Source organism: Klebsiella sp. M5al (assembly GCF_002090195.1).
Lineage (GTDB): Bacteria > Pseudomonadota > Gammaproteobacteria > Enterobacterales > Enterobacteriaceae > Klebsiella > Klebsiella grimontii.
Genome location: NZ_CP020657.1, coordinates 5,722,974 through 5,778,488, shown reverse-complemented (window position 1 = coordinate 5,778,488; position 55,515 = coordinate 5,722,974). Strand labels below are relative to the sequence as shown.

Sequence of the window (55,515 nt, the reverse complement as noted above, 5' to 3'; positions counted from 1 at the left end):
ATGGCGGTTGCGCCCATCATTGCGACGGTGGCGGAACCGACCGCGGCGTGCAGAATCAGCGCCACCAGCCAGGCCAGCAGAATCGGGTGCATATCGAGGTTCGACAGAATCACCGCCAGCGTATCGGCCAGGCCGCTGGTTTTCAGGATGGCGTTGAAGGCCCCGCCTGCGCCGATAATCAGCAGAATGTTGGCAATCGACCCGAAGCAGTTTTCCGTATGCGTCAGCAGGGTACTCATCCCCATATCCTGGCGGATACCCAGCACGTAGTAGGCCACGAAGACGGCGATAAACATGGCGGTGATCGGGTTGCCGATAAACTCCAGCAGCATATACAGCGTGCCGCCTTTGGTCATATTCAGTTCGGCGATGGTTTTGACCAGCATCAGGCCGATCGGCAGCAGCACCGTAAACAGCGTGGCGCCCAGCGACGGCAGGGTCTCTTCTTTGCGCACTTCGAGGTTAGCAAATTCAGCCGGAACCGCTTTAAACGGCAGGCGGTTGCCGAGCAGCCGCAGGAACAGCGGGCCGCCGACCAGCGAAGCCAGCAGGCCCACCAGCAGACCGTATACGATCACCGTGCCGATATCCGCGCCCAGCTTATTGGCGACAAACAGCGCCGCCGGATGCGGCGGCACCACGCAGTGCACCGCCATCAGCGCCGTACACAGCGGGATGGCCAGCTTGAGTAGCGACGTGTTGGTTTTTTTGGCAATGGAAAACGCCAGCGGGATCAGCAGCACCACGCCCACTTCAACGAACAGCGTGATCCCGCAAATCAGGCCCACCAGCACCATAATGACGTCAGCGGACAGCCAGCGGCAGCGCTGGAGCGTCAGGCCGATACGCTCAGCCGCGCCGGAGACCTCCATCATTTTGCCGAGAATCGTCCCCAGCCCAATCACCGCCGCCAGGAAGCCCAGCGTGCCGCCAATCCCGCTCTCGATGGCGTTAACCATATCCAGCGGGCTCATTCCCATCATGGCGCCGACGAAAAAGCTGGCCAGCAGCAGCGCCAGAAACGGGTGAAACTTCAGTTTGACGATAGTTAACACAATCAACACGATGCTAATCAGCAGCGTGCTCACAACCCAGATCTGAGATTCCATACCCCACCTCGCCTGTGAATAATCTATGGGTATTGAACAGAAAAACGGCACGTGCTGACAAACGATATAAACGGCTCTTCAGGTGAATCAAATTGAATCAAAAAGGTGATTTCGCTCTAATGTTGCCTATTTATTGTGCTATGAATCACTTTTTTTCATCTTTAAGCGCTCGGCAGGGCGATAATTTTCTTACACTCGGCGAGGAAAATTAAAGGAGTAGGTGATGGAGACGCTAAAAGATCTGGGTAATCGGCTGCTCAACGGCTGGCAGCTTTCGAAGCTGTATACGTTTGAAGTCGCTGCCCGCCATGAGTCGTTCGCCCTGGCGGCGGAGGAGCTGTCGCTGACGCCCAGCGCGGTGAGCCACCGTATCAATCAGCTGGAAGAAGAGCTGGGGATTCAGCTGTTTGTGCGCTCGCACCGCAAGGTGGAGCTGACGCATGAGGGCAAACGGGTGTTCTGGGCGCTGAAGTCCTCGCTGGACAGCCTGAACCAGGAGATTCTGGATATTAAAAACCAGGAGCTGTCGGGAACGTTAACGGTCTATTCGCGCCCGTCCATCGCCCAGTGCTGGCTGGTGCCCGCGCTCGGCGATTTTACCCGCCGCTATCCGTCGATCTCGCTTACCGTGCTGACCGGCAACGATAACGTCAACATGCAGCGCGCGGGCATCGACCTGGCGATCTACTTTGATGACGCGCCTTCCTCGCAGCTTAGCCATCATTTTTTGATGGATGAGGCTATCGTGCCGGTGTGTACGGCGGATTACGCGCGCCAGCATCAGCTGCAGCAGAATCCCGCCAACCTTCGCCACTGCACGCTGCTGCACGATCGTCAGGCCTGGAGCAACGATTCCGGCACCGACGAGTGGTTCAGCTGGGCGCAGAAATTTAGCATCGATTTGCCGCAATCGTCAGGAATTGGCTTCGATCGTTCGGATTTGGCAGTCATTGCGGCGATGCACCACGTGGGCGTGGCGATGGGGCGTAAGCGGCTGGTGCAAAAGCGCCTGGAGAGCGGCGAGCTGATTGCGCCGTTCGGCGAGATGACCCTGGAGTGCCATCAGCACTACTACGTGACGACCCTGCCGGGCCGTCAATGGCCGAAAATCGATGCCTTTATCAACTGGCTGCAGGGTCAGGCGCAATTATGATGACCGGCTTAGTTTCATCCCGGTGGCGCTGCGCTGACCGGGCTACGGGTTTACCGCTGTCTGCCGGTCGGTAGCCCGGACAGGCGCGTCAGGCGCCGCCTCCGGGAAATATGCCGGGACTGATACTTCGCCTCCGCTTCCCGGCTCGCGCTGCGCTTAGCCGGGCTACAGAGTCCCGGCAGTCTGCCAATCCGGTAGCCCGGACAAGGCGCGTCAGGCGCCGCCTCCGGGATGTCCACGAGGCCTTAAACCGGCAGCTGGTGTTGATGAAAGCGCGACGCCAGCGGCAGCCAGCATAGCAGAATCAGCAATCCCATCAGCATCATCAGCAGGCCAAGGCTGCCCTGGCCGGTTTGCGGCATCATTGCCGACAGCCACGCCAGCACGCCGGAACCAATATTCTGCAGTCCGCCCACCAGCGCCCCGGCGGTACCGGCGAGGAACGGGAAGGGCTCCATCGCGCCGCTGGTCGCCAGCGGGAACAGCATCCCGGCGCCAAAAAAGAACAGCGCGGCGGGAACCAGTAGGGTCCAGACGGTCATCACGCCCAGCAGGCCAGGGATCCACATCAGCACACCCGCCAGCAGGCAGCAAATCACCGACTGCCACATCAGCGTCGGGAAGCGTTTGTTCGGCCGGCCGGCAAACCAGGCGCCAAAGAACGCCGCCGGAATCGGTAGAATAAACAGAATGCTGACCGACATGCTGCTCAGACCCAGCACCGCGCCCATCAGTACGCCGGAACAGGCTTCGAATACGGCAATGCCCGCCAGGCCGCCGATCAGCATCAGCAGATAGCAGTTGAACGCGCCGGTACCGAACAGCGTTTTATAGTTGGTGATGAGCCGGGTACGCGGTGCGCCGGTGGGCCGGGTTTCCGGCATCCAGCGCGCCATGCTGAAGGTGACGCCGGCGCAAAGCACCAGCAGGAACACGAAACAGGCCCGCCAGTTCCACAGAGTATCGAGAATGCCGCCAATCAGCGGCGCCAGCAGCGGGCTGACCAGAATCCCCATATTCAGCAGACTATTGGCGTGCCTGAGCTGCGCGCCTTCATACAGATCGCGCGGCAGGGTACGCGCCATGACGCCGCCGACGCCGGTGCCCATGCCCTGCATCGCGCTGGCGGCAATCAGCACCGGCAGGCTATGGGTGGTGATGGCAACCAGCGTCGCCAGCATAAAAATAGACATCCCAACGAGGATCACCGGGCGGCGGCCAACGCGATCGGACAGCGGGCCGTAGAAGAGCTGCGAGACGCCGTAGGTCAGCAGATAAGCGGCCATCACGCTCTGCACCGCGCCTTCGCGAACGTTTAGCGATACCGCCATATCGGCAATCGCCGGAATATAAATGGTCTGCGCCATCTGGCCTACGGCCACCAGCAGTACCAGCATCAACAACAAATTGAAGTTCTTATGCCGTTTCATGTCGATGAATACTTTGTATAAAGTTTAGTATAGAGAATATGTGACTGGCACACCCGCAAAACGATGGAGGAATCTACCACATAATAATGACAGGACAACCACGTGACGGTGATTGTGGGAGGATTTTCAGGCAGGTTTTGTAAACAACAATCGGCAACTAATGTTGCCATGTATTGCTTATGACAGCCGCAGCAAAATCGCCCCGGCGGCGATACCGCAGGCGGCAACGATACGCACTGGAACCATCTTCTCTTTCAACAGGATAAATGCGATAACCGCGCCGAAAAGAATCGAGGTTTCGCGCAGGGCGGCAACCACCGCCAGCGGCGCCTGGGTCATTGCCCACAGCGCCAGACCATAGGAGCCCATGGTGCCGACGCCGCCGACCATGCCTTTCTTCCAGTGCTGGCGCAGATAGCGGCTGGCCTGCGGGCGTCGGGCAATCATCGCCCAGCCCAGCAGGCAGAAGCCGTTCATAAAAAAGGTCCACAGGGTATAGCCCAGCGCGGTTTCTGAAAGCCGTACCCCGGTTCCGTCAACCAGCGTGTAGCCGGCAATGAAGCAGGCGTTGATTAGCGCCAGTACGATACCCTGGCTTGAACTGGCGCGGCCGTTAAAAGCCATCGCCAGAATCGCCAGACAGATGACGCCGATGCCCAGCCACGCCAGCGGGGAAAGATGGTCGCCCAGGAAGATGACGCTGATTATTGCCACCAGTAGCGGCGCGGTCCCGCGCATCAGCGGATAGGTCTGGCTCATATCCGAGACCTGATAGGTTTTTGCCACCAGCACCGTATACACCACCTGCAGCGCGCAGGAAACCGCAAGAAACGGCACGCTGGCCAGCGTCGGCTGGGGAGAAAAGGGGAGCAGAACCAGGGCGATGAGCGACGCTGAGCCACTAACGCCGACCGCCGCGTACAGCTTATCGCCGCTGGCTTTTACGATAGCGTTCCAGCTGGCGTGAAGCAGGGCGGCGAACAGCAAAATAGAGAATACGGTAATGGTCATTGCGGCCTGGCGCTGAGGAAAAAATCGTCACCGGACTGTAACATGCGTGCTTGTCGTCAGCCAGCGGCGGCTAGAGCGAACAGAAGAGACGATGCGTAACCCGGGGCTCATCATGCACCGGGCGAAACCCCAGATTTTCATAAAACGACCAGGCCGTTGACGGCGCATGGGTGTTGAGAAAATCAAAGCTAGCACCGGAATGGGTGATAACCGAGACCAGCAGCTGATGCCCGATCCCCTGTCGACGGTGGCGTTCGCCGATGTATAAATGGCGAATGCGGCCAGCCCGTAGCTGCTGGCTAAACGGGTCGGCATTCAGCCCGCAAACGCCGACCAGCTGCCCGTAGGCAAAGGCTCCCAGTAGCTTTTCTCCGGGGGCGTTAAAGCGATTTTCCCCATTTTGCCAGTTCTCCGCCAGGCGGCGCAGCATATTCAGGTTTTGCGCCTGGCTTTCGGCGCGCAGTGCCGAAAAACCGGGTTCGTCCGGGGTGATGGCGGCAATCAACAACGGTGGCATGGTTTTCTCCATCGGGTTAGCCTGTAGAGGGGCGGTTTCCCGCCCCTCCCAGGTGCGACTTGAACCTGAATCAGCGGAACTGCTTCAGGACTGCATCAAGTAGTTGCAACACGGCAACCATGAGTTTCAGGATCAGAACAACGATATCCACTCCGCCCATACGCGTCTCCTCTGGTTCAGGAGCACGACCGGCTGGCGTACCTTTCCGCCGCCTGTTGCCAGCCAGGGATACCCGTCATATTTCAGGCGCCGGCCTGTCGGCGGCGGGCTAAACTATTCGGGGTACTTGTTGACGTAACACAGTGTGCTCTTCTGGGGTTAAGGCGCTGACGGCACCACCCGTTTCAGCCAGGACTTCTTTGCGCCGGTAAAAGTGCGGCCCCAGATTCACCCTGCGTACCCCCTCAGTATAGAATGAATACTGTATGTATGAACAGTATTTTTTGGACAAATTTACGTGGACGATCCATACTCTACATCAGCAAAAACCGTCGTGAAAATTGCGCCTTCTTCGCCGATCGCGTATACTTTTTTCGTTGACGTAATACAGTGTGCTTGCGGCTACCAACCGTAAAAACACCGAACAGAAAACCTCGCCGCGGCGGGGTTTTTTGTTTTTCATCCCTCCGCAAATTAATGTGATCCTTAACGCAGTTTCTTGTGGTTGAAAATAAATCGATTGTGAAATGACACAAGCTGTGTTTGTATAAATTCATTCACTTTTTGAGACAACAGGTCCCTCATGAACGCTACCACGCTGACTTCGACCCTACTACTAACCGCGCCTGCCGCGGTGGTCGTCGTGTCTGTGGTGGTCGTCGTCGGCAACGCGCCGTAGGGTCCGGAACAACACGAATTCCAAACCCCGCCGGCGCAAACCGAGCGGGGTTTTTCGTTTCATGCCCCCCGGTAAGTCGGCCCAGAATAAAAGGACTGGAGCATGGCAAGTTCGGGCACAACATCAGAAAAAATGCGCTTCACTGGCGCACAGTTAGTCGTTCATTTACTGGAGCGTCAGGGGATCACCACGGTCAGCGGCATTCCGGGCGGCTCCATTCTTCCCATTTACGACGCGTTAAGCCAAAGCACGCAGATCCGCCATATTCTGGCTCGTCACGAGCAGGGGGCGGGATTCATCGCCCAGGGCATGGCGCGCACCGAAGGCAAACCCGCCGTCTGTATGGCCTGTAGCGGACCGGGGGCAACCAACCTGATCACCGCGATCGCCGACGCCCGCCTGGATTCGATTCCGCTGGTGTGCATTACCGGCCAGGTTCCGGCCTCGATGATCGGCACCGACGCTTTCCAGGAAGTCGACACCTACGGTATCTCTATCCCCATCACCAAACATAACTACCTGGTGCGCAATATTGCTGAACTGCCGCAGGTGATGAGCGACGCGTTTCGCATCGCGCAGTCCGGGCGACCAGGGCCGGTGTGGATAGATATTCCTAAGGATGTTCAGGCGGCAACCATTGAGCTCGACGCCCTGCCGGAACCCGGCGCCCGCATGGCAGCCCCGGAATTCGATAGCGCCAGCGTACGTGAAGCGGCGGCGATGATTAACGCCGCGCAGCGTCCGGTGCTTTACCTGGGCGGCGGGGTGATCAACGCGCCTGAGCATATTCGCCAGCTGGCGGAAAAGGCCAACCTGCCGACTACCCAGACCCTGATGGCGCTGGGGATGCTGCCGAAAGCGCATCCGCTGTCGCTGGGCATGCTGGGGATGCACGGCGCGCGCAGTACCAATTTTATTCTGCAAGAGGCTGATTTACTGGTTGTTTTAGGCGCGCGTTTTGATGACCGGGCGATTGGTAAAACCGAGCAGTTCTGCCCGAACGCGAAAATTATCCACGTTGATATCGACCGTTCAGAGCTGGGTAAAATCAAGCAGGCGCACGTGGCGATTCAGGGCGACGTTGGCGAAGTGCTGGAACAGCTGATCCCCCAGGTTGAGGCGCAGCCGCGCAGCGCATGGCTGCAGCTGGTGGCCGATCTGCAGCGGGAGTTCCCCTGCACCATCCCGCAGGAGCAAGACCCGCTTTCCCATTATGGCCTGATTAACGCCGTCGCCGCCTGCGTTGACGACGAGGCTATCGTCACCACCGACGTGGGCCAGCACCAGATGTGGGTCGCGCAGGCGTATCCGTTGAACCGCCCGCGCCAGTGGCTGACCTCCGGCGGTCTCGGCACCATGGGCTTTGGCCTGCCTGCCGCGGTCGGCGCGGCGCTGGCCAACCCGCAGCGCAAGGTCATCTGCTTCTCCGGCGACGGCAGCCTGATGATGAACATTCAGGAAATGGCTACCGCGGCGGAAAATCAGCTGGATGTGAAAATCATCCTGATGAATAACGAAGCGCTGGGGCTGGTTTATCAGCAGCAGAGCCTGTTCTACAAGCAGGGCGTGTTCGCCGCGACCTATCCGGGGATGGTTAACTTTATGCAGATTGCCTCCGGTTTTGGTCTGCAAACCTGTGATTTAAATAACGAAGCCGATCCGCAGGCGGCGCTGCAGGCGATTATCGACCGCCCGGGTCCGGCGCTGATCCACGTGCGTATCGATGCCGAAGAAAAAGTGTATCCGATGGTACCGCCGGGTGCGGCCAATACTGAGATGGTGGGGGAATAAGCCATGCAACAAGCGACTCATGAAAACGTTATTCTACAGCTCACCGTGCGCAACCATCCCGGCGTGATGACCCACGTTTGCGGCCTGTTTGCCCGTCGCGCTTTCAACGTGGAAGGCATTCTTTGTCTGCCGATTCAGGACAGCAACCAGAGCCGCATCTGGCTGCTGGTCAACGACGATCAGCGCCTCGGGCAGATGATTAGCCAGATCGAAAAGCTGGAAGATGTTGAGAAAGTGGTGCGTAACCAGTCCGATCCCTCTATGTTCAGCAAAATCGCGGTCTTTTTTGAGTAACTAGTCTTCCCGGCGGGAATATTCTTGCCGGGAAGTAAAGCCTACTCTGAGTTTATTCAGAGCAGATTTTACTGTACTCATTCAAAGATGATGCTTTAGATTTCTTATCCATATCATCAGGCCACTTCACTTCGCGTCCATAAATACCTGGTTTCGTGTTAACGGACATATCTAATAACTCATCGTTAAATTTCATATAATTACTAATCCATAACCACAGCTTGTAGTTAGGCATAAACAGCGCATCCGTACCCGCGTCCGTCGATATCAGGTTAAAGGAATCGATCATAGTGGTACTGATGCTAGAGTCATAAACGACGCAGCGAATTGTGGAGTATGATGAGTGCTTATTGCGTGAATATATACTGATGGCTTGAATCTGGCTCCAGTCATACTCTTTGCATTCAGGTTTAGTTCGTTTATAAAAAGGATGATGCCACCAGAAAGTATAGGTTAATTTATAAGTGATACTATACATAACGTAATCGTAAACATAAACCTTGCCGGTTTTTCTATTAAAACGAACCGGATAATGCTGGGGCGCGAAGATAAAATAGTTTACGATGGCTGCGAAAATAAACGTCATGAAAAATGAAATAAAAAATCCAAAACATAGTAAAAGATAATCGCCCGACCTGGAATTCCAGCTTTCAACATGTCGTTCAAAATTGAATGTTATATCATATAAGGAAAATAAAATACCCACAAAACACAAAATAACAACAGGCAAGAAAAGCACAATGCCCAGGATGTTCATCCCATAAAATGAAGTGTAATTACGCGTTATCTCACAGTAGTCATCGTTGATATAAGCTAATTTTTCGCTGTGCGATAACTTCTCCGTTTTACTCTGCGTTTTTGTATTTAGCTGGTTAAGCAAACGTGCATCGATCGTTTGCTTAGCTAAATGAGGTCGTTGGTGCATATATATTCCCTTGCTGATTTTACAGGGACGATATCATTTAGGTTACTTCCTGTACATAATGGATGTAGTGATCTTAGGCAATAATGGCATCAATATATTTTACATGTGAATAATTGGCAGCGTTATATTGCGATTGTAGCCATAACACATAGAGATTAAATATCTCACCCGCCGTTGTGAATGACTTGCTGGCAACTCAATCAGTCGTGCCATCAAGGCGGCAAGTCTGCGCAGAGGCAGCTTGAAGGATGAAGTGTATATCGTTAAGGTAAGCGCGTTTTTTAACCCGTCAGGAAACGCCATGACTACTATCGCCCTTATTGACGATCACCTTATCGTCCGCTCCGGCTTTGCCCAACTGCTGGGGCTGGAAGCCGATTTTCAGGTCGTTGCCGAATTCGGTTCCGGGCGCGAGGCGCTGGCGGGGCTGCCCGGTCGCGGCGTGCAGGTCTGCATCTGCGATATCTCGATGCCGGATATCTCCGGGCTTGAATTATTAAGCCAGCTGCCGAAAGGGATGGCGATCGTCATGCTGTCGGTACACGACAGCCCGGCGCCGGTGGAGCAGGCGCTGAACGCCGGGGCGCGCGGTTTTCTCTCCAAGCGCTGCAGCCCGGATGAGCTGATCGCCGCCGTGCGCACCGTGGCGGCTGGCGGCTGTTACCTGACGCCGGATATCGCCATGAAGCTGGCGGCCGGACGACGGGACCCGCTGACCAAACGCGAACGCGAGGTGGCGGAAAAGCTGGCGCAGGGGATGGCGGTAAAAGAGATTGCCGCCGAGCTGGGCCTGTCGCCGAAAACCGTCCACGTTCATCGCGCCAACCTGCTGGAAAAGCTGGGCGTCAGCAACGACGTCGAGCTGGCGCGCCGCATGTTCGATAGCTGGCAATGAAAGCCTTTTTCTCGCGGCTGCTCTCGGTTGTCGGCTGTTGCTTTATCTTTTCCGCCGCGTGGTTTTGCCTGTGGAGCATCAGCCTGCACCTGGTGGAGCGCCCCGATCTTGCGGTGCTGCTTTTCCCCTTTGGCCTGCGGCTTGGCCTGATGCTGCAGTGCCCGCGCGGCTACTGGCCGGTTCTGCTGGGCGCGGAGTGGCTGCTGATCCTCTGGCTGGCGCAGGAAGTGGCGCTGGCGCACCCGATAATATTGATGACCGGAAGCCTCTTGACCCTGCTGCCGGTGGCGCTGATTTCCCGCTATCGCCAGCAGCGCGACTGGCTCACCCTGCTGCGTCAGGGGGGGGCGCTGATCGCCGCCGCGCTGCTCCAGTCGCTGCCGTGGCTGCTGGAGGGCAAAGAGGGACTGAACGCGCTGCTGCTGACCCTGACCGGCGGCCTGACGCTGGCGCCCACCTGTCTGGTTATCTGGCACTATCTCACCAGCACCGTCTGGCGGCCGCTGGGGCCATCGCTGGTCTCGCAGCCGGTGAACTGGCGCGGGCGGCATCTTATCTGGTACCTGCTGCTGTTCAGCGTCAGCCTCTGGCTCCAGCTGGGGCTGCCCGCCGAGCTCTCACGATTTACGCCCTTCTGCCTGGCGCTGCCGATTATCGCTCTGGCCTGGCACTACGGCTGGCAGGGAGCGCTGATCGCGACCCTGATGAACGCCATCGCGCTGATCGCCAGCCAGACCTGGCACGATCATCCGGTGGATTTACTGCTTTCGCTGCTGGCGCAAAGCTTGACCGGCCTGCTGCTGGGCGCCGGAATACAGCGGCTGCGCGAGCTGAATCAGTCGCTGCAAAAGGAGCTGGTGCGTAACCAGCGGCTGGCGGAACGCCTGCTGGAAACCGAGGAGAGCGTGCGCCGCGAAGTGGCTCGCGAGCTGCACGATGATATCGGCCAGACCATTACCGCCATCCGCACCCAGGCGGGGATCGTCCAGCGGCTGGCGCCGAATAGCGCCAGCGTCAGGCAGAGCGGCCAGCTGATTGAGCAGCTTTCGCTCGGCGTCTACGATTCCGTGCGCCGCCTGCTGGGCCGCCTGCGCCCGCGCCAGCTGGACGACCTGACGCTTGAGCAGGCGGTGCGCTCGCTGATGCGCGAAATGGAGCTGGAGGATCGCGGTATGGTCAGCCATCTGGCGTGGCGTATCGATGAGTCGCTGCTGAGCGAAAACCAGCGCGTCACTCTGTTCCGCGTCTGCCAGGAGGGGCTGAATAATATCGTCAAACACGCCAGCGCTAGAGCCGTCACGCTGCAAGGCTGGCAGCAGGAGCAGCGGCTGATGCTGGTGATCGAGGACGACGGCTGCGGCCTGCCACCGGGCTCCGGTCAGCAGGGCTTTGGCCTCACCGGCATGCGCGAGCGCGTCACCGCCCTGGGCGGCACCCTGACCATCTCCTGCACCCACGGCACTCGCGTTTGCGTCAGCCTGCCGCTGCGCTACGCTTGAGGAACGATAATGTTTGCCTTTTTAAAATCCCCGCCCGATGCTCCGCCGATTACCGACAAACAGGCGCTGGACGAGCGCTACCGCTACTGGCGTCGGCATATTCTGCTGACCATCTGGCTGGGCTATGCGCTGTTTTACTTCACCCGCAAAAGCTTTAACGCGGCGGTGCCGGAAATCCTCGCCAGCAACGTTTTGACCCGCAGCGATATCGGTCTGCTGGCGACGCTGTTCTACATCACCTATGGGCTATCGAAATTTTTCTCCGGTATCGTCAGCGATCGCTCTAACGCCCGCTATTTTATGGGCATCGGCCTGGTCGCTACCGGCGTAGTGAATATTCTGTTTGGTTTTTCCACTTCCCTGTGGGCCTTCGCGCTGCTGTGGGCGCTGAACGCCTTCTTCCAGGGCTGGGGCTCGCCGGTATGCGCCCGCCTGCTGACGGCCTGGTATTCGCGTACCGAGCGCGGCGGCTGGTGGGCGCTATGGAACACGGCGCATAACGTCGGCGGGGCGCTGATCCCAATGGTGGTTGGCGCGGCGGCGCTGCACTACGGCTGGCGAACGGGGATGATGATTGCCGGGACGCTGGCGATCCTCGCCGGGCTGTTTCTCTGCTGGCGGCTGCGCGACCGGCCGCAGGCGGTCGGGCTGCCCGCAGTGGGCGACTGGCGGCATGATGAGCTGGAGATTGCCCAGCAGCAGGAGGGCGCTGGCCTGACCCGCAAAGAGATCCTCACCAAATACGTGCTGCTGAATCCCTATATCTGGCTGCTCTCGCTGTGCTACGTACTGGTATACGTGGTGCGCGCGGCGATTAACGACTGGGGCAACCTGTATATGTCGGAAACGCTCGGCGTCGATCTGGTGACGGCGAATTCGGCGGTCACCATGTTCGAAGTGGGCGGTTTTATCGGCGCGCTGGTGGCGGGCTGGGGCTCGGATAAACTCTTCAACGGCAACCGCGGGCCGATGAACCTGATTTTCGCCGCCGGGATTTTGTTGTCAGTTGGCGGACTGTGGCTGATGCCGTTCGCCAGCTACGTGATGCAGGCGGCCTGCTTCTTTACCGCCGGCTTTTTCGTTTTTGGCCCACAGATGCTGATCGGCATGGCGGCGGCGGAGTGCTCGCACAAAGAGGCGGCGGGGGCGGCAACCGGCTTTGTTGGCCTGTTTGCCTATCTTGGCGCATCGCTCTCCGGCTGGCCGCTGGCGCAGGTGATGGAGATCTGGCACTGGAGCGGATTTTTCGTGGTCATCGCCATTGCCGCCGGTATTTCCGCCCTGCTGCTGCTGCCGTTTTTAAACGCCCAGGCGCCGCGAGAAGCGTGACCGACTTCACCTTTCTTCGCCGAATGGCGTAAAACTAAGAAATTTTCCCGGTTTCGCCTGGACGCTGTCTCAGGCGAGTCTCCCGGCTGATTTTTACAATGCCTGCCATTCGCAGGTATTAAATCAGCTCAGGAGTCACCCAATCATGCTGGCCTTCTTAAACCAGGTGCGCAAGCCAACCCTGGACCTGCCGCTCGAAGCGCGGCGCAAAATGTGGTTCAAACCGTTCATGCAGTCGTATCTGGTGGTTTTCATCGGCTATCTGACCATGTACCTGATCCGCAAAAACTTTAATATCGCGCAGAACGACATGATCTCCACCTACGGGTTGAGCATGACGCAGCTGGGGATGATCGGCCTCGGCTTTTCTATCACCTATGGTGTGGGGAAAACGCTGGTCTCCTACTACGCAGACGGTAAGAACACTAAGCAGTTCTTGCCGTTTATGCTGATTCTCTCGGCCATCTGTATGCTCGGCTTCAGCGCCAGCATGGGCGCGGGGTCGACCAGCCTGTTCCTGATGATCGCCTTCTACGCTCTGAGCGGCTTCTTCCAGAGCACCGGCGGCTCGTGCAGCTATTCGACCATTACCAAGTGGACGCCTCGCCGTAAGCGCGGCACCTTCCTCGGCTTCTGGAATATCTCCCACAACCTCGGCGGCGCCGGCGCGGCGGGCGTGGCGCTGTTTGGCGCCAACTACCTGTTCGACGGCCACGTGATTGGCATGTTTATCTTCCCGTCGATTATTGCGTTAATCGTCGGTTTTATCGGCCTGCGTTTTGGTAGCGACTCCCCGGAATCCTACGGCCTCGGTAACGCCGAAGAGCTGTTTGGCGAAGAGATCAGCGAAGAGGATAAAGAGACGGAAGAGAACGCCATGACCAAATGGCAGATCTTCGTCGAATATGTGCTGAAGAATAAAGTCATCTGGCTGCTGTGCTTCTCCAACATCTTCCTGTACGTGGTGCGCATCGGTATCGACCAGTGGTCCACCGTTTACGCTTTCCAGGAGCTGAAGCTCTCCAAAGAGGTGGCGATTCAGGGCTTTACCCTGTTTGAAGTGGGCGCGCTGGTCGGCACGCTGCTGTGGGGCTGGCTGTCGGATCTGGCAAACGGTCGCCGCGCGCTGGTGGCCTGCGTTGCGCTGGCGCTGATTATCGCCACGCTGGGTGTTTATCAGCATGCCAGCAATCAATACGTTTATCTCGCATCGCTGTTTGCGCTGGGTTTCCTGGTGTTTGGCCCGCAGCTGCTGATCGGCGTCGCCGCGGTAGGCTTCGTGCCGAAAAAGGCGATTGGCGCTGCCGACGGGATCAAGGGCACCTTCGCCTATCTGATCGGCGATAGCTTCGCCAAGCTGGGACTCGGGATGATTGCCGACGGTACGCCGATTTTCGGCCTCACCGGCTGGGCGGGCACCTTTGCGGCGCTGGATGCGGCGGCAATTGGCTGCATCTGTCTGATGGCCATCGTTGCGGTGTTTGAAGAACGTAAAATCCGCCGCCAGAAAAAGACACAAACTTTGCAGACTGCCTGAGTCATTGGGTGTGAGTCACTTTGCCCGGCCTCTGCGCCGGGCTTTTTTATTCTTCTTGCCGGGCGGTTTGATGCAGCCGCTCCCCGGGTGGGATCGGTGATTTCATGAACGCGCCAGGGGGCCGCGATAAGTCACATTCTGGTATCTCCGACAGTCGACAGCGGGCAATTTCCCATTATGATAGTGGGGCTGCGATTGAGTGAGAGGATGCATGATCTGGTTAGGACTGGCCACGCTGATAGTGGTATTTGTTGTGGGATTTCGGGTGCTTACCTCTGATTCACGCCGTGCGATTCGCCGTCTGAGCGAACGATTAGGCATTACGCCGGTACCGCTGGAATCGATGATCGATCAGCTAGGAAAAACCGCCGGTAACGAGTATTTACGCTACCTGGAACGGCCTAATGAGGCGCATTTGCAAAATGCCGCGCAGGTGTTGCTGATCTGGCAGGTCGCTATCGTCGATGGCAGCGAGCAGAACCTGCACTACTGGTACCGGTTGATGAAAAAGTCCCGCCTCGGGGCGCCGATTACCGAAGCGCAAATCCGCCTCGCGCAAGGTTTCCTTCGCGAGCTGGAGCCGGAAGTGAGCGAGCTGCACGCTTTGCAGGAGCGCTATAACGCGCTGTTTTTGCCGGAGGATGGCGTCCACTGGCTGCACTGATATCACTTCCCGGTGTACTGTTGGCTTCGTTAAACGTCACGCTGACGAGGCCAACTGTGCAAAAGTCATCACCTCAAAGTGGCATCATGCCAGTACTTTTAACCCATGTTTTTGCACGATATTGAGTAATTTCAATGCCAGCCCACCGGGGCGTTTTGCCCCGCTTTCCCATTTTTGGACCGTGGACACGCTGGTGTTCAGATAGCGGGCAAAAACCGGCTGACTGACGTTGAGTTGGTCACGTAGAGCCTTAATTTCACCAGGTTGGAAATCGCTTACGCGGCTGATGCATGTTTCATCAAAGCTGCGCATCGTCTCCTGCGCGATCGCATCAACACTGTATAAACCTGCGGCAGCGCTATGGATAGCTTCAAAGGCGGGGCTTTTGAATTTAGTTTTTGCAGTCATGACAAATCTCCACCAATTCTTTTCTCTTAACCAATGCCGCCATTTTCTCCTCGCTGAGAAGGGAATAATGCCTGGCTAACTCACGGAACGCCGCGAGTTCTCGGTTATCGATATTGGCGATATCCTGTTTGGCGTATAAAAATGTGTAAAACCAATGCTCAGAACCCTTTGCCAGGATGATTGCGCGATCGCGATTTTTATTGAGGCGTTTTTTGTAAACGCCGCCACCAAGGTTATCTACTTTTCCCTGGAGAGTGGCTTCAATCGCTTTGCAAAGTTCGTCGTCATCAATCGCATGAGCCCGGGCTTCCCTGGTAAACCATTTTGTTTTAAAAATACGCATTGGCTGACATCCTGTAACCATAAATATAGCACCAAGTGCTATGTTATTTCTTCCTCTTACTGTTACGGAATACCTAAAAACGTGATTTTCCGGTTATGCGAGCAGCTACGCAGGTACTTTGCAAAGCCTGAAAAGTTGTCAAAACGTTAAATTCGTCACATTTTAAATGTTACACTGCGCGGCTCCTCCGTATTCAACCATGCAGGTAACTTATGACTCCTTCGAATGCCTCTGCGCCGCAGGCTAATCAGGCGGCGCGACCCAACTGGTCGGCGGTTTTTGCGGTGGCCTTCTGCGTTGCCTGCCTGATTACCGTTGAGTTCCTGCCGGTCAGCCTGCTCACGCCGATGGCGCAGGATTTAGGCATCTCCGAAGGCGTTGCCGGGCAGTCGGTTACCACCACGGCGTTCGTGGCGATGTTCGCCAGCCTGTTTATCACCTCGATCATCCGCAATACCGATCGCCGCTACGTGGTGATTCTGTTTTCCGTCCTGCTGACCCTTTCCTGCCTGTTGGTCTCGTTTGCCAACAGCTTTTCGTTATTGCTGCTGGGCCGCGCCTGCCTTGGTCTGGCGCTGGGCGGCTTTTGGGCGATGTCGGCGTCGCTCACCATGCGGCTGGTGCCGATGCGCGTGGTGCCCAAAGCGCTATCGGTTATTTTCGGCGCGGTATCGATAGCGCTGGTGATCGCCGCGCCGCTGGGCAGTTTCCTTGGCGGTATTATCGGCTGGCGTAACGTCTTTAACGGCGCGGCGGTCATGGGCGTGGTCTGTACGATTTGGGTGCTGAAGGCGCTGCCTTCTCTACCGGGCGAGTCGACCTCGGCGCAGCAAAATATGTTCGGCCTGCTGAAGCGGCCCGGCGTGATGGCCGGGATGTGCGCCATCTTTATGGCCTTCGCCGGCCAGTTTGCCTTCTTTACCTATATCCGCCCGGTGTATATGACCCTGGCGGGCTTTGACGTCGACGGTCTGACGCTGGTGCTGCTCAGCTTCGGCATCGCCAGCTTTGTCGGCACCTCGCTCTCCTCAATGCTGCTCAAGCGCTCGGTGAAAGCGGCGCTGGCGATTGCCCCGGTAGTGCTGGCTATCAGCGCCGCGGTGCTGGTGCTGTGGGGGGAGAGTAAAATCGTGGCGTCGACGGTGGCGGTGATCTGGGGCTTTGCCTTCGCGCTGGTGCCGGTTGGCTGGTCAACGTGGATTACCCGCTCCCTGTCCGATCAGGCGGAAAAAGCCGGGTCGATTCAGGTGGCGGTGATCCAGCTGGCTAACACCTGCGGCGCAGCGGTTGGCGGCGTGGCGCTGGATCACCTCGGTTTGCTCTCGCCGCTGGTCCTCTCCGGTACGTTGATGCTGATTACCGGCCTGCTGGTGGCGACGAAAGTGCGGGTGTAATGGGGCTACGGGTTCACCGCAGTCTGCGGTCGGGTTGCCCGGACAGGCGCGCAGCGCCACCTTCGGGAATGCGCACCCGGGTCTGGCTCTTACACCGCGACCCGGGATGGTTTCACTCTTAGAACCACGCTTCAAACATGCCGCCGACGTTCAGCGAATCCAACTGTTCGTCTTTGGTGCCGTTGACCTTCGCGGTGCGCTTGTTATCCACCTGGCCGCCGGTCACGTAGAAACGCAGCATCGGGCGGAACTCCGGCCCCATTCCGATGGCGATGTTCTGCGACAGCGTCAGCTTCCAGCCGTGGTTATCGCTGCCCTGGTCGTAGTCGACGCGCTGGTAGCCCGCTTCCAGCCAGGTGGAGTGAACGTCGTTCCAGAAGTACATCGGGCGGACGATGGCGCCGTAGTTTTTACGGTTGTCGGTGTTGTCCTTGCCGTTGTCATAGTCGTGGAAGGCCAGCAGATATTCGATCTGCGCCTGCCGGGTAAATTTATGCAGACCTTCAAAGCTGGCGTAGATAGCGGTCAGGTCATCGGTTTTGTTGTAGACGCTGTTATCCGAGTTATCGGAGTAGCGCAGGATCACTTTATTGACGCCGCTGTCGTTGGTGTGGCTCAGCACCAGCCCGCCCTGCCAGGCGTCGAGACGCTCGTCGCTGTCCACCGCTTTCGAATCGAAGCCGTAGTTGGCGTATACCTCAACGTCGATCGGCCCGGCCTTGATGTTGTGGGTTTTGGTGGTCAGGGCGTAGTGGCCGTTATCGCCGGTACCGGAGCCGCCGGTACAGGTGATGCGCGACGGGTTGGCCTCATCGGCCATCACTTCCGGGCTACAGGACTCCACCTGCGACACCCCCGCCACGTCAAACTGCACGCCGCCGATATCAAAGTTTTTCACCCCGGCGCCCTGGCCATCGTGGTTCATCCAGAAGTAGTCGTTGATCCCCTGCTGCGGACGCTGATGGAAGTCGCGGCCGGCCCAGATATAAGCGTTGGGGTTAGATTCCAGCACGTTGGTGACGCCGACGTAGGCTTTTTTCAGGTTAACTTCATCGCTCCAGTGGTCAAACATGACGTTGATATCCCAGATAGCGCCTTTACTGCTCTTGAAGGCTTTGGTTATCTGGAATTCGCCGCCGTTGCCTTCGTTGCCTAAACGACCGATCGCCGAGGCGCCGTTATAGGAGCCATCCACGCCGACAAACTTCTGATCGCCGGTCTGGAACTGCGCGCCGTAGCGGGCGTAGCCGCTGAACTTGAGGCCGAAGGGGATCGCCATATCCGGCGAGGCGGCGGTGGTCTGCGGGTTAGTAATAACATCCACTTTTTTATCGGCGGCAGCGTCGATTTTCGCCTGGCGCTCGGCGAGGGCTTTATCGACGGCCTTCGCCACAATGGCGTCGATCTGTTCCTGCGTAAATTCTTGCGCGAATACGGAAATTGGGCACAGCGCGGCGACGACCGCCATTGCTAATGGCAGCATTTTTACAGTTTTCATAATTATCTCGCTTTTAATAATTCATATATTCAGATAATAGCCATCCCGCCAGGATAAGCTGGTGTATTTATTCCGGATACAGTTGTTAAATATTGATATAAATTAACGCTGGTATAAATGAATTAACTCTTCCGAAAATTCACGGGCGAGCAGTGAGTTCATTAAGTGATCCTGAGCATGGACCATAATTAACGTCATCGGCTGGCGCGCTTCGCCGGCATCCTGCTCGATAAGCCGGGTCTGCATCTGATGCGCCCGACGGGCGTAACCATCGGCTTCATTCAGTAGTAAGCGCGCTTCATCTATATTACCGTTACGGGCGCAATGGAGTGCTTCAAAACACAATGAGCGTGACTGTCCCGCGTTAACGATAATTTCCATTACCGCATCTTCTAATTCAATCATGATAGATCCTGAGGTCATTAACTTTATTATTTAAATAATGCAGCAAAATCCCTTTTCCGCATTATTTATGCCGTCATCTAAAAGATAATATTAAATATATTGCTTCATTATTGGCTGACCGTTTCGGCAACCGGAACCGCGGCTTTTGCTTTTTCAACTTCAGTTTTCATTAAGGAACGTTCATAGGCGCGCAGGAATGGCAGATAGATTAGCGCCGACATCACCATACAAATCAGGCACATGACCACCGGGCTTAACGTCCAGTTTGCGGCCCACGATGCGCCGATAGGCGCCGGCGTTGTCCACGGCGTCAGCGAAACCACCTGGCTGAGCCAGCCGAGACGCGTCGCGCCATAAGCCAGAACGGCGTTGATCATCGGGACAAAGACGAACGGGATAAACATCATCGGGTTCATGATAATCGGCGCGCCGAACAGGATCGGTTCGTTGATATTAAAGAAGCTTGGCACAATGCCCATTTTACCGATGGTACGCAGATGGGTTACGCGGCTACGCAGCAGCAGGAACGCCAGCGGAAGCGTGGAACCGACGCCGCCTATCAGCAGATAGTGATCCCAGAAACCTTGCAGATAGACATGCGGCAGTGCCGCACCGGCCGCCAGCGCGGCCTGGTTTGCCGACAGGTTGGCCATCCAGAAGGGGTTCATAATGCCGGTCACGATCAGCGAACCGTGGATCCCGGCGAACCAGAAAATCTGGCACATCAGGACGGAAAGCAGAATCGCCGGCAGGGAGTCAGAGGCGGAAACCAGGGGCTCCAGCAGGTGCATAATCGCCTGCGGCAGGATCATACCGGTCTGCGCTTCGATAAACAGATTCAGCGGATGCAGGGTCGCGATCACCACCAGTACCGGGATAAGAATTTCAAACGAGCGGGCAACGCCGGTCGGCACCTCTTTTGGCAGGCGAATCGTAATATTGTTCTGCTTTAACCAGGCGTAAACGCGGGTGGAGTAGATGGCGGTGATCAAGGCGGTAAAAATGCCCTGACCGGAGAGGTACTGGGTGGAGATTTTGCCATCGGCGTACGGCGCGGCAACCAGTAAGAAGGCCATGAACGCCAGCAGACCGGACATCACCGGGTCGAGTTGGAACTGACGTCCCAGGCTGGCGCCGATTCCCACCGAAATAAAAAACGTCATTACGCCCATGCTGAGGTTAAACGGCAGCATCAGCTGTTCACGGTACTGCTGGGAGAAATCCAGCCAGCCGCGGGCGAAACCATTCGTGGTATCCGGGGAGAAAGGTGGAAAGATAAATACCAGCATGAATGAGCCGATGATCATAAACGGCAATGCGGCAGTGAAGCCATCGCGAATCGCGATAACGTATTTCTGCTGCCCAAGGCGTCCTGCCAGCGGGGTAATTGATTGCTCGATCACGGCAATCATGGACTGATACAGAGAACTCATTTGCACACCTCTTAATGCGCTGCAATCAGCGACAGGGCATAATCCAGGACGTTATCTCCCCGCTGCATTCCGTAATCCATGGTGTTAATCGGCTGGACCGGAATATTCAGGGGAGCGGCTTTCTCAGATAAGTTTTTCAGCATGTATTTCACCTGTGGCCCAAGAAGCACCACCTGGTATTGCGGAAACTGCATGTCAAATTCGGAAACTCCATAGGCGTCAATCTGCACCGGCAGATTACGTTCCTTCGCGGCATCAACCATCTTTCTGACCAGCAGGCTGGTGGACATTCCGGCAGAGCAGCACAGCATAATCTTGTACATCGACGTTCGTCCTCAAAATGTAAAAAGTTATTGCGTGGATGATTTGATATCAGACGGAAACCGGTTTCCATTTATAAAAAACAGAACTGTGATAACCATCAAGATCTGTCAGTCAAAGGGGCTGTTAATTAGATTTGGCTCACAAATTTTCCTGGTTTTTGCTGCGATTTTCCATGAAATGGAAAATCGGTTTCCAAATAAAAAGGGAAACGGATATACTGCCGCTGGTTATTATTGAAGCGATTCAGGTTTAAGGATTTACAGGGATCGGATTGACCCTGTCAGGGGAAAATAATGTCTACAATCAACGATGTATCACGGTTAGCTGGGGTGTCGAAAGCCACAGTCTCTCGGGTGTTGAGCGGTTCGCGCGGCGTAAAGGAAGCCAGCCGACAGGCGGTACTGCAGGCGGCGGAAGAGCTTAACTACCGGCCGAATATGATAGCGCAATCTTTGCTGAGTCAGACTACCGGCTGCATCGGCGTCATTTGCGCCCAGGACAACATTAATCAAACCACCAGCTATCTCTACGCGCTGGAGAAACAGCTTAGCCAGCACCAGAAGCATCTGCTGCTGCGTTTTGCCAACAGCCGCAGCAGAGTGCTGCATTCGCTGGATGAGTTGACCTGCGGCCTTTGCGATAATGTATTAATCATCGGCGCACGGTTTCCGCTCAATATCGACCGGCCCGACGTAGTACTGATTGACTGCCTGGAAAGCGACGGAACGAATAGCATTCAGTTTGACCATGCCTTCGCGGCGGAAACGGCCTGCAACTATCTGATAAGCCAGGGGCGGCGCCAGATTGCGCTGATCCATCCCCAGGCCAGCGGCTTTGCTGACCAGGTTTTGCTGGGCTATAAGCACGCGCTGGAAAAGAATTTTCTGCCGTTCAATCGCAACCTGGTTTTTCTCGACAGCCATTCGCCGTCCGTGGCGGTGCAGGAGCTGGTAAACAACACAACCACCCTGAATTTTAATGCGTTATTGGTGGCCAACGAGCAGCAGGCGCAGCTGGTGGTGCCGCAGCTTCAGGCGTTTAATCGCGCGGTGCCGGAAAAAGTTATGGTGTTCAGCCTTGCGGGCTCGTTACAGCTGCCCGGTATTCCGACCATTCCGGCGATAGAATATTCAATGGACGCGATGGCCAGCCAGATCGTCAACTGGCTGACCGAGAAGACGCAAATACTCGGCAGCAGCCCGCTGCGCGGGGATTTGATCATTCCGAACCGTTGATGGCGACCCTGCAACCGGCGCTAGGGCATGGGGCAAGCTATGGCGCTAATGGCCTTCTGGTAAGCGGCGCTGTTGTTTTTATCCAGCGCCCGCGTCGCGCTTTGTACGGCAGTCTTATTTTCCGCTGATTCCAGTACGCGGTTAGCAAACTGCGTATCGTCCAGCGCGCTGCTTTTAGGGCAGTTTTTCCTCACATCCTTCACTATCTGCTGCTTTTGCTGTTCAAACTTCAGCCCGGAGAGCGGTGCGGCTGTCGCCACGCTGGGGAGCACCAGACAGACGGCCAGCGAAAGCGCAATTTTCATTCTCTTCATCACGGATATCCTTATTTTTATTAAAGCGTTCCTCTAACTATAGACGCATTCCTGAATCAACATTTTGCGTGTTGCTTTCCGCAGGAATGTATCTGTTTCAGTCGCTGAAATTTATCTTCCGTAGCGGCAAGCAAAGCCGTTGATGCGCAGATGCCCGGCGTCGCGGTGATGGATATATTCCAGCTATCGCGTTTCAGGGATGGCGGACCATGACGAAAAAAGGAACGACCTCGACGCCGCACGATGCGGTTTTTAAACAGTTTTTATCGCATCCCGAGTGCGCAAGGGATTTTATCGAGATTCATCTTCCCGCTTCGCTGCGCCAGCTGTGCGACCTGCAAACGCTTAAGCTGGAGTCCGGCAGCTTCATTGAGGCCGATTTGCGCGCCAGCTACTCCGACGTACTGTGGTCGCTGAAAACCAGCGACGGTGACGGCTATATCTACGTGGTGATTGAACATCAGAGCACGCCGGATGCGCACATGGCATTCAGGCTGATGCGCTACGCGCTGGCGGCGATGCAGCGTCATCTGGACGCCGGGCACAAAACGCTGCCGCTGGTGGTGCCGATGCTGTTCTATCACGGCGCGAAAAGCCCCTATCCTTTCTCGCTGTGCTGGCTGGAAGAGTTTGCCGATACGGAGGCCGCGCGGCGGATCTATGCCGCCGCTTTCCCGCTGGTGGATATTACGGTGGTGCCGGATGACGACATTATGCAGCACCGGCGCGTGGCGTTGCTGGAGCTGATTCAAAAGCATATCCGCCAGCGCGATTTACTTGGCCTGGTGGAGCGATTAGCCGAGCTGTTGGTTAAAGGTTGCGCTAATGACAGCCAGTTGAAAGCGCTGTTTAATTACATGCTGCAGTGCGGCGATGCGCCTCATTTTGGTGAATTTCTTCACGAGGTCGAGCGGCGCGTTCCTCAACATAAGGAGGTACTCATGACGATTGCGGAAAGGCTACGGCAGGAAGGGAGACAAGAAGGCAAGTTGGAGGGCAAGTTAGAAGGTAAACAAGAGGGTAGAGAAGAAGAAGCGTTGCGTATTGCCCGTTCACTTCTGGAGCAGGGGTTTGAGCGCGAGCTGGTACGGATGACTATTGGGCTCTCGGATGACGATCTGAATGCATTCCAGGATGCATCCCTCAAGATGGGGGAAAATTAATGACGATTGTAGAGAGGCTACCGCTGGAAGAGATACCACAGGAGTTACAACAAGAGTATTTACTGGAATACCTGTTGGAATTTTACCTGGGGTTTTATGAAGGATTTCAGGAAGGGAAACGAGAAGAGGCGTTGCGTATTGCTCGTTCATGTCTGGAACAGGGATTTGAGCGCGAGCTGGTGCAGGTGGTTTGTGAGCTGTCGGATGACGACCTGAAGATGCTGCAAACGCAGGTCGCAGCATCTCCTGCCCGATAATCGTCAGGCCGTTTTAACCCGCCGCCGCGAATCCAGGGCGATCAGCACCACCGACGAGAGAATCAGCAGCGTGCCCAGCCAGTCCGGGAGGGTAAAGGTGATGCCGAGCAGCAGCAGAGAGAGCAGAGCGCTACTCAACGGCTCCGCGCAGCTGAGGATCCCCGCCTTCGCGCCGCCAATTTTCTGCGCGCCGTTCAGGTAGAGGCTAAAGGTCAGCGAGGTGCCGATTACCACCAGGTAGAAAAAGGCCAGCAGCAGGCCGCCGGTCACCACAAAATGGTTGCCCTGTCCGGCATAGAACGGCAGCAGCATCGCGCCGCCGAGCAGCATGCTCCAGCCGACAATCGGCAGCGTGCCGTAGCGGGCAATCAGCGTCGAAGGGTAAGTCGTATAAAAAGCAGCGGCAAACGCCGAAGCAATCCCCCAGAACAGCGCCGTGGGGGAAATCGACAGCGTCGTCGGGTTACCGTGGGTGACCAGCAGGAAAGTGCCCGCCAGAGAGGTGGCGATGGCCGCGAGCACCAGCGGGCTGGGGCGCGTTTTGCGGGCGATGGCAAACCAGGCGACGATAATCGTCGGCGACAGGAACTGCAGCACCGTCGCGGTGGCGGCGTTGGATTGCTCGATAGTCATCAGGAAGGTGTATTGCACGGTGAGCGCGCCGAACAGCGAAAAGATCAGCAGACTGACGGCGTCTTTGCGGTTTAGCAGGACGCGGAAAATCTTATCGCCGTGAAAGAACGAGAGCATCAGAAGGATCAGGCCGGCGAACAACAGGCGCGTCATGGTCAGAAACGGCGATGACATCTGGCTTTGCTGCATAATATATTGCGCGCAGACGCCGGAACTGCCCCACAGCACAGCGGCGATCAGTACGTTCAGCATCCCTTTTTTGCTGGAGCCCATCTTTCCCTCAGGTGAAAATAGTGCGAAAGCAGCATCATAGCATGAGCACGCGCGGGAAGCGGGGCAGGAAATGGTAGCCGGATCCTTTATCAGATGTACCCTCGCCGATGTTGCCCGGTGGCGGCTGGCGCCTGACCGGGCCGACAGAAACGCGACGCCACGCGCAAAAAATATTCAGCATGGGGCGTCAGTACCTCCCGCCATGCGGCGGATAAACTCACGTTCACCGCCGTGCGTCAGATGCGCGCTCTAGCTCAAATCAACGTTTTTACTGCCGAACAGCCAGGTCAGGGCGAAGCCGCACAGATAAGAGACCGCCAGCCCGGCGGCATACACCGCCATTCCGGCGTAGATCCCGCTGTTGGAGGTCATCAGCGGCAGCGCCACTAGCCCGGACGGGCCAAATACCGTATTCAGGCCGACCGGTAGCCCCATCCAGGCGACAAGCCCGAGGAAGAAACCGCCGCAGGCGCCGCCGAGGCAGGCGGTGATAAACGGCTTCATGCGCGGCAGCGTCACGCCATAAATCAGCGGTTCGCCGATGCCGAGGAAGCCGGGAATAATCGCCCCTTTAATTTGCGTACGCAGCAGAGAGCCGTGCTTCGCCCGCCAGAAAAGCGCCAGCGCCGCGCCGACCTGTCCGGCCCCGGCCATCGCCAGAATCGGGAACAGCGAGTTAAACCCCTGCGCATCCACCAGCGCGAAATAGACCGGCACGAAGCCCTGATGGACGCCGAACATCACCGCCAGCAGGAACAGGCCAGCCAGCACCGCAGAGCCGAACGGGTTGCCGTTAAGGTGCAGGAATAGCCATGACATTCCGGTAAACAGCCAGCCGCCGATCGGCATAATGACGGTAAAAGTGATTGCGCCCATGATCAGCAGCGTCACCGCCGAGGTGAGGATCATATCGAGGTTGGCAGGCATGATGCGGCGCACCTGTCTTTCCACCCACGCGCCGATAATCGAGGCGATAAGCACGCCGATAATATTGCCGCGTGGGTCGATACCGTGGCCGAAGAAGGTCGAAATCCCGGAATAGAAGCCGCTGGTGGCCTCCGGGTTGTAGCCGAGGACAAACAGCGCAGCGATGATGGCCCCGTTGACCCCGGAGCCGCCGAAGGCTTTCTGGGCGTTATAGCCGATCAGGATGCTCAGGAAGGTAAACATCCCCTTGCTGAATACCTTCATGTAGCCGATCAGCGCCACCATCGTCGCGTTCGGATGCGCGTTTTCGAGGACAAATATCTGCTCCGCCAGGGTCGCGAATCCTAACAGCAGGCCGACGGCGATAAAACCGGGGATCAGCGGGGTGAAAATGGTGGCGAATTTAGCGAGGAATTTTTGGATGCCGCTGGTTTGCTTGCTCTTCAGCGCCTGCTTCTTCTCGGCGGCGACATCGGCCAGCGACGGCGTCTCCGCCGGAGCGTCTTCCAGTAACGCATTCATCATTTCCGCCGCGGTTTGCGCCTTGCCGGGGCCAAGCACGACCTGGAACTGCTCATCGCTGACGATAACCCCCATCACGCCCTCAATCTGACGGATGGCGGCGCTATCGGCCCGTGATTCATCGCGCAGAGTCAGGCGCAGCCGGGTCATACAGTTGCCCGCCTGCGCGACGTTACCGGCGCCGCCAACGTGTTGAAGGATCCGCGCTATCATCTCTTTATTTATTTTTGCCATTGCAGATTACCTGTTGGTCAGCGGTCAGGAGTGGCTCAGCGCCTTGCGGATATAGCCGTTATTTTTTGCCAACAGCGCCTGGGCATCCGGGGCGCTTAAATCAGCCAGCACCATCACAATCGCCGTTTTGCAGTGGCGACCGCAGGCCTCCAGCGCGCTCTGGGCGGTTGCGCGATCGCATTCGGTCGCTTCCATGACGATGGACACCTGGCGCTCGATAAGCTTGGCGTTGGTCGCTTCCACATCCACCATCAGGTTGCTGTAGACCTTGCCAATGCGGATCATCGCCCCGGTGGAGATCATATTCAGCACCAGCTTCTGCGCGGTGCCTGCCTTGAGCCGCGTTGAGCCGGTAACGACTTCCGGGCCGACCACCGGCGTAATGGCGACGTCCGCCAGCTGGGCCATTTCCCCGTGCGGGTTGCAGCTGACGATGGCGACGAAAGCGTTCTGGCTGTAGGCATACTCCATGGCGCCGATGACGTACGGCGTGCGTCCGCTGGCCGCGAGCCCGACCAGCACATCGCGGCTGCTAAAATTAATATTCTGCAGATCCATCGCCCCTTGCGCTTTGTTGTCTTCAACGTTCTCTACGGCGCTCAGAATCGCTTTATGGCCGCCCGCGATGATGCCCACCACCTGTTCGGGGCGAGTGCCGAAGGTCGGCGGACACTCGCTGGCGTCAAGGATCCCCAGACGACCGGAGGTCCCCGCGCCGATATAAATCAGTCGCCCGCCCGCCTGCAGCGCCGCTGCGACCTTATCCACGACCTGGGCAATTTGCGCCAGATAGGGGGTGATGGCGTGAGCCACCTGCTGGTCTTCCTGGTTAATCACCGTCAGCATCTCTTCGGTGGAGAGGGTATCAATGTTGGCGCTATTGGCGTTGCGGCGCTCGGTCAGCAGTTTGCTCAGGTCGATACTCATAAGAACCTCTTTATTCACAGTGGCGGGCAGTATAAGGAATTAATTATTCCTTTCATGTGAAGACTATCACGATTGGTGTTGAAGAGATAATAGGAGATTTCAGCGTTGGCGGGAAATATGGCGGTAATAAAATTGGAATATTTTATTACCGCCAGGGGAGGTTATGCGACGGAACGTGGTTTTTTCAGGCCAATCAGCAGCGCGGCCAGATAGCAAAGGGTCATCGCCAGGCTCATTTTGAGCATCGTTTCGCCGCCGAGTCCGGCCAGCGGCGCGGCAATCCCGCCGAACACAAACATCAGCGTGCCCATCAGGGCGGAAGCGGTGCCGGACTGGCGGGCGTGAATGGCGTTCATCGCTTCCGAGCCGGCAACGGTACTGATGCCGCTCATCATGGAAACGGTAAAAAACAGGCCGACCAGCGCCAGCGTCGGCTGCGGTAGCCAGGCGAAGAGCAGGGTGATGGCGGCAAACGCCACCGCCAGCAATTGACCGCCGCGCAGCAGAGATTCGGCGCTGAAGCGGCGCGCCAGGCGGGAAAAGATCAGCGCCGCGATAATCAGCCCAATACCGTTCAGGCCGAACAGCAGGCTGAACTGCATCGCGCTCATGGCATATTCGCTCTGAATAACAAACGAAGATGAGCCGATATAGGAGAACAGCCCGGCCATCATAAAGGCCTGAATCAGGCAGTAGCGCATAAAGCGGCGATTTTTCAGCACCGGCGTCTCATCCTGCCGCTGCGCAACCGATGCGGCGCTTTTTTCCGGCAGCGTTTCGTGCAGCACCGTCAGGCTGAGCAGCAGTAACACCACGCCAATCGCCGCCATCGCCCAGAACAGAATACGCCAGTCGAAGGCGGTGATGATCCAGCCGCCAAGTACCGGCGAAAGCACCGGCGCGATGCCGTTTACGGTCATCAGCAGGGCGAAAAACTGGGTCAGCAGGGTGCCCTGATAGCGGTCGCGGGCGATGGATCGCGACAGCACCGAGCCGCCCGCGCCGGCGAAGCCCTGCAGAAAGCGCCAGGCGATCAGCATATGGATATCGTAGGTTATCGCGCACATCGCTGAGGAGAAAATAAACAGCAGCAGGGAGAGCGCCAGCGGCTTTTTACGACCAATACGGTCGCTCAGCGGGCCGAAAAACAGCTGCCCAAGGCCGAGGCCGATCAGCGCCGCGGTCAGAGAGAGCTGGGTCTGCGTGCCGGTAGCGCTAAGCTGCTGGGTAATTTCCGGCAGCGCGGGGAGATAGAAGTCGGTACACAGCGGCCCAATGGCGCTGAGCAAACCGAGAACCACAACCCAGGAAAGGGAGATTCGGGGCATACAAGCGGGCTCCTTGTCATCAAACCGGGCGCTGTCGCCCGGTAAAGGTGTTAGCTGGCGCCGCCTCCCAGCGACTGCCAGAGGGTGATGCGGTTTTCCAGGTCCGTTTGCTGGAGGGAGATCAGCGTGGCCTGCGCCGACCACAGCGTTCGCTGGGCGGTCAGCACCGACAGATAATCTCCGACCCCGGCCTGATAGCTCTTCAGCGCGATATTCAGCGATTTCTGCTCCGCCGCGACGTATTTATTCTGCGCGTCCAGCTGTTCGCTGAGCGTTTCCCGCCGCGCCAGCGCGTCGGCGACATCTTTGAAAGCGCTCTGAATCGTCTTCTCATAGGTGGCGATCAGCCCCTTTTTCTCCGCTTCAGCGTAGCGCAGCTGCGCCAGGTTGCTGCCGCCGGTAAACAGCGGCAGGCTGATGGACGGCGCGAATGACCATACCTGCATGCCGTGGCTGAACAGCGACGAGAGCGAGTCGCTGCCGACCCCGGCGCTGGCGGTCAGCGAGATGGACGGGAAGAAGTTGGCCCGCGCCGCGCCGATATCGGCGTTAGCGCTCTTCAGGTTATGCTCCGCTTCCTGGATATCCGGGCGGCGCAGCAGTACCGATGAAGAGACGCCCGCCGGCACCAGGGTGATACTGCGATCGCCAAGGCTTTCCAGCGTGCCGGGCAGCAGGCTATCCGGCACGGTTTCCCCGGCCAGCAGGTTGAGCGCGTTTTTATCCTGCGCCACCAGCGTGCGGTAGCTGGCGACGCTGGCGCGCGCCTGCTGGTACACGCTTTCGGCATCGCTCAGGTCGCCAGCCGAGGCGGTGCCGACTTCCATCTGGCGGGTGACGATGCGGCGCGAGTTCTCGGCGCTGGCCATGGTTTCCTGCGCCAGCGCCAGATTGCTGTTATCCGCGGCGAGGGTTATCCACGCGGTGGTCAGATCGGCGATCATCGTCAGACGCGTATTCTGGGCGGTGAATTCGCTGGCAAGCCAGGTTTCCCGCGCGGCGCGCGTCAGGCTTTGGTTCTTGCCAAACAGATCCAGTTCGAAGCTGGAGACCGCGCCGTCGGCTTCCGCTGACGACGACAGGCCGCTGGCCACCGTTTTACTGCGGGTATGGCTCAGCTCGGCGTCGAGGGTCGGAAACAGCGACGCGCGGGTTTCACCAAACTGGGCGCGCGCGGCTTCGATATCGGCCAGCGCTTTCTGCACGTCGCGGTTGCTGGTCAACGCGATACTCACCACTTTTTTGAGGCGGGCGTCATTCACCACCTGCTGCCAGTCGCTGACCACCGCGGTTGCCTCGCCGTGGCTGCCCGGCAGGGTCGCCGGGACCGGCGCGGCCGGACGCTCATAGTTCGGGTCGAGAGAGACGCAGCCCGCCGTCAGGAGCGCAACAAAAACTAAGGTAAAACGAAACATAACTTACTCCTGAGAAGAACGATGGCGGGTGAAGAAGCGTTTCACCAGCACAAAGAACAGCGGCACGAAGAACACCGCCAGCAGCGTCGCGGTCAGGGTTCCGCCGATAATCCCGGTACCGATCGCCACGCGGCTGTTGGCCCCGGCTCCGGTGGCGATCGCCAGCGGCAGCACCCCGGCAATAAACGCCAGCGAGGTCATCACAATAGGGCGTAGGCGGGTCTGCGCAGCGCGCATGGCGGCACGCGACAGGGAATAGCCCTCTTCCACCGCCGATTCGGCGAATTCGACGATCAGGATGGCGTTCTTCGACGACAGGCCGATGGTGGTTAATAGCGCTACCTGGAAGTAAACGTCATTGCTCAGACCGCGCATCCAGGCCGCCAGCGCCGCGCCGAGCAGCCCAAGCGGGATCACCATGATCACCGAGAACGGCACCGACCAGCTCTCATACAGCGCCGCGAGGCACAGGAAGACCACCAGAATCGAGATGGCGTAGAGGCTCATCGCCTGGCCGCTGGCGAGTTTTTCCTGCAGCGACATGCCGCTCCACGCCCAGGTGGTGCCGGCCGGCAGGTCATTGGCCAGGGCTTCCATCTTGTCCATTGCCGCGCCGGAGCTGAAGCCGCTGGCGTTTTCGCCCTGGATTTCAAAGGCGGCGGAGCCGTTGTAGCGCACCAGGCTTTCCGGGCCGTATTGCCAGCGGGTGGTAGCGAAGGCGGAGAACGGCGTCATGCTGTCGTCGCTGCCGCGCACGAACCATTTACCGAGGTCGGACGGCACGGCGCGGGCGTCGCTTTCGCCCTGGATATAGACCTTCTTCACGCGACCGCGATCGATAAAGTCGTTAACGTAGGTACCGCCCCAGGCGCTGGAGAGGGTATCGGTGACATCGCTTAACGACAGCCCGAGCGACACGGCTTTGTTGTTATCAATATCCACCTGCAGCTGCGGCATTTGCGGCAGATCGTTGGCGCGTACCGACTGCAGCTCGGTACTTTGATTCGCCGCCGCCAGCAGCTGGCTGCGCATTTTCATCAGGCTATCGCGATCGGTGCCGCCGCTGGCCATCAGTTCGAAGGTGAAGCCATTGCTCTGCCCCAGGCCATCAACCGACGGCGGGGTCATGGCGAACAGGGTGGCGTCGCGAATGCTGCCGAGCTCTTTGGTGGCGCGCAGGGCGATGGCCTGAGCGGTATTTTCTTCGCCTTTACGTTCGGACCAGTTTTTCAGCGACACGAAGGCCATCCCGGCGTTTTGTCCGCTGCCGCTAAAGCTAAAGCCGTCGACGGTAAAGATTACGTCGGTATTGGCTTTCTCTTTCGTCAGGAACCAGTCGGTGACCTGGCGGCGAACCTCGGCGGTACGTACCGCCGTCGCCCCGGCGGGCAGCGTATACTGGACCATGATTTCGCCCTGATCCTCCGTCGGCAGGAAGCTGCCCGGCAGTTTCCACATCGCCAGCGCCATGCCGCCGCAAATCAGGACAAAAGCGCCCATCATCATCGCCGAGCGGCGCAGGCCGCCGACCACACGATGCTGATAGCCCTGCTCGGTGCGTCCCCACAGGCGGTTAAAGGCGCCGAAGAAGCCTTTGGTATGCGGTTTCGAATGGCTTAGCAGCGCGCCGCACAGCGCCGGGGTTAAGGTTAAGGCGACCACTACGGAGAGCATCATCGCCGAGATAATGGTCACCGAGAACTGGCGATAAATCACTCCGGTTGAGCCGCCGAAGAAAGCCATCGGCAGGAACACCGCCGAGAGCACCAGGGCAATGGCGATCAGCGCGCCGGAGATTTCGCCCATCGATTTTTCGGTGGCTTCGCGGGCGGGCAGCCCCTCGTCGCGCATGATACGCTCGACGTTTTCCACTACCACGATGGCGTCATCCACCAGCAAGCCTATCGCCAGCACCATCGCAAACAGCGTCAGGGTGTTGATGGAGTAGCCAAACAGCGCCAGCACGCCGAAGGTGCCCAGCAGCACGACCGGAACCGCCACCGCCGGGATCAGCGTGGCGCGGAAGTTTTGCAGGAACAGATACATCACGCAGACCACGAGGATAATCGCCTCGAATAGCGTCTGAATCACATCCTCCACCGAGATTTTGATGAACTCGGTGCTGTCTTTCGGGTAGGCGATATCGTAGCCCTGCGGCATCTGGCGCTGGAACTCGGCAATCTTGTTTTTCACCAGCGTCGCGGTATTCAGGGCGTTAGCGCCCGGCGCCATCATCACCGCGATCCCCGCAGCCGGGTGGCCGTTGAGATTGGCGGAGGCGGTGTAATCTTCGCTGCCCATCTCCACGCGGGCGACGTCGCTCAGGCGCACCACCGACCCGTCGCTCTTGCTCTTGACGATAATCTCTTTGAACTGGGCGACGGTTTGCAGCCGCGACTGGGCACGGACGGTGGCGGTCAGCTGCTGTGCGTTGGTGGCGGGCAGGGCGCCGATTTTACCGGCGGACACCTGCACGTTCTGCGCTTCAATCGCCGATTGTACATCGGATGGCATCAGCGAATAGGAGGCCAGTTTGGTCGGGTCCATCCAGATGCGCATGGCGTACTCCGCGCCGAACACCTGCAGGCTGCCGACGCCCTCAATACGCGCCATTGGGTCCTGCATATTGCTGACCAGCCAGTCGGAGATATCGGAGCTGGTGGCTTTGTTGTTTTTGTCATACACCGCGAGGATCAGCAGGAAGCTGCTCTGCGATTTCTCCACCGTCACGCCGGACTGCTGAACTTCGCTCGGCAGGCGCGACTCCGCCTGCTGCACTTTGTTCTGCACCTGAACCTGGGCGGTATCCGGGTCGGTACCCTGCTCAAAGGTGACGGTAATGCTGACCGAGCCGTCGGAGCTGCTGGTGGACGTAAAGTAGAGCAGGTTGTCCAGTCCGGTGAGCTGCTGCTCGATAACCTGGGTCACGCTGTTTTCCAGGGTTTCCGCAGAAGCCCCAGTGTAGGTGGCGGAGATTTTTATCGCCGGCGGCGCGACGTCAGGGTACTGGGCGACCGGCAGAGTGCGGATAGCCAGAATCCCGGCGAGCATAATCAGAATGGCGATAACCCAGGCGAAGACCGGGCGTCGCACGAAGAAACGGGAGAACATCAGGCGTTGCCTCCGTCATTTTTGACTTCGGCGGCTTTGACCTGCTGGCCCGGCGCCACTTTGCCGGTTCCTTCAACAATCAACCTGTCGCCGCTCTTCAGGCCGTTGACGATCAGCCATTTGTCACCGTAAGTTTCGCCAGTTTCCACGCTGCGCTGTTCAACTTTGTTATTAGCGTCAACCACCAGCGCGGTGGCATCGCCTTTGGCATCGCGAGTGATGCCCTGCTGCGGGGCGAGGATCGCATCGTTCATGATGCCTTCGTCTATGCGGGCGCGAACGAACATACCGGGCAGCAGCACGTGCTGCGGATTGGGAAAGACCGCGCGCAGCGTGACCGAACCGGTCGATTCATCTACCGCCACTTCGGTCAGCGCCAGGCGACCTTTTTCGCTGTAGGTGCTGCCATCTTCAAGAGTCAGGGTGACGTTAAGGGTATCGCTGTTGCTCGCCAGGCTTTGCTTACGCAGGCGCAGCAGATCGACGCTGGATCGGGTGAGATCGACGTACATCGTATCCAGGCCGCGGATCGTCGCCAGCGCGGTATCCTGATCGGCGGACACCAGCGCGCCCGGCGTGACGGAAGAGATCCCGATGCGCCCGGCAATCGGTGCGGTCACGGTGGTCCAGTTCAGGTTGATGCGCGCGCTTTCCAGTGCCGCTTTTTTCGACTCGACGCTGGCCTTATCCTGATTACAGGTCGCTATCGCATCATCGGCGTCCTGACGGGAGACGCCGTTATCTTTTACCAGCACCGCGTAGCGCTGGGCTTTTTGGCAATCGGCGGTGACCAGCGCCTGGGCCTGTTTCAGCGAGGCGGCGGCTTCGTTAAACGTCGCGCGATAGCTTGACGGGTCGATTTGGTATAGCGCCTGTCCGGCTTTGACCATATCGCCCTCGGTAAACAGGCGTTTTTGCACGATCCCGCCAACCTGCGGGCGCACTTCGGCGCTAAGCGAGGCGGTGGTGCGTCCGGTCAGGCTGCTCACCACCGGGACAGGCTGGCCTTGCAGGGTCACGACGCCGACTTCCTGCGTCATCTGCTGCGGGGAAGCGTTTTGCGCATTATCGCACCCGCTAAGGAGAAATAATGCTGCTGCGATGGGGGCTAAAGTATATTTCATTATATTTTCTCAGGATGAACGACGTCCGCCCCGCAAATTCACTGGCGGGGTGATAGGCCGGGCGATGATGCATCTCCGGGCAAGCACAAATAACCAAAGGGGAAATAAATATTCCTGTTTGCAGTAAATGACTCTGCGAATACCGCTATTAATTAAGCGGTTTTTCCGACATTTCCCCGTGCGGCGAATACGGTATCAGACGGCGGTTACAGGCGCTGAACCGAGGGATGACGCCTGCTACAGGGCATTTTTCATGGGGTTCTCCATGGTTTGTGTTTTTGAGAATGATCGTTCTCATTTTTTCCCATTATACGTCTGAACCGAATGATGGGAAGATTTTTTACACAAAATTTAGTGCAGGGAATTTAGTCAGGAAATAATGGAGAAAAAAAGGATATTTTGTGAAAGTAGGATGGTGAATGGTCTATGAAAAATAAAAGATGGAGATAATCAATGACATTAATAATAACAGAGAACATTAATCCCGCCGATCAAGAAGAGCTGCTGACGGGGCTGCGGGAATTCAATCTGCGCTTTCTTGACCCAGCCCAGTTCGGCGAGCTGGGCGTTTATTCACGCGATGCTGCTGGCGAGATGCGCGGGGGATTGATTGCCAAACGCAAGGGCAGCTGGCTGTGTATTGAGTATCTGTGGGTCAGCGAAGCGTCGCGCGGCAGCGGCCTCGGCAGCGAGCTGATGCATGAAGCGGAATCCCAGGCGCGGGAGCGCGGCTGCAGCCATATGCTGGTGGATACGTTCAGCTTCCAGGCGCTGCCGTTTTACCAGAAGCTGGGCTATCAGCTGCACATGTCGCTGCCGGACTTCCCGCACGTGGGTATGCAGCGCCATTATTTGTCGAAAGTATTGTAAAGCAGCCCCCAGGAGACCTCCCGGAGGCGGCGCTGTGCGCCTGTCCGGGCTACCCGAATGCAGGCGGCAGTGAACCGGATTGTATCCCCCGGATCGCAGACGGTTGTAAACCTGTAGCCCGGCTAAGCGCAGCGCGAGCCGGGGAGAATTAGCCGCCGATCCCGCTGCCTATCAGCGCCAGGGCATGGCTGACAATCATCTGCTTGTCCACCGATTGCAGCCGCGGATCGGTGTGGGTGCGGGAAAAAGGTACCAGCACCAGGCTTATCAGCGTGGTAAACAGCAGCTCTGGGGAGAGCGCCGGATTAAGCTTGCCCTGCTGCTGCCAGCGGCGCACCGTCTCCAGCATCTTATGGTACTTTTCATCGCCAAAACGCGCGTGCATCTGCTGGCGCAGCACCGGCATCTCGCCGATGATCTCCTGCATCCACAGCGGCGCGAACCACGCGTTTTTCTCCGCCATGGCCGCCAGGGTTTCAATTAGCAGCGTAAAAGCGGTGACCGGATCGTCGCCATGCGCGACAAAAATCTGCCCGATTTCGCTGCGCAGCGGCATAAAGCGCTCCTCGATCAGCTTTTCCACCAGCGCTTCGCGCGAGCTGAAGTAGTAGTGCAGCATCGCGGGCGTTACCCCCGCCTCTTTGGCGATGGCGTTCAGCGAAATGCGGGCGATCCCGTGGCGGGCAAACAGCGCCAGGGCAATATCCATCAGCTGTTCGCGGTTGGCGGGGCCGGATTTCTGCCCGCGCGGGCGACCGGGGCGACGCGGGGCTTCATTGTCTTTTTGTGCTGACATCCTGTGGCGATCCCTTGACCAGATTCATCATTTCCCTAAATATTAATTATGCATTTAATTAATTTCAAGCGAGTCATGCTATGACATCTGAAATCGCCAGCCAACCGGCGGTGCCCTCGATCCGCCTGCTCTTCAGCGCCCTGCTGCTGGTGATGCTGCTCTCGGCGCTGGATCAGACCATCGTCTCCACCGCGCTGCCGACCATCGTTGGCGAACTTGGCGGTCTGGATAAACTCTCGTGGGTGGTCACCGCCTATATCCTGAGTTCGACCATCGCGGTACCGCTGTACGGCAAATTCGGCGATCTCTTCGGGCGAAAAGTCGTTCTGCAGGTGGCGATTGTGCTGTTTCTTGCCGGTTCCGTTCTTTGCGGGCTGGCGCAAAATATGACCCAACTGGTGCTGATGCGCGGCCTGCAGGGGCTGGGCGGCGGCGGCCTGATGGTGATCAGCATGGCGGCGGTGGCTGACGTCATCCCGCCCGCGAATCGCGGCCGCTATCAGGGGTTATTCGGCGGCGTCTTTGGTCTGGCGACGGTGATCGGACCGTTAATCGGCGGTTTCCTGGTACAGCACGCCTCCTGGCGCTGGATTTTTTATATCAACCTGCCGCTGGGGCTGTTTGCGCTGCTGGTGATCGGCGCGGTCTTTCACAGCAGCAACAAGCGTAGCCAGCACCAGATCGACTGGCTGGGAGCGATCTACCTCAGCATGGCGCTGCTGTGCATCATCCTTTTTACCTCCGAGGGCGGCAGCGTCCGCGCGTGGAGCGACCCGCAGCTGTGGTGCATTCTGGCTTTTGGCCTGGTCGGGATTATCGGCTTTATTCATGAAGAGCGGCTGGCCAGCGAGCCGATTATTCCGCTCTCCTTGTTCCGCAACCGCAGCTTTTTGCTGTGCAGCCTGATTGGCTTTGTGATCGGCATGGCGCTGTTCGGCTCGGTGACCTTCCTGCCGCTCTATTTACAGGTGGTCAAAGAGGCGACGCCGACCGAGGCGGGCCTGCAGCTGATCCCGCTGATGGGCGGCCTGCTGCTGACGTCAATCATCAGCGGGCGCATTATCAGCCGTACCGGTAAGTATCGGGTGTTTCCGATTATCGGCACCCTGCTGGGGGTGGTCGGCATGGTGCTGCTGACGCGCATTACCATCCACTCAGCGATGTGGCAGCTGTATCTGTTTACCGGCGTGCTGGGGGCGGGCCTGGGGCTGGTGATGCAGGTGCTGGTGCTGGCGGTACAGAACGCGATGCCCGCGCAGATGTACGGCGTGGCGACCTCCGGGGTCACGCTGTTTCGATCGATTGGCGGTTCTATCGGCGTGGCGCTGTTCGGGGCGGTATTTACCCACGTGCTGCAAAGCAACCTGCTGCGCCTGCTACCGGAAGGGGCACAGCTGCCGAGGGCGCTGAACCCGGCGGCGGTACAGAATCTCCCGGCGGAGATCCGCCTCGATTATCTGGACGCCTTCGGGTCCGCTATCCATGCGGCGTTTCTGATGGCAGCCTGCATTATGGCGGTGGCGTTTGCGCTCTCCTGGCTACTGAAAGAAGCGCCGCTGAAAACCGGCGCACGCTAGACGGCGGCGGCGATACGCAACAGCGCCTGGCGCAGAGCCGGCGCGGCGAAATCGATGAATTTACGCAGCTTAAGCGGAGCCAGATCCCGGGAGGTGTACAGCAGGTGCACCGGCGCAGGCTCTGGTTCCATCGCCTGCAGGAAAAGCGTCAACTCGCCGCAGGCCAGACCGTCAATCGCCTGGTAGTGCAGCAGGCGCGCCACGCCTGCCCCCAGACGGGCGGCGTCGGCGGCGCTTTCGGGTGTAGTCAGCGACAGCACCGGCTGCAGCGCCACCAGCCGGTCCTCCGCCTCTTCGGCGTTAAAGCGCCAGCCGCGATAAGGCATCGGCGATTCAATACGAACGATCGGTAGCGCGGCCAGCTCGCGCGGGCGTTGCGGCATGCCGTGCTTTTCCAGCAGGGCCGGGTGCGCGCAGGTGACGATGCGCATTTCGCCCAGCCGGGTGGCCACCATCCCGCTGTCCGGTAGCGCGCCGATCCGTACCGCTAAATCAATATGATCGCCCACCAGATCGGCGTTGCGGTCGCTAAGCAGTAAACGGACGCGAATCTGCGGGTAGCGGGCGAGAAAATCCGTCACCACCGGTAAAACATGCTGACGGCCAAACATGGTCGGCGCCGAGAGAACCAGCTCGCCTTTTGGCTCCTGATATTCGCCCGCCGCCTGGCGCTCGGCGTTCTCCACCTCTTCGAGAATGCGCCGCGCGGCGGCGACATAATCGACGCCGGTATCGGTCAGCGTCAGCTTGCGGGTGGTGCGGATCATCAGGCGCACGCCGAGGGTATTTTCCAGTTCGCCAACCTGGCGGCTAACGGTGGTCAGGGGCATATTTAACGCCCGCGCCGCCGCCGACATGCTGCCGAGTTCGGCCACTTTCACCAGCAACGCCATCGCGCTGAGTCGGTCCATAATTATCCCGTTTTTCGGAAAGATGATTGTCATATTGCCACTATTATCTTTTCTGCCTGCACAGTCCATGATGAGTTACGCCGCAACGCATCGGGAGGACCTATGCCAGCAGAATTTCTTGATATCGCCATGACGCCGGACGTGATGGCTGTCCAGCATGAAATGGGCAGCGATGAGCTGTGGCAGTCGCCGCATCGCCAGCGCCGGGGTGAGCGCTTCGGCGCCAGCGAGGAGGCGATGATTGCCACCCGCGACAGCTTCTATCTGGCCACCCTTTCGCAAACCGGCTGGCCCTATATTCAGCATCGCGGCGGCCCGGCGGGCTTTCTGCATCTGCTGGATGACACCACCCTGGCGATGGCGGATTTTTCCGGTAATCGGCAGTACATCACCACCGGCAACCTGCGCGGCAGCGATCGGGCTTGTCTGTTTTTGATGGATTACCCGCGCCGTGCCAGGCTGAAAATCTACGCCACCGTAGAGGTGGTGGCGGCGGATGCCGACCCGCAGCTGCTGGCGCGGGTCGCGCCGGAGAACTATCGGGCCCGGATTGAGCGTATTTACCGTTTTCATTTGCAGGCTTTTGACTGGAACTGCCCCCAGCATATTACTCCCCGCTACACCGCTCAGCAGGTGGCGGAGTATAGCCAGACGCTGCAACAGCGTATTGACGAACTGGAGCGGGAAAATCAGCGCCTGCAGCAGCGTATTCATACAGGAGATTCATGATGACCGAACAACGTCCGCCTCTGCCGCCGTTCACCCGCGAGAGCGCCGCACAAAAAGTCCGTGCCGCTGAAGATGGCTGGAACAGCCGCGATGCCGCTAAGGTCGCGCTGGCCTATACCGTCGAGAGCGAATGGCGCAACCGCAGCGAATTTGTTCACGGCAGAACGCAGATTATCGACTTCCTGCAGCGCAAATGGCGTAGAGAACAGGAGTACCGGCTGATTAAGGAGCTGTGGGCGTGGAGCGATAACCGTATTGCGGTACGCTTTGCCTATGAGTGGCACGACGACAGCGGCAACTGGTTTCGCTCCTACGGCAACGAGAACTGGGAATTCGACGAGCACGGACTGATGCAGACGCGGTACGCCTGCATCAACGATCTGCCCATCACCGAGAGCGAGCGTCTGTTTCACTGGCCCCAGGGCCGTCGCCCGGACGATCACCCGGGGCTGAGCGAGCTGGGGCTGTAAGGCGCGTCCCCGTTCTGCGGAATGAACCTCACCGTTGAAGAGATCCCCGGAGGCGGCGCTGCGCACCTGTCCGGGCTACGCGATCGCAGCCGACGGTGAACCCGTAGCCCGGGCAGGCGCATTGCGCCGCCCCCGGGAGAAAGGCGGAAGATGATTTTATTTCCGGTTGCGGTTTTTGCGTTTAAAACCTCGCCCTAAAGTCGTTATAGTTTCAGACGAAAAATAATAACGATTTTCTATGGACTGACGGGGTTATAACAATGAAATTGCGTTTACGGACAGCCGCCGCCGTGGTGCTGGCGGGTCTGCTGCTGGCGGGCTGCGACCAGAAGGGCAGCGATGCGAAGCACATTAAAGTCGGCGTCATTAACGGCGCGGAACAGGATGTGGCGGAAGTGGCGAAGAAAGTGGCCAAAGAGAAATATGGCCTCGACGTGGAGCTGGTGGGCTTTAGCGGCTCGCTGCTGCCGAATGAGTCCACCAACGCCGGCGATCTGGACGCCAACGTCTTTCAGCATCGCCCGTTCCTCGAACAGGATAATAAAGCCCACAATTATCGTCTGGTGGCGGTGGGCAACACCTTCGTCTTCCCGATGGCGGGCTACTCGCGCAAAATAAAATCCGTCGCCGATCTGAAAGACGGCGCGACCATCGCCATTCCGAACGACCCGACCAATCTGGGCCGCGCGCTGCTTCTGCTGCAGCAGGAGAAGCTGATTACCCTTAAAGCGGGCACCGGCCTGCTGCCGACGGCGGTCGATATCACCGACAACCCGCATCACCTGAAAATTATGGAGCTGGAAGGAGCGCAGCTGCCGCGCGTCATCGACGACCCGAAGGTCGACGTGGCGATCATCAGCACCACCTACCTGCAGCAAACGGGCCTTTCCCCGGTGCGCGACGGTATCTTTATTGAAGATAAAAACTCGCCCTATGTGAATATCATCGTGACCCGCGAAGACAACAAAGACGCGGAAAACGTGAAAGCGTTTATCCACTCCTACCAGTCGCCGGAAGTGGCGAAGGCGGCGGAGACGATCTTCAACGGCGGCGCGGTGCCCGGCTGGTAATTTTTCACACAAGGAGACGTGGCGATGACCCGGCAACGCCAGGCTGATTTGCTGCTCATAGCCGCGACGGTTATCGCCGCCTGCGGATGGATTTTTTCCCGTGAAGCGATTGCTGGCATGCCGGTTTTCGCTTTCCTCGGCCTGCGCTTTTTCTTCGCCGCGCTGCTGCTGCTGCCTTTCTGTCGCGGCCTGCGCGTCGAGAGGCAGCACTGGCCGCGCATGATTATCAGCGGCCTGTGGTTTGCGCTCAACCTGTGCCTGTGGATCTACTCGGTATCGACGACCCCGTCGCTGGGCGAAGGGGCGTTCATTATGAGCCTGTCGATGCTGTTCGTGCCGCTTACCGCCTGGGTGATGATGAAGGCGCGGCCGGCGCGGGCCTACTGGGAGTGTCTGCCGATTGCGGTTGTCGGTCTCGGCTTACTCAGCCTGCATATGCCGATTGCGTTTCACCCCAGCCAGGGCTGGTTTCTGCTGACCGCGCTGGTGCAGTCGATCTGGTTTTGCTACACCAGCAAAAGCGCCCGCGAGGTGCCGCTGATCCCGCTGACCACCGTACAGCTTGGCATCACCGGGCTCGTCGGGCTTGGGATCTCCGCCGCCGTTGAAAGCTGGAGCCAGCCGTTTACCCTGCCGACTTTCGGCTGGCTGCTCGCCAGCATCGTTATCGCCACCAGCCTGCGCTTCGGCCTGCAAATGAAGGGGCAGAAGTACGCGGCGGTCGCCAGCGCGGCGATTATCATGGTGCTGGAACCGCTGCTGACGGTGATTGCCGCCGCGCTGTGGTACGGCGAACAGCTACCGCTGCAGAAAATTATCGGCGGCCTGCTGATCCTCGTCGCCCAGCTATGGTTCCGCTGGCGGATGCTGAAGCCGCTACGCTAAACCGGTACGCCGCTGCGCCATCAGATGCAGCAGCGGCACCAGCGATAGCCCGTCCGGCATCTCGCCGCGGGCGATCAGCTGGCCTATCTCTTCGAGGGTAAACCAGCCCGTTTCCATCACTTCGTCCTGATCTTCATCCATTCCTACCCAGGTTAAATCGTGGGCCAGCCAGGTAATAAATAGCTGGTCGCTGCTGCCGTAGGAGGGGTTATAGCGGATAATTTCGTCGGCGCGCTGCGCCTGCCAGCCGGTCTCTTCCCGCAGCTCGCGCAGGGCCGCCTCGCGCGGGTCTTCGCCTTCGTCGACGCCGCCGGAAGGAATCGCCCACACAACCTGGTCTATCAGGTAGCGGTAGTGGCGAATCAGCAGCACTTTGTCATCCTGCATCGCCACAATTCCCACCGCCGGGCGAGGATAGTGAATGGAGTAAAAATCCCGCCGATCGCCGGGCGCCATATCAATCCCGACCTTGCGCATGCTGAACCATGGGGTGTCTGCCAGAACCTCGACATCGTGCATATCGGCGGAGGTGAGTTTCTTTTTCATCGTAGCCACTGTTCCTCAAAGTTGAGCGTTCAGCACACCATAGCCGGGAGCCGATGGCAACCGTCGCAGATTGGCCCGATTTCATCGTTCATTGCCCAAACGCCCATATTGCGCCAGGCTTGTGGGACGTACGATGTTCGCCAGATAACCGCGAAGAGGAATGAACATCATGAAAATCACCCATGTGCGTAATGCTACCCAGCTTATTGAATATGCGGGTAAAAAATTTTTGATTGACCCGATGCTTTCAGCCAAGGGCGCCTGGGCGGGCTTCGCCGGTACCGCGCGCAGCGAGTTGCGTAACCCACTGGTGGAATTACCTTTTTCCATTGAAGCGATCGTTGACGTGGATGCCGTTATCGTCACCCACACCCATGATGATCACTGGGACGAGGCGGCGATCGCCGCGATCCCCAAAACCCTGCCTGTTTACGTCCAGCATGACGCCGACGCTCAGCTGCTGCGCGGCCAGGGCTTTCGCGATATTCGTCTGCTCTCTGAGGACAGCGCGTTTGCAGACGTTTCGCTGGTGAAAACCACCTCGGGCCAGCACGGCAGCGACCGCACCTATGCGGTGCCGGCAATGGCCGAGCGCCTGGGCGAAGCCTGCGGCGTGGTGCTGCGCCATCCGCAGGAGAAAACTCTGTGGCTGGTAGGGGATACTATCTGGCGCGATGAGGTGGAAGCCGACATGCTCAGGCTGCGCCCTGACGTGGTGGTGCTGAATGCCGGGTATGCGCACGTCATCGGTTTTGGGCCGATCATCATGGGCAAAGAGGATGTGCTGAAGGCGCACTTCACCCTGCCGGAGGCCAAAATCGTCGCCAGCCATCTGGAAGCGGTGAACCACTGTCTGCTCAGCCGCGATGAGCTGCGCCAGTACGTGGCTGACAATCAGATTGCCGAGGCGGTCAGTATCCCTCAGGATGGGGAAAGTATGGTCTTTTAAAAGCGGAGCGGGCGATGAAACTCACGGAAGTGGCGATTGTGGCGGTGGACGGGTTTAGCCCGTTCCACTACTCGGTGCCCTGTATGCTATTTGGCGATACGGTCTCGAAAACCAAACGCTTTAACCTGCATATTTGCGCCGAACGGCCCGGGCTGCTGAGCGCCCGCGATGGATTCGCGCTGAACGCCAGCGGCGATTTTTCCCTCCTGGAGCAGGCGGATATCGTGGTGGTGCCCTACTGGGGGGCGGTAAATCAGCGCCCTCCGCAGTCGCTGCTGGACGGCCTGGTTCGCGCGCGCAATAACGGCGCGCAGATCGTCGGCCTGTGCCTCGGGGCGTTTGTACTCGGCTACGCCGGGCTGCTGGACGACAGGCGCGCGGCGACCCACTGGGAGTTTGAGCAGGATTTTCAGCGCCTGTTTCCGCAGGTGCGGCTGGATATCAACGCGCTGTACGTTGACGATGAGGGGATTATCACCTCGGCGGGTACCGCGGCGGCGCTCGACTGTTGCCTGTATCTCATTCGCCAGCGCTTTGGCAGCCTTGTCGCCAATCAGATCGCCCGGCGGATGATCGTCCCACCGCACCGTGAGGGCGGCCAGGCGCAGTTTATCGCCCAGCCGGTACCGAAAAACACCCGCGACGCGCGGATAAACGGCCTGCTTGAGTATCTTCAGCAGCACATTCGCGAACCGCATAATCTCGACTCGCTGGCGCAGGTGGCGGCGATGAGCCGCCGGACCCTGACCCGCCATTTCGCCAAAGCGACCGGGATGGGTATCGCCGACTGGCTGGCCGCCGAGCGCCTGCGGCGCAGCCAGCACCTGCTGGAGGCGGGGGATTTACCGGTCGGGCAGGTGGCGGAGGAGGTGGGCTATCGCTCCGCCGTGACCTGGCGCCAGCAGTTTAAAGCGCGCTTTGGCGTCAGCCCGGCGGAGTGGCGGCGCACCTTTCGCCGCGGAGCTTAGCCGCCGCGAATCAGCTCAATATCGGCGACGGTGCCGTGCTCGACGGGCGTCAGGTAATCCAGCCGCAGCGGTTCGGCAAGCAGGTTATTCATCTGCGCGATAAAATTCTGGAAGTGCGGCAGGGCGACATGCGCGTCCAGCGCTTCCTGATTGCGCCAGGATTCGCGCATATAGAACGTATCCGGCGCGTCGCGCAGCTGAAACAGGGCGTAATCGAGGTTGCCCGGCTCCTGACGCGTCGGCAGCAGCAGCGCCTGCAGGGCTTGCCGCAGCGCATCTTGCTGGCCCGGCTTTGCCTTCAGCACTGCGATAATCGAGATCGCTTCGTTGCTCATCTTAAAAGCCCTCCAGCACGATTTTGCCCACCGAACGCCCGGTTTCCAGCTGCGCGTGCGCTTTTTGCAGGTTGGCGGCAGTGATGGCGCCGTAGTGCACGCCGAGGGTGGTCTTAATGGTGTTGTCGTCAATCAGCGCCGCCACGCGGGTCAGCAGCTGATGCTGGGCGATCATATCCGGCGTTGCGAACATCGAGCGAGTAAACATAAATTCCCAGTGCAGGGAGATGCTTTTTGCCTTCAGCGGTACGACGTCGAGGGTTTCCGGGTCGTCAATAAGCGCCAGCTTGCCCTGCGGTGCGAGAGCGGCGATCAGCTGCGGATAGTGCTGGTCGGTATTGGTCAGGCTGGCGACATGGGTCACCGCTTTAACACCAATCCGCGCCAGCTCGTCGGCGAGCGGTTTGCTGTGATCGATAACATGATGCGCCCCCGCTTCCCGTACCCATTTCTGGCTTTCCGCACGCGAGGCGGTGCCAATGACCGTCATGCCGGTCAGCTTGCTGGCGAGCTGGGTCAGTATCGAACCGACGCCGCCCGCCGCGCCGACGATCAGCAGCGTGTCGCCCGCGTTGCCGCCTTCCTCTACGCCAAGGCGGTGGAACAGCAGCTCCCAGGCGGTGATGGTGGTGAGCGGTAGCGCGGCGGCGGAGGCGTTATCCAGCGAACGCGGTTTGCGGGCGACGATGCGTTCGTCCACTAACTGAAATTCGCTGTTGCTGCCCGGACGGCCCAGCGCGCCGGCGTACCACACTTCATCTCCTGCGGCGAACAGCGTCACCGCGCTGCCGACGGCTTTCACCACGCCGACCGCGTCCCAGCCCAGCACGCGTGGGGTATCGGCGTTAAACCCGGCGCGGACTTTGGTATCCACCGGGTTGACGGAAATGGCCTTCACTTCAACCAGCAGGTCATGCCCCTCGGCAACCGGCTGCGGCAGCTCGATGTCGGTTAAAAAAGGAATATTGCTGCCTTCGGTCGCTGCGCGAGTAATGGCGATCGCTTTCATACACTCTCCGGTTTTGAATGAAGTTCATCGTTTGAATGTATTGAGGATAGACCGCGGCAGGCGGGGGAAACATGGCCCGACGGCGATAACAGTTATATTGAAAAAGTGAAAATCAGCGGACGCGATAAAAATCGAGCATCACGCCGTCCTGCGTGCGGCCGCCGGAACAGATAAACAGCGAGGTGGTGAGCCAGCGCAGCGCCGGCGTATCCACTTCAAAAGTCGGTACGGTGCGAAAATAGATAGATTCCGGCGGAATATCGCTAAAAAAGCGCATATCATCGCCGAAAAGACGTTCTTTGTACTCTTCGGGTAGGCGGCGAATGCCGTTGTTTTCGATGTATACCGTGCCTTCTTCCACGTGTAATGCATAGCGCGCGGAGAGGCGGCAGGTGCCGTCAGGCTCGACGATCTGGCTGTCGACGCCGCCGGGTAAGACGTGGCCGTTGAGCTCACCGCGTACGATTCCGCTGAGGATAGGGATCAGCTGACGTTTCCCGCTCTGCGGGCTGCGGGAGACAATGACCGGTTTGTCGACCTCAATGGTGATAGAGAAGCTGTGTTTGAGTTCGGGTGTCATCATTGGTCTCCTTTTAAGCCACGTTATCCCGTTAGTGTAAGGATTTAAAGGTGAAGGGAATAACGCAAACATTGGATGGAAATGATTGGCTGGGGAGATGGGAGTGAACAAAAACGGCCGCGATCGCGGCATTATTTGGCGTATTCTGCTGACATAATGCTTTCACACGGACGCGAGGAGTAAAGATGAATACGCTATTTCTGATTGGCCCCGGCGGGGTGGGAAAAAGCACGGTTGGAGCGCTGCTGGCGCAGGCGATGAACTACCGGTTTATCGATCTCGATAGCGAATTTTGCGAGCAGCTTTTAAATATTCGCCAATATATTCAGCGCAATGGATACGAGCGCTATGTGCGTGATAACGCCGCGCTATGCTCTCGCCTGCTGGCGGAGAATCCGCATGAAAAACGAGTGGTGGTGCTCTCCTCGGGATTTCTTGCCACCGATGTCTGCCCGGAGATTGTCGCGGGGAATCGGCAGCTTGTGCGGCAGTCCGGGTATTCCATCCTGCTATTGCCTTCAGAGGATATCGATATCGCTACGCGCATCGTGGTCGCGCGCCAGCTGATGCGCGGCTTTGGTCTGGTCAGAGAAAAAGAAGAGATGAAGTTCCGCCAGCGCTTTAGGGAATATTGTGCCTTAGACGATTGCCGGGTGGTTTCGTCTGAGGAGCCGGAGAGGGTGGCGGAGCTGGTGCGGGAGAAGGTGGCTGCGGAACAGCGGAAACAAAAAAGCCTGGAGGCGATGCGTGAGCTGAGTGAACTATCACAGAAGCTGGGATTGTATAACTAAACGCCATGCAGCGCAGCTCTGTGGGTATTACACAGACCCAAAGATAATGTAGGCCGGGCAAGGCGCCGGCCGGCAGAAAGGCGAGCACAGCAGGTAAATACCTCTCGTACGCGCAAATAAACACGGCGTTCGCTGGCGCGAATATCTCGGATGCGCTCCAGCATCTCATCGAAATAGTCGGGTACAGCCGATGAACAACAGGCGGATTTTTTAACCGCTCATCGTCCATCACAAAACCTTTGATCAGGTATTGCTGGAGCATCTGGGTTGCCCACTGGCGGAACTGAGTGCCGCGAGGGGAGCGAACGCGATAGCCAACGGCAAGTATCAGAGGCAAACTAAAGAGTTGAACCTGATAATTTTTTCCATCACTGGCAGTTGTTCGGTAAAACCGAACAACTGAATTTTCCTCAAGTTCGCCTTCTTCAAATATATGCTTTATATGCTCGCTGATGGTGGCTTTCGCTTTACCATAGAGTTCGCAGATCATTGCCTGCGAGAGCCAAAGTGTATCGCTTTCAAAGCGGCATTCAACACGTACTTTCCCATCACCGCTGGCAAACATAACGAACTCGCCTATGGGGGACGACGTTAAGTGTTCATTTGCCATATAGCCTCCGGGTTAACCTGCTTTGGTTCGCATAGTATGTCAGAAGAGCATAAATTTCATTAGACGGACGATTAACCCGACGTCATTTGGGAGCGGCTACCCTGAAGGCGAACATGTCCGGGCGCCAGACGAGATGAAGCGTGTTGTTGATGCTCTATTCCGGAAACGGCAAAGCCTGGGGTAGAATGCAAATCAGCTATAATCAACTCCTTGATAGTTGGTGTGGTTAGACCCTCCGGCTGGGTTCCCGCACATCGGAGCGTTGTCTGTACAAGAGGCTTTTAGGTGGCCTCCTATAAGTTAAGATTAGTTGGATAGGTGGCCTCATGTCAATCATAGCGCGCGAAAAAAAACCAAAGGGCGGCGGTCAGTCTCCGCAGTTTAAAATGCGCATTGATCCGGCATTAAAGGAACAGCTGGATGCTGTGGCAGCGGAAGAGGGAGTGAGTCTCGCGAGCTGGTTTAAAGAACTGGCGAGAAGCGCGCTAAAAGCGAAAGGCATTGAACCGAAAGGCTGATTTTCTGGATAAGTTCATATGGATAAAGATGATTGAACTGGCGGAAGATCACAGGAGTTGAACCTGCCCGGGACCGCTGGCGGCCCCAACTGGATTTGAAGTCCAGCCACCTCACCGGAGATGACGATCTTCCGCGCCTCGATTGCTACATGGAGGCGGGGCGCATTATAGCTACTTTCCTGCATTAACCACATACCCAAACGCACTTTTTTACTGTTAAAACTGGACTTTACAGAACCTTCTTAAACAATTCCTTGCAAAATCCGTGGCTTACACTTTTAAACACTCTTTCAGGCTACCGGGATCACATAAAACAAGAAACGTAATTTGATTATGAGATATCGCAATTCATCTTACTGCGCGGATGGTTTACAAAGCATGTAACCGGTACCAACCCGCGGTAGCGCTGAGAGAAGAGTGTGCGATGAAAGATCATATATTGTCCGTCAAAGAGAAGATTGGCTACGGCATGGGCGATGCCGCGAGCCACATCATTTTTGATAACGTCATGTTGTATATGATGTTTTTCTATACCGATATCTTTGGTATTCCTGCCGGCTATGTCGGCACCATGTTCCTGCTGGCCCGCGCGCTGGATGCGATATCCGACCCCTGCATGGGGCTGCTGGCCGACCGTACCCGCAGCCGCTGGGGGAAATTCCGCCCGTGGATCCTGTTCGGCGCGATTCCGTTCGGCCTCGTCTGCGTACTGGCCTACAGTTCGCCGGACCTGAGCCATAACGGCAAGCTGATTTACGCCGCGGTCACCTACACGCTGCTGACCCTGCTCTACACCGTCGTTAACATTCCGTACTGCGCGCTGGGCGGGGTTATCACCGACAACCCAACGCAGCGCATCTCCCTGCAGTCCTGGCGCTTTGTGCTGGCGACGGCGGGCGGCATGCTCTCCACCGTGCTGATGATGCCGCTGGTGAACTTTATCGGCGGCGAAGACAAAGCCTTTGGCTTTCAGGGCGGCATCGCGGTGCTCTCGGTGATCGCTTTCCTGATGCTGGCGTTTTGCTTCTTCACCACCAAAGAGCGCGTCGAAGCGCCGCCGAGCTCTACCTCGATGCGGGAAGACCTGCGCGATATCTGGCGCAACGATCAGTGGCGTGTCGTTGGTCTGCTGACCATCCTCAACATCCTCGCGGTGTGCGTTCGCGGCGGCGCGATGATGTATTACACCTCCTGGATCATGGGATCCGCTGGCCTGTTTACCGCCTTTCTCACCACCTACTGCGTCGGCAACCTGATTGGCTCGGCGCTGGCGAAGCCGCTCACCGACTGGAAATGCAAAGTCAGCGTTTTCTGGTGGACCAACGCTATCCTGGCGGTGCTGAGCGTGGCGATGTTCTTCGTGCCGATGGACGCCGAAATCACCATGTTCGCCTTTATCTTCGTGATTGGCGTGCTGCACCAGCTGGTGACGCCGATTCAGTGGGTGATGATGTCCGACACCGTCGACTACGGCGAATGGTGCAACGGTAAACGCCTGACCGGCATCAGCTTTGCGGGCACCCTGTTTGTGCTCAAGCTGGGCCTTGCGCTGGGCGGCGCGCTGATTGGCTGGATGCTGGCGGGCGGCGGTTACGATGCCGCGGCCAAAACCCAGAACAGCGCCACTATCACCATCATCATCTCATTGTTCACCCTCGCTCCGGCGGTCTGCTATCTGCTGAGCGCGGTTATCGCTAAACGCTACTACACCCTGAAAACCCCGTTCCTGAAAAAAATGATGGCGGAGCTGGCTCAGGGGGCGCGTCGCAACGAGCAGGAATTCATTGCAGCGCCGAACGGCAAAGAATTGCAAAACTAAGAGGAAGCTATTCATGAAAATCAGTGATGGAAACTGGCTTATTCAACCAGGGCTCAATCTGATCCAGCCCGTGCAGGTCTATGAGGTTGAGCAGCAAGGTAACGAGATGGTCGTCTATGTGGCGTCGCGCGAAGTTCGCGAACGCGCCGCCCAACTGGACGTTCCGCTATTTACCGTGCGCTTCTTCTCACCGCAGGAAGGGGTGATCGGCGTACGCATGGAGCACTTCCAGGGCGCGCTGAACAACGGCCCGCATTACCCGCTGAACGTTGTAAAAGATGTGAAGGTGGAAATTCACAACGGCGCTGAATTTGCCGAGCTGAAGAGCGGCAATTTGACCGCACGCGTCACGAAAGGCGACTTCTGGTCGCTGGATTTCCTGCGCGACGGCGTGCGGATTACCGGTAGCCAGCTGAAAAACGACGGCTACGTGCAGGATACGAAAACCAACCGCAACTATATGTTCGAGCGCCTGGATCTCGGCGTCGGCGACACCGTTTACGGCCTCGGCGAGCGCTTTACCGCGCTGGTGCGCAACGGTCAGACGGTCGACACCTGGAACGAAGATGGCGGCACCAGCACCGAACAGTCATACAAAAATATCCCGTTCTATCTGACTAACCGCGGCTACGGCGTGCTGGTTAACCATCCTGAGCGCGTTTCTTTCGAAATCGGCTCCGAGAAAGTCTCTAAGGTGCAGTTCAGCGTCGAAGGCGAGCACCTGGAGTACTTCGTGATCGACGGCCCGACCCCGAAAGAGGTGCTGAACCGCTATACCCGGTTTACCGGGCGTCCGGCGCTGCCGCCAGCCTGGTCTTTCGGCCTGTGGCTGACCACTTCGTTTACCACCAACTACGACGAAGCGACGGTTAACCGCTTTATCGACGGTATGGCGGAGCGTAATCTGCCGCTGCACGTGTTCCACTTCGACTGCTTCTGGATGAAAGCCTTCCAGTGGTGCGATTTTGAGTGGGATCCGCTGACCTTCCCTGACCCGGAAGGCATGATTAAACGCCTGAAAGAGAAAGGCCTGAAGGTCTGCGTGTGGATCAACCCGTATATCGGCCAGCGTTCGCCGGTGTTTAAAGAGCTGCAGGAGAAAGGCTATCTGCTGAAACGTCCGGACGGTTCGCTGTGGCAGTGGGATAAATGGCAGCCGGGCCTGGCGATTTATGACTTCACTAATCCGCAAGCCTGCCAGTGGTATGCCGACAAGCTGAAAGGCCTGGTGGCGATGGGCGTTGACTGCTTCAAGACCGACTTCGGCGAGCGTATCCCGACCGATGTGCAGTGGTTTGATGGTTCCGATCCGCAAAAAATGCACAACCACTACGCCTTCATCTATAACGAGCTGGTGTGGAACGTGCTGAAAGAGACCGTCGGCGAGAAAGAAGCGGTGCTGTTCGCCCGCTCCGCCTCGGTGGGCGCGCAGCAGTTCCCGGTACACTGGGGCGGCGACTGCTACGCCAACTATGAATCAATGGCGGAAAGCCTGCGCGGCGGCCTGTCGATCGGCATGTCCGGCTTTGGGTTCTGGAGCCACGATATCGGCGGCTTCGAAAACACCGCGCCCGCCCACGTCTACAAGCGCTGGTGCGCCTTCGGCCTGCTGTCGAGCCACAGCCGTCTGCACGGCAGCAAATCCTATCGCGTGCCGTGGGCTTACGATGACGAGTCCTGCGACGTGGTGCGTCACTTCACGCAGCTGAAATGCCGCATGATGCCTTATCTGTACCGTCAGGCGGCGCTGGCCAATGAGTTCGGTACGCCGATGCTGCGTTCGATGATGCTGGAGTTCCCGCACGACCCGGCCTGCGACTATCTGGATCGGCAGTACATGCTGGGGGATTCAGTGCTGGTGGCGCCGGTGTTTAGCGAAGCGGGCGATGTGCAGTTCTGGCTGCCGGAAGGTCGCTGGACCCATCTGTGGCGCAACGATGAAGCCCAGGGCAGCCGCTGGCATAAGCAGAATCACGACGTGCTGAGCCTGCCGGTGTACGTGCGCGATAACACTCTGCTGGCGCTGGGCAACAACGACCAGAAACCGGACTACGCGTGGAACGAAGGTACCGCCTTCCAGTTGTTCAACCTCGACGATGGTCGCGAAGCCGTCTGCCAGGTGCCGGCCGCGGACGGGTCGGTGGTCTTTACGCTGAAGGCGAAACGCCAGGGCAACGCCATCACCGTCTGCGGCGAAGGCAAGGCCAGCGGCTGGACGCTATGCCTGCGCAATATCCAGCAGGTAGCGGGCGTGCAGGGCGGCGCTCAGGCTGGCAGTGAGCTGGGCGTGGTGGTGACCGCGCAGGGCAATGCGTTGACCATCACGCTGTAAGTTTTTGCTTCCTGAAGCACGGGTTCACAGCCATCTGCGGACCCGTAGCCCGGACAAGGCGCGTCAAGCGCCGCCTCCGGGAATGCTATCCGGCTAAAGGCGGTTTACCATTCCCGGGTATATTCATATGGTGAATTGAGATCGCTATCACGTATATTTCTTCCTGAAATGTGATCTGAATTATAATTATGCCTTAATCCCTCTCTTCGTTTTATTTCTGTCCGGATGTCTGGACAAAATTTAGTATTGTTGTTTACGCCTCAGCTACTTATATTTATCCTCAATGATTTATGTAGCGCTCGCGCGGTATCGCGATGTCTCCAGCCATTAATCTGGTATGCAAAAAGGGTAAATAATGCAAATGATTACCTCACGACAGAACAGATTATTGAAATTTCTCCTGCCCCGCAGAGAATACGTTACGCTGATGAAAATTGCCGAATATTTAAATGTGTCAGAAAAAACGGTTCAGCGTGATTTACGCTTTTTAGAACAGTGGTTATCTGAGTGGAAAATGACTATCAACAAACGCTCAGGCGCCGGCGTGATGCTGATCGCTGATAATGTCACCGATCTGCTGCAATTAGACCAATTACTCGGTAACGAGGGGGAGGACAGCGATGTCATGATGAATAACTCCCGGCGTGTGAAAATTGCTTCGCAGCTGTTAAGTGAGACGCCGCGGGAGACATCAATTAATAAGCTCTCTGAGCGTTATTTTATCAGTAGCGCTTCTATCGTTAATGACCTGAAAATTATTGAATCCTGGATTACGCCGCTCGGCTTAACGCTGATCCGCAGCCAGAGCGGGACGCATATCGAAGGCAGTGAAAACAGCGTCCGCCAGGCGATGGCGTCGTTAATTAATGGGGTAATTAATCATAATGAGCCCGGCTGTATTATTCATTCCCGGCTGGACTCAGGAAGCTATAAAGCGCTGGTGCATTATTTTGGTGAGGATGACGTTTTATTTGTTCAGTCATTATTACAGGAAATGGAGCGCAAGCTGTGCTGGTCATTAGGCGAACCGTATTATGTGAATATTTTTACCCATATCCTCATTATGATGTATCGCATTACCCGTGGGAACGCCTTACCGCGGCGTGAACAGGGGCAGCAGATTTTTGATGAGACGATATTTAGCGTTGCCCAGAATATGCTGCGTAAAATTGAACTGCGGATTGACCATTCGCTGCCGGAAGATGAAGTCTGGTTTATTTATCAGTACATCATCTCATCCGGCGTTATGGTGGAAGAGCGTGATGACGTCAGCATGGCGCGCTATATGCACTCAAGCGATGAGGCCAGACAAATCACGAGTCGCCTGATTAGCGTCTTTTCTACCATGATTGATATCGATTTAACCGCCGATCGCGCGTTATACGATGGTCTGCTCATTCATATAAAGCCGCTCATTAACCGCCTTAATTTTCGGATTTATATTCGTAACCCTCTGCTTGAGGATATCAAGGGTGAGCTGACGGACGTATGGCCGCTCACCCAGCGGGCCGTCAATCAGGTTTTCAGCGGCTGGGGCGAGTGCGCGGTTTCCGACGACGAGGTTGGCTATCTCACCGTTCATTTCCAGGCGGCGATGGAAAGGCAGGTCGCCAGCAAGCGCGTTCTACTGGTTTGTTCTACGGGAATCGGCACATCTCATCTGTTGAAAAGTAGAGTGTTGAGAGCGTTTCCTGACTGGACCATCGTCGGCGTAGTTTCGGCAAGCAGCCTGCATACCCTTCAACCGCAGGACAAGATTGAACTGGTTATTTCGACGATTAATCTGCCGGAAATAGCTTTGCCGGTAGTCTATGTTAGCGCATTTTTTAATGATGCCGATATCCGACGGGTTACGGAGAAAATCATTACCGACAAATTACATCGCGCGGCAATATCTGCTGTAGATAATGAAGTTTTATATCCATGAGGTAAAGAATATGGACATAACCAGGATTTTAAACACCAAACGCGTTTTGTTAGATATGCACGCTACGAATAAAGCGGAAGCCATCGAGGAGTTAACCGACTTATTACAAAAAGACGGGGCGATAAGCTGTCGCGAAACCTTTATTCAGGATGTCTGGCAGCGTGAGTCGGAAGGCTCAACGGGGTTTGAAAATCATATTGCGATCCCGCATGGAAAGTCGTCCGCCGTTGTTAATACCACCCTTGCCATTGGCCGCACCCGGCAGGATATCGCTTGGGAAACGCTGGACGGCAGCCAGGTACGCTGCATTATTTTATTTGCCGTTCGTCTGGAAGATCAAAATACCACCCATATTCGCTTATTGTCTCAGGTCGCTGGCGCGCTGGCGGATGATGACATTATTGAACAACTGCTCAAAGAAACCAGTCCGCAGAGGATTATTGATCTGTTTAACCAATATGCCGAGTCGGATATTTACTAACAATAACTAGCGGAGTCCGAGATGAATATTGTCTGTGTTGCTGCCTGTACCGCAGGTATTGCTCATACTTATATTGCACGTGAGAAACTGATTAAAGGCGCGAAAGCGCTGGGCCACAATGTCAAAGTCGAAACCCAGGGAACCATTGGTACTGAAAATGAACTGGCGGCGGAAGATATTGACGCTGCGGATGTCGTTATTCTTGCCATTGATGTGAAAATCAAAGGCGAAGAGCGTTTTAAAAATAAACGGATTGTCAGAGTAAAAACGGAAGTCGTGATTAAGTCGCCGATTCAGTTTATCGAAAAGGTCGAAAAATCCTTAGCGAATGCCTGATCCTTAATCTGGAGGGATCTACCATGAGTGAGAATAAAACTCCCGTCTCACAGGAAATTAAGAAGCATTTATTAACCGGTATTTCATGGATGATACCGCTGATCGTCGCCGCCGGGATCTGTATCGCGCTGGGACAAGTCCTTGGCGGGACGAACGTCGGCGAGAAAACCGGCACCATTCCGTGGATGTTAAACCAAATCGGCGGCTGGGGAATGGGGCTGATTGTACCCTTGATCTGCGCCGCTATCGCTTACTCCATTGCCGATCGTCCTGGATTTGCTCCGGGTTTGATCGTGGGTTTTGTCTGCGGGCAAATTCATACCGGTTTTATTGGCGGCATGCTGGGCGGCTTCCTCGTGGGCTACACGGTACTGGCGCTGAAGCACTATATTCGGCTGCCGAAGTCGATGCAGGGGCTGATGCCGATTATGGTGCTGCCGGTATTAAGCACCATTATTAGCGGTTTGCTGATGATGACTCTGATCGGCAAGCCCATTGCCTGGCTGCAGGACGCGCTGATCCACCTGCTGGAGTCGATGCAGGGCGGCTCGCGTTTCCTGCTGGGCGCCATCCTTGGCGCCATGGCGACCTTCGACTTCGGCGGTCCGGTGAATAAAACCATGTCGCTGTTTGCCGATGGTCTGCTGGTCAGCGGCGTTTACGGCCCGGAAGCGGTGAAGTTTGTGGGTTCGATAATCCCGCCGTTCGGTATCACCCTCTCGTTCCTGCTGACCCGCCATAAATAT

At 57.5% G+C, this 55,515-nt stretch carries 55 protein-coding genes, 1 tRNA gene and 1 pseudogene (2 of these 57 running past the window's edge); 29 read left to right on the top strand and 28 right to left on the bottom strand.

Features of this window, described 5'->3' with window-relative positions; all coding sequences use genetic code 11:
* Positions 1-1,109, bottom strand: partial view of a D-serine transporter DsdX gene (dsdX, locus tag BWI76_RS27855; RefSeq protein ID WP_004126868.1) — the 5' portion only. It extends 229 nt beyond the left edge of the window; the window shows 1,109 of its 1,338 coding nt (coding positions 1-1,109); it begins with the start codon at positions 1,107-1,109; the stop codon falls past the left edge of the window.
* A 223-nt stretch (positions 1,110-1,332) separates the two neighbouring features.
* Here dsdX and dsdC point away from each other — a divergent pair, with 223 nt between their 5' ends.
* Positions 1,333-2,262: a DNA-binding transcriptional regulator DsdC gene (gene dsdC / locus BWI76_RS27850; protein WP_004871772.1), complete on the top strand. Its 930-nt coding sequence runs from the start codon at positions 1,333-1,335 to the stop codon at positions 2,260-2,262.
* Positions 2,263-2,507: 245 nt separating this feature from the next.
* Here dsdC and emrD read toward each other — a convergent pair whose 3' ends face one another.
* The 4 genes from emrD to tisB form a co-directional block, all read right to left on the bottom strand.
* Positions 2,508-3,692: a multidrug efflux MFS transporter EmrD gene (emrD, locus tag BWI76_RS27845; RefSeq protein WP_004133092.1), complete on the bottom strand. Its 1,185-nt coding sequence runs from the start codon at positions 3,690-3,692 to the stop codon at positions 2,508-2,510.
* A gap of 177 nt (positions 3,693-3,869) precedes the next feature.
* Entirely contained in the window at positions 3,870-4,703 is an 834-nt protein-coding gene (locus BWI76_RS27840) for a DMT family transporter (protein WP_004133095.1), read from the bottom strand.
* 70 nt (positions 4,704-4,773) lie between these two features.
* The gene (locus BWI76_RS27835; protein ID WP_004133098.1) at positions 4,774-5,220 is read right to left on the bottom strand and encodes a GNAT family N-acetyltransferase; all 447 of its coding nucleotides are present in this window, start codon (positions 5,218-5,220) and stop codon (positions 4,774-4,776) included.
* Positions 5,221-5,290: 70 nt separating this feature from the next.
* The gene (tisB, locus tag BWI76_RS27830) at positions 5,291-5,380 is read right to left on the bottom strand and encodes a type I toxin-antitoxin system toxin TisB (RefSeq protein ID WP_004107126.1); all 90 of its coding nucleotides are present in this window, start codon (positions 5,378-5,380) and stop codon (positions 5,291-5,293) included.
* Between the two features lie 582 nt (positions 5,381-5,962).
* Between tisB and ivbL the strand changes: the two genes are divergently transcribed.
* The 3 genes from ivbL to ilvN all read left to right on the top strand — a co-directional run bounded on the left by ivbL (position 5,963) and on the right by ilvN (position 8,143).
* A complete protein-coding gene (ivbL, locus tag BWI76_RS27820) occupies positions 5,963-6,058 on the top strand; it encodes an ilvB operon leader peptide IvbL (RefSeq protein ID WP_004107123.1) in 96 nt (31 codons plus the stop codon).
* Positions 6,059-6,160: 102 nt separating this feature from the next.
* Positions 6,161-7,849: an acetolactate synthase large subunit gene (gene ilvB / locus BWI76_RS27815; RefSeq protein ID WP_049087029.1), complete on the top strand. Its 1,689-nt coding sequence runs from the start codon at positions 6,161-6,163 to the stop codon at positions 7,847-7,849.
* Between the two features lie 3 nt (positions 7,850-7,852).
* A complete protein-coding gene (ilvN, locus tag BWI76_RS27810) occupies positions 7,853-8,143 on the top strand; it encodes an acetolactate synthase small subunit (RefSeq protein ID WP_004107116.1) in 291 nt (96 codons plus the stop codon).
* 52 nt (positions 8,144-8,195) lie between these two features.
* On the opposite strand, the gene BWI76_RS27805 is transcribed toward ilvN, so the two are convergent.
* Positions 8,196-9,068 carry a DUF6708 domain-containing protein gene (locus BWI76_RS27805; protein WP_024360561.1) on the bottom strand — a complete coding sequence of 291 codons (873 nt, stop codon included), beginning with the start codon at positions 9,066-9,068 and terminating at the stop codon, positions 8,196-8,198.
* A gap of 301 nt (positions 9,069-9,369) precedes the next feature.
* Between BWI76_RS27805 and uhpA the strand changes: the two genes are divergently transcribed.
* From uhpA to BWI76_RS27780, 5 genes are all read left to right on the top strand, one after another.
* A complete protein-coding gene (gene uhpA / locus BWI76_RS27800; protein WP_004133103.1) occupies positions 9,370-9,963 on the top strand; it encodes a transcriptional regulator UhpA in 594 nt (197 codons plus the stop codon).
* A 17-nt stretch (positions 9,964-9,980) separates the two neighbouring features.
* Positions 9,981-11,462 carry a signal transduction histidine-protein kinase/phosphatase UhpB gene (gene uhpB / locus BWI76_RS27795; RefSeq protein WP_162685357.1) on the top strand — a complete coding sequence of 494 codons (1,482 nt, stop codon included), beginning with the start codon at positions 9,981-9,983 and terminating at the stop codon, positions 11,460-11,462.
* Positions 11,463-11,471: 9 nt separating this feature from the next.
* Positions 11,472-12,791: an MFS transporter gene (locus BWI76_RS27790; protein WP_004133107.1), complete on the top strand. Its 1,320-nt coding sequence runs from the start codon at positions 11,472-11,474 to the stop codon at positions 12,789-12,791.
* 145 nt (positions 12,792-12,936) lie between these two features.
* Entirely contained in the window at positions 12,937-14,328 is a 1,392-nt protein-coding gene (uhpT, locus tag BWI76_RS27785) for a hexose-6-phosphate:phosphate antiporter (RefSeq protein WP_004126843.1), read from the top strand.
* Between the two features lie 211 nt (positions 14,329-14,539).
* The gene (locus BWI76_RS27780; protein ID WP_024360563.1) at positions 14,540-14,992 is read left to right on the top strand and encodes a DUF1198 domain-containing protein; all 453 of its coding nucleotides are present in this window, start codon (positions 14,540-14,542) and stop codon (positions 14,990-14,992) included.
* An 84-nt stretch (positions 14,993-15,076) separates the two neighbouring features.
* Here the strand turns inward: BWI76_RS27780 and BWI76_RS27775 are convergent, their stop codons facing one another.
* Complete coding sequence (locus tag BWI76_RS27775) at positions 15,077-15,400, bottom strand: helix-turn-helix domain-containing protein (RefSeq protein WP_049132010.1); 324 nt, start codon at positions 15,398-15,400, stop codon at positions 15,077-15,079.
* Positions 15,384-15,743 (bottom strand): type II toxin-antitoxin system RelE/ParE family toxin, encoded by a 360-nt coding sequence (locus tag BWI76_RS27770; protein WP_004133114.1) that lies wholly within the window; start codon positions 15,741-15,743, stop codon positions 15,384-15,386. The genes BWI76_RS27775 and BWI76_RS27770 overlap by 17 nt, the downstream gene beginning before the upstream one ends.
* Positions 15,744-15,955: 212 nt before the next feature.
* Here BWI76_RS27770 and nepI point away from each other — a divergent pair, with 212 nt between their 5' ends.
* Positions 15,956-17,137, top strand: a complete 1,182-nt coding sequence (nepI, locus tag BWI76_RS27765; protein ID WP_004133116.1) for a purine ribonucleoside efflux pump NepI — start codon at positions 15,956-15,958, stop codon at positions 17,135-17,137.
* 118 nt (positions 17,138-17,255) lie between these two features.
* On the opposite strand, the gene BWI76_RS27760 is transcribed toward nepI, so the two are convergent.
* The 4 genes from BWI76_RS27760 to BWI76_RS27745 all read right to left on the bottom strand — a co-directional run bounded on the left by BWI76_RS27760 (position 17,256) and on the right by BWI76_RS27745 (position 20,796).
* On the bottom strand, positions 17,256-18,635 hold the full coding sequence (locus tag BWI76_RS27760; protein WP_064371530.1) for a carbohydrate porin: 1,380 nt from the start codon (positions 18,633-18,635) through the stop codon (positions 17,256-17,258).
* Positions 18,636-18,737: 102 nt separating this feature from the next.
* Positions 18,738-19,040 carry a PTS lactose/cellobiose transporter subunit IIA gene (locus BWI76_RS27755; protein ID WP_004855598.1) on the bottom strand — a complete coding sequence of 101 codons (303 nt, stop codon included), beginning with the start codon at positions 19,038-19,040 and terminating at the stop codon, positions 18,738-18,740.
* A 107-nt stretch (positions 19,041-19,147) separates the two neighbouring features.
* On the bottom strand, positions 19,148-20,473 hold the full coding sequence (locus tag BWI76_RS27750; RefSeq protein ID WP_004133122.1) for a PTS sugar transporter subunit IIC: 1,326 nt from the start codon (positions 20,471-20,473) through the stop codon (positions 19,148-19,150).
* A gap of 11 nt (positions 20,474-20,484) precedes the next feature.
* Complete coding sequence (locus tag BWI76_RS27745; protein ID WP_004133123.1) at positions 20,485-20,796, bottom strand: PTS sugar transporter subunit IIB; 312 nt, start codon at positions 20,794-20,796, stop codon at positions 20,485-20,487.
* 294 nt (positions 20,797-21,090) lie between these two features.
* Here BWI76_RS27745 and BWI76_RS27740 point away from each other — a divergent pair, with 294 nt between their 5' ends.
* Positions 21,091-22,032 (top strand): LacI family DNA-binding transcriptional regulator, encoded by a 942-nt coding sequence (locus tag BWI76_RS27740; RefSeq protein ID WP_004133125.1) that lies wholly within the window; start codon positions 21,091-21,093, stop codon positions 22,030-22,032.
* Between the two features lie 20 nt (positions 22,033-22,052).
* Here BWI76_RS27740 and BWI76_RS27735 read toward each other — a convergent pair whose 3' ends face one another.
* Positions 22,053-22,346 carry a YicS family protein gene (locus tag BWI76_RS27735; protein WP_024359674.1) on the bottom strand — a complete coding sequence of 98 codons (294 nt, stop codon included), beginning with the start codon at positions 22,344-22,346 and terminating at the stop codon, positions 22,053-22,055.
* 209 nt (positions 22,347-22,555) lie between these two features.
* Here BWI76_RS27735 and BWI76_RS27730 point away from each other — a divergent pair, with 209 nt between their 5' ends.
* Together BWI76_RS27730 and BWI76_RS27725 are read left to right on the top strand one after the other, a co-directional pair.
* A complete protein-coding gene (locus BWI76_RS27730; protein WP_004133129.1) occupies positions 22,556-23,509 on the top strand; it encodes an Rpn family recombination-promoting nuclease/putative transposase in 954 nt (317 codons plus the stop codon).
* Positions 23,509-23,766 (top strand): hypothetical protein, encoded by a 258-nt coding sequence (locus BWI76_RS27725; RefSeq protein WP_004133131.1) that lies wholly within the window; start codon positions 23,509-23,511, stop codon positions 23,764-23,766. Before BWI76_RS27730 ends, BWI76_RS27725 begins: the two co-directional genes overlap by 1 nt.
* A gap of 3 nt (positions 23,767-23,769) precedes the next feature.
* On the opposite strand, the gene BWI76_RS27720 is transcribed toward BWI76_RS27725, so the two are convergent.
* From BWI76_RS27720 to BWI76_RS27690, 7 genes are all read right to left on the bottom strand, one after another.
* Positions 23,770-24,672, bottom strand: a complete 903-nt coding sequence (locus tag BWI76_RS27720; RefSeq protein WP_004133132.1) for an EamA family transporter — start codon at positions 24,670-24,672, stop codon at positions 23,770-23,772.
* Positions 24,673-24,921: 249 nt separating this feature from the next.
* A complete protein-coding gene (gene murP, locus BWI76_RS27715) occupies positions 24,922-26,355 on the bottom strand; it encodes a PTS N-acetylmuramic acid transporter subunit IIBC (protein ID WP_049090423.1) in 1,434 nt (477 codons plus the stop codon).
* Positions 26,356-26,379: 24 nt separating this feature from the next.
* Positions 26,380-27,282: an N-acetylmuramic acid 6-phosphate etherase gene (gene murQ / locus BWI76_RS27710; RefSeq protein ID WP_004133138.1), complete on the bottom strand. Its 903-nt coding sequence runs from the start codon at positions 27,280-27,282 to the stop codon at positions 26,380-26,382.
* Between the two features lie 161 nt (positions 27,283-27,443).
* Positions 27,444-28,610: a multidrug effflux MFS transporter gene (locus BWI76_RS27705; RefSeq protein WP_004133139.1), complete on the bottom strand. Its 1,167-nt coding sequence runs from the start codon at positions 28,608-28,610 to the stop codon at positions 27,444-27,446.
* 50 nt (positions 28,611-28,660) lie between these two features.
* Entirely contained in the window at positions 28,661-30,025 is a 1,365-nt protein-coding gene (locus BWI76_RS27700) for an efflux transporter outer membrane subunit (RefSeq protein WP_024359678.1), read from the bottom strand.
* A gap of 3 nt (positions 30,026-30,028) precedes the next feature.
* Positions 30,029-33,136 (bottom strand): multidrug efflux RND transporter permease subunit EefB, encoded by a 3,108-nt coding sequence (gene eefB, locus BWI76_RS27695; RefSeq protein WP_004133144.1) that lies wholly within the window; start codon positions 33,134-33,136, stop codon positions 30,029-30,031.
* Positions 33,136-34,260 carry an efflux RND transporter periplasmic adaptor subunit gene (locus BWI76_RS27690; protein WP_024359679.1) on the bottom strand — a complete coding sequence of 375 codons (1,125 nt, stop codon included), beginning with the start codon at positions 34,258-34,260 and terminating at the stop codon, positions 33,136-33,138. The genes eefB and BWI76_RS27690 overlap by 1 nt, the downstream gene beginning before the upstream one ends.
* Positions 34,261-34,713: 453 nt before the next feature.
* Here BWI76_RS27690 and BWI76_RS27685 point away from each other — a divergent pair, with 453 nt between their 5' ends.
* The gene (locus tag BWI76_RS27685) at positions 34,714-35,130 is read left to right on the top strand and encodes a GNAT family N-acetyltransferase (RefSeq protein ID WP_004133148.1); all 417 of its coding nucleotides are present in this window, start codon (positions 34,714-34,716) and stop codon (positions 35,128-35,130) included.
* Between the two features lie 148 nt (positions 35,131-35,278).
* Here the strand turns inward: BWI76_RS27685 and BWI76_RS27680 are convergent, their stop codons facing one another.
* Positions 35,279-35,926, bottom strand: coding sequence for a TetR/AcrR family transcriptional regulator (locus BWI76_RS27680; protein WP_004133150.1), 648 nt, complete (start codon positions 35,924-35,926; stop codon positions 35,279-35,281).
* Positions 35,927-36,006: 80 nt separating this feature from the next.
* Here BWI76_RS27680 and BWI76_RS27675 point away from each other — a divergent pair, with 80 nt between their 5' ends.
* Positions 36,007-37,503, top strand: coding sequence for an MDR family MFS transporter (locus BWI76_RS27675; RefSeq protein WP_024359680.1), 1,497 nt, complete (start codon positions 36,007-36,009; stop codon positions 37,501-37,503).
* On the opposite strand, the gene BWI76_RS27670 is transcribed toward BWI76_RS27675, so the two are convergent.
* Positions 37,500-38,414 (bottom strand): LysR family transcriptional regulator, encoded by a 915-nt coding sequence (locus BWI76_RS27670; RefSeq protein WP_004133154.1) that lies wholly within the window; start codon positions 38,412-38,414, stop codon positions 37,500-37,502. The two genes, BWI76_RS27675 and BWI76_RS27670, sit on opposite strands and share 4 nt — an antisense overlap.
* 102 nt (positions 38,415-38,516) lie before the next feature.
* Here BWI76_RS27670 and BWI76_RS27665 point away from each other — a divergent pair, with 102 nt between their 5' ends.
* From BWI76_RS27665 to BWI76_RS27650, 4 genes are all read left to right on the top strand, one after another.
* Positions 38,517-39,143 carry a pyridoxamine 5'-phosphate oxidase family protein gene (locus BWI76_RS27665; protein WP_049087017.1) on the top strand — a complete coding sequence of 209 codons (627 nt, stop codon included), beginning with the start codon at positions 38,517-38,519 and terminating at the stop codon, positions 39,141-39,143.
* A complete protein-coding gene (locus tag BWI76_RS27660; protein WP_064343351.1) occupies positions 39,143-39,613 on the top strand; it encodes a DUF1348 family protein in 471 nt (156 codons plus the stop codon). The genes BWI76_RS27665 and BWI76_RS27660 overlap by 1 nt, the downstream gene beginning before the upstream one ends.
* Positions 39,614-39,873: 260 nt before the next feature.
* Positions 39,874-40,683: a lipoprotein NlpA gene (nlpA, locus tag BWI76_RS27655; RefSeq protein WP_004137625.1), complete on the top strand. Its 810-nt coding sequence runs from the start codon at positions 39,874-39,876 to the stop codon at positions 40,681-40,683.
* 24 nt (positions 40,684-40,707) lie between these two features.
* Entirely contained in the window at positions 40,708-41,568 is an 861-nt protein-coding gene (locus BWI76_RS27650; RefSeq protein WP_004137627.1) for a DMT family transporter, read from the top strand.
* Here the strand turns inward: BWI76_RS27650 and BWI76_RS27645 are convergent.
* On the bottom strand, positions 41,560-42,114 hold the full coding sequence (locus tag BWI76_RS27645; RefSeq protein WP_004137639.1) for an NUDIX hydrolase: 555 nt from the start codon (positions 42,112-42,114) through the stop codon (positions 41,560-41,562). The genes BWI76_RS27650 and BWI76_RS27645 overlap by 9 nt on opposite strands.
* Before the next feature lie 169 nt (positions 42,115-42,283).
* Here BWI76_RS27645 and BWI76_RS27640 point away from each other — a divergent pair, with 169 nt between their 5' ends.
* Positions 42,284-43,063, top strand: coding sequence for an MBL fold metallo-hydrolase (locus BWI76_RS27640; protein ID WP_064371532.1), 780 nt, complete (start codon positions 42,284-42,286; stop codon positions 43,061-43,063).
* Positions 43,064-43,077: 14 nt separating this feature from the next.
* Entirely contained in the window at positions 43,078-44,031 is a 954-nt protein-coding gene (locus BWI76_RS27635; protein ID WP_064371533.1) for a GlxA family transcriptional regulator, read from the top strand.
* Here the strand turns inward: BWI76_RS27635 and BWI76_RS27630 are convergent.
* From BWI76_RS27630 to BWI76_RS27620, 3 genes are all read right to left on the bottom strand, one after another.
* Positions 44,028-44,366, bottom strand: a complete 339-nt coding sequence (locus tag BWI76_RS27630; protein WP_004137644.1) for a putative quinol monooxygenase — start codon at positions 44,364-44,366, stop codon at positions 44,028-44,030. The two genes, BWI76_RS27635 and BWI76_RS27630, sit on opposite strands and share 4 nt — an antisense overlap.
* A 1-nt stretch (position 44,367) precedes the next feature.
* A complete protein-coding gene (locus tag BWI76_RS27625; RefSeq protein WP_064371534.1) occupies positions 44,368-45,375 on the bottom strand; it encodes a zinc-binding alcohol dehydrogenase family protein in 1,008 nt (335 codons plus the stop codon).
* A gap of 112 nt (positions 45,376-45,487) precedes the next feature.
* Positions 45,488-45,955 carry a DUF3237 domain-containing protein gene (locus BWI76_RS27620; protein ID WP_004137646.1) on the bottom strand — a complete coding sequence of 156 codons (468 nt, stop codon included), beginning with the start codon at positions 45,953-45,955 and terminating at the stop codon, positions 45,488-45,490.
* 185 nt (positions 45,956-46,140) lie between these two features.
* Between BWI76_RS27620 and BWI76_RS27615 the strand changes: the two genes are divergently transcribed.
* Positions 46,141-46,746, top strand: coding sequence for a shikimate kinase (locus BWI76_RS27615; RefSeq protein WP_004137647.1), 606 nt, complete (start codon positions 46,141-46,143; stop codon positions 46,744-46,746).
* An 83-nt stretch (positions 46,747-46,829) separates the two neighbouring features.
* Here BWI76_RS27615 and BWI76_RS27610 read toward each other — a convergent pair.
* Positions 46,830-47,356, bottom strand: a pseudogene (locus tag BWI76_RS27610) (virulence RhuM family protein); the annotation flags it as partial.
* 326 nt (positions 47,357-47,682) lie between these two features.
* Between BWI76_RS27610 and BWI76_RS27605 the strand changes: the two are divergent.
* Entirely contained in the window at positions 47,683-47,874 is a 192-nt protein-coding gene (locus BWI76_RS27605) for a toxin-antitoxin system HicB family antitoxin (RefSeq protein WP_004855540.1), read from the top strand.
* A gap of 38 nt (positions 47,875-47,912) precedes the next feature.
* On the opposite strand, the gene BWI76_RS27600 is transcribed toward BWI76_RS27605, so the two are convergent.
* Positions 47,913-48,007, bottom strand: a tRNA-Sec gene (locus BWI76_RS27600).
* A gap of 291 nt (positions 48,008-48,298) precedes the next feature.
* Here BWI76_RS27600 and BWI76_RS27595 point away from each other — a divergent pair.
* The 6 genes from BWI76_RS27595 to BWI76_RS27570 all read left to right on the top strand — a co-directional run.
* A complete protein-coding gene (locus BWI76_RS27595) occupies positions 48,299-49,693 on the top strand; it encodes a glycoside-pentoside-hexuronide family transporter (RefSeq protein WP_064371535.1) in 1,395 nt (464 codons plus the stop codon).
* A gap of 13 nt (positions 49,694-49,706) precedes the next feature.
* On the top strand, positions 49,707-52,025 hold the full coding sequence (gene yicI, locus BWI76_RS27590) for an alpha-xylosidase (RefSeq protein WP_004137654.1): 2,319 nt from the start codon (positions 49,707-49,709) through the stop codon (positions 52,023-52,025).
* A 355-nt stretch (positions 52,026-52,380) separates the two neighbouring features.
* Positions 52,381-53,952, top strand: coding sequence for a BglG family transcription antiterminator (locus BWI76_RS27585; RefSeq protein WP_064371536.1), 1,572 nt, complete (start codon positions 52,381-52,383; stop codon positions 53,950-53,952).
* Between the two features lie 10 nt (positions 53,953-53,962).
* On the top strand, positions 53,963-54,433 hold the full coding sequence (locus BWI76_RS27580) for a PTS sugar transporter subunit IIA (protein ID WP_004126743.1): 471 nt from the start codon (positions 53,963-53,965) through the stop codon (positions 54,431-54,433).
* 21 nt (positions 54,434-54,454) lie between these two features.
* On the top strand, positions 54,455-54,769 hold the full coding sequence (locus tag BWI76_RS27575; protein WP_004126741.1) for a PTS fructose transporter subunit IIB: 315 nt from the start codon (positions 54,455-54,457) through the stop codon (positions 54,767-54,769).
* A 23-nt stretch (positions 54,770-54,792) separates the two neighbouring features.
* Positions 54,793-55,515 carry the 5' portion of a PTS fructose transporter subunit IIC gene (locus tag BWI76_RS27570; protein WP_004137659.1) on the top strand. It continues 369 nt past the right edge of the window, so only the first 723 of its 1,092 coding nucleotides appear in the window; the start codon lies at positions 54,793-54,795; its stop codon lies beyond the right edge, outside the window.

Bases quoted from the DNA above. Each gene is read 5' to 3' on its own strand.
- dsdC (WP_004871772.1), top strand. From the start codon at position 1,333: ATGGAGACGCTAAAAGATCTGGGTAATCGGCTGCTCAACGGCTGGCAG.
- emrD (WP_004133092.1), bottom strand. From the start codon at position 3,692: ATGAAACGGCATAAGAACTTCAATTTGTTGTTGATGCTGGTACTGCTG.
- BWI76_RS27840 (WP_004133095.1), bottom strand. From the start codon at position 4,703: ATGACCATTACCGTATTCTCTATTTTGCTGTTCGCCGCCCTGCTTCAC.
- BWI76_RS27835 (WP_004133098.1), bottom strand. From the start codon at position 5,220: ATGCCACCGTTGTTGATTGCCGCCATCACCCCGGACGAACCCGGTTTT.
- tisB (WP_004107126.1), bottom strand. From the start codon at position 5,380: ATGGGCGGAGTGGATATCGTTGTTCTGATCCTGAAACTCATGGTTGCC.
- ivbL (WP_004107123.1), top strand. From the start codon at position 5,963: ATGAACGCTACCACGCTGACTTCGACCCTACTACTAACCGCGCCTGCC.
- ilvB (WP_049087029.1), top strand. From the start codon at position 6,161: ATGGCAAGTTCGGGCACAACATCAGAAAAAATGCGCTTCACTGGCGCA.
- ilvN (WP_004107116.1), top strand. From the start codon at position 7,853: ATGCAACAAGCGACTCATGAAAACGTTATTCTACAGCTCACCGTGCGC.
- BWI76_RS27805 (WP_024360561.1), bottom strand. From the start codon at position 9,068: ATGCACCAACGACCTCATTTAGCTAAGCAAACGATCGATGCACGTTTG.
- uhpA (WP_004133103.1), top strand. From the start codon at position 9,370: ATGACTACTATCGCCCTTATTGACGATCACCTTATCGTCCGCTCCGGC.
- BWI76_RS27790 (WP_004133107.1), top strand. From the start codon at position 11,472: ATGTTTGCCTTTTTAAAATCCCCGCCCGATGCTCCGCCGATTACCGAC.
- uhpT (WP_004126843.1), top strand. From the start codon at position 12,937: ATGCTGGCCTTCTTAAACCAGGTGCGCAAGCCAACCCTGGACCTGCCG.
- BWI76_RS27780 (WP_024360563.1), top strand. From the start codon at position 14,540: ATGATCTGGTTAGGACTGGCCACGCTGATAGTGGTATTTGTTGTGGGA.
- BWI76_RS27775 (WP_049132010.1), bottom strand. From the start codon at position 15,400: ATGACTGCAAAAACTAAATTCAAAAGCCCCGCCTTTGAAGCTATCCAT.
- BWI76_RS27770 (WP_004133114.1), bottom strand. From the start codon at position 15,743: ATGCGTATTTTTAAAACAAAATGGTTTACCAGGGAAGCCCGGGCTCAT.
- nepI (WP_004133116.1), top strand. From the start codon at position 15,956: ATGACTCCTTCGAATGCCTCTGCGCCGCAGGCTAATCAGGCGGCGCGA.
- BWI76_RS27760 (WP_064371530.1), bottom strand. From the start codon at position 18,635: ATGAAAACTGTAAAAATGCTGCCATTAGCAATGGCGGTCGTCGCCGCG.
- BWI76_RS27755 (WP_004855598.1), bottom strand. From the start codon at position 19,040: ATGATTGAATTAGAAGATGCGGTAATGGAAATTATCGTTAACGCGGGA.
- BWI76_RS27750 (WP_004133122.1), bottom strand. From the start codon at position 20,473: ATGAGTTCTCTGTATCAGTCCATGATTGCCGTGATCGAGCAATCAATT.
- BWI76_RS27745 (WP_004133123.1), bottom strand. From the start codon at position 20,796: ATGTACAAGATTATGCTGTGCTGCTCTGCCGGAATGTCCACCAGCCTG.
- BWI76_RS27740 (WP_004133125.1), top strand. From the start codon at position 21,091: ATGTCTACAATCAACGATGTATCACGGTTAGCTGGGGTGTCGAAAGCC.
- BWI76_RS27735 (WP_024359674.1), bottom strand. From the start codon at position 22,346: ATGAAGAGAATGAAAATTGCGCTTTCGCTGGCCGTCTGTCTGGTGCTC.
- BWI76_RS27730 (WP_004133129.1), top strand. From the start codon at position 22,556: ATGACGAAAAAAGGAACGACCTCGACGCCGCACGATGCGGTTTTTAAA.
- BWI76_RS27725 (WP_004133131.1), top strand. From the start codon at position 23,509: ATGACGATTGTAGAGAGGCTACCGCTGGAAGAGATACCACAGGAGTTA.
- BWI76_RS27720 (WP_004133132.1), bottom strand. From the start codon at position 24,672: ATGGGCTCCAGCAAAAAAGGGATGCTGAACGTACTGATCGCCGCTGTG.
- murP (WP_049090423.1), bottom strand. From the start codon at position 26,355: ATGGCAAAAATAAATAAAGAGATGATAGCGCGGATCCTTCAACACGTT.
- murQ (WP_004133138.1), bottom strand. From the start codon at position 27,282: ATGAGTATCGACCTGAGCAAACTGCTGACCGAGCGCCGCAACGCCAAT.
- BWI76_RS27705 (WP_004133139.1), bottom strand. From the start codon at position 28,610: ATGCCCCGAATCTCCCTTTCCTGGGTTGTGGTTCTCGGTTTGCTCAGC.
- BWI76_RS27700 (WP_024359678.1), bottom strand. From the start codon at position 30,025: ATGTTTCGTTTTACCTTAGTTTTTGTTGCGCTCCTGACGGCGGGCTGC.
- eefB (WP_004133144.1), bottom strand. From the start codon at position 33,136: ATGTTCTCCCGTTTCTTCGTGCGACGCCCGGTCTTCGCCTGGGTTATC.
- BWI76_RS27690 (WP_024359679.1), bottom strand. From the start codon at position 34,260: ATGAAATATACTTTAGCCCCCATCGCAGCAGCATTATTTCTCCTTAGC.
- BWI76_RS27685 (WP_004133148.1), top strand. From the start codon at position 34,714: ATGACATTAATAATAACAGAGAACATTAATCCCGCCGATCAAGAAGAG.
- BWI76_RS27680 (WP_004133150.1), bottom strand. From the start codon at position 35,926: ATGTCAGCACAAAAAGACAATGAAGCCCCGCGTCGCCCCGGTCGCCCG.
- BWI76_RS27675 (WP_024359680.1), top strand. From the start codon at position 36,007: ATGACATCTGAAATCGCCAGCCAACCGGCGGTGCCCTCGATCCGCCTG.
- BWI76_RS27670 (WP_004133154.1), bottom strand. From the start codon at position 38,414: ATGGACCGACTCAGCGCGATGGCGTTGCTGGTGAAAGTGGCCGAACTC.
- BWI76_RS27665 (WP_049087017.1), top strand. From the start codon at position 38,517: ATGCCAGCAGAATTTCTTGATATCGCCATGACGCCGGACGTGATGGCT.
- BWI76_RS27660 (WP_064343351.1), top strand. From the start codon at position 39,143: ATGACCGAACAACGTCCGCCTCTGCCGCCGTTCACCCGCGAGAGCGCC.
- nlpA (WP_004137625.1), top strand. From the start codon at position 39,874: ATGAAATTGCGTTTACGGACAGCCGCCGCCGTGGTGCTGGCGGGTCTG.
- BWI76_RS27650 (WP_004137627.1), top strand. From the start codon at position 40,708: ATGACCCGGCAACGCCAGGCTGATTTGCTGCTCATAGCCGCGACGGTT.
- BWI76_RS27645 (WP_004137639.1), bottom strand. From the start codon at position 42,114: ATGAAAAAGAAACTCACCTCCGCCGATATGCACGATGTCGAGGTTCTG.
- BWI76_RS27640 (WP_064371532.1), top strand. From the start codon at position 42,284: ATGAAAATCACCCATGTGCGTAATGCTACCCAGCTTATTGAATATGCG.
- BWI76_RS27635 (WP_064371533.1), top strand. From the start codon at position 43,078: ATGAAACTCACGGAAGTGGCGATTGTGGCGGTGGACGGGTTTAGCCCG.
- BWI76_RS27630 (WP_004137644.1), bottom strand. From the start codon at position 44,366: ATGAGCAACGAAGCGATCTCGATTATCGCAGTGCTGAAGGCAAAGCCG.
- BWI76_RS27625 (WP_064371534.1), bottom strand. From the start codon at position 45,375: ATGAAAGCGATCGCCATTACTCGCGCAGCGACCGAAGGCAGCAATATT.
- BWI76_RS27620 (WP_004137646.1), bottom strand. From the start codon at position 45,955: ATGACACCCGAACTCAAACACAGCTTCTCTATCACCATTGAGGTCGAC.
- BWI76_RS27615 (WP_004137647.1), top strand. From the start codon at position 46,141: ATGAATACGCTATTTCTGATTGGCCCCGGCGGGGTGGGAAAAAGCACG.
- BWI76_RS27605 (WP_004855540.1), top strand. From the start codon at position 47,683: ATGTCAATCATAGCGCGCGAAAAAAAACCAAAGGGCGGCGGTCAGTCT.
- BWI76_RS27595 (WP_064371535.1), top strand. From the start codon at position 48,299: ATGAAAGATCATATATTGTCCGTCAAAGAGAAGATTGGCTACGGCATG.
- yicI (WP_004137654.1), top strand. From the start codon at position 49,707: ATGAAAATCAGTGATGGAAACTGGCTTATTCAACCAGGGCTCAATCTG.
- BWI76_RS27585 (WP_064371536.1), top strand. From the start codon at position 52,381: ATGCAAATGATTACCTCACGACAGAACAGATTATTGAAATTTCTCCTG.
- BWI76_RS27580 (WP_004126743.1), top strand. From the start codon at position 53,963: ATGGACATAACCAGGATTTTAAACACCAAACGCGTTTTGTTAGATATG.
- BWI76_RS27575 (WP_004126741.1), top strand. From the start codon at position 54,455: ATGAATATTGTCTGTGTTGCTGCCTGTACCGCAGGTATTGCTCATACT.